Source organism: Thermoactinomyces sp. CICC 10523 (assembly GCF_016055105.1).
GTDB lineage: Bacteria > Bacillota > Bacilli > Thermoactinomycetales > Thermoactinomycetaceae > Thermoactinomyces_A > Thermoactinomyces_A daqus.
Genome location: NZ_JAECVX010000012.1, coordinates 1 through 57,671, shown reverse-complemented (window position 1 = coordinate 57,671; position 57,671 = coordinate 1). Strand labels below are relative to the sequence as shown.

The following is a 57,671-nucleotide window of genomic DNA, read 5'->3' as shown; positions in this document are numbered from 1 at the left end:
AATTTGAAACTTGGCTCAAACAAGAAGGAAAGGGTTTCCTATCTCCGACCCGTCGACTCTTCGAGAAATGGTATATGGAAACCAATCGTGTCGATTTCATCCCAAAAGACATTACGATCTTGGATGTCCAAGATTGGAAGCAACACATGCAAACCAACGAAAAATTGAAACCGGCCACCATCAATAAGCGAATTTCCTCCCTGAAAGTTTATTGGTCCTTTCTCATTGATACGGGTCTGGCTCCGGTTGATATCACGAAAAAGGTGAAAACCAAGCGCTCCTCTCAGGTCAACGAGGCTCCGCGCTGGTTAGAACGAAGAGAAGTGGCCAAAATTCTTCATTCTGTCGAAAGCGTCAAAAACGAATGGAAACGCAAGCGATAAAGCGACGATCATGATCTTGTTAAGAGCGAGCCTGCGGATCAGCGAAGTGAAAGATTTGGATTTGATGACGGTGGACGAAAGATATTGGTCACTGCCGGAAAAGGTGGTAAATGTCGCATGGTCTCCATGAATCCCGATTTGATTACCGCTTATAAGGAATGGATCGAGCAGCGCGGCCAGCTCGTAACCGACCGCCTCTTTGTTACCCGCAAAGGCGCGCCGATTACACGCCAGGGGATCCATGACCAATTAAAAAAATACTTCCTTGTCTTGGATGACAAAGAAGTATCTGCCCATTGCTTGCGCCATACCTTCTGCAAAAGCTTAATTGATCAAGGCGTGGATATTCAAAATGTGGCTGCGCTCGCCGGTCATGAATCCATCGAAACGACCCGGCGCTATACGACACCATCGAAAAGAGAGCTAAGAAAAGCCGTTGAGCTTATTAGTGAAGAACGGATGTAAACCACAAGTTATTAGCCGACACGGGTAACCCCTTAAATGATGAATAAATAATTGTGCCGGTTCCAAGCCATTACCCTGAAATACACAAAGAGCTACCCGAGAAGGGAAGCTCTTTTTCATGTATAAAAACAGGGGTCTAGGAGCCTTCAAGTGGTTTTTAGCTTTAATTCCAGCTTTCCATCAAAGGCGCTGAGGCGGTTCTTGTAAATCGATTACGTAATCACCAAATCGCTTGATATGTTCTGTTAGATAAGGGCTGAGTGCACTCAGATCGTCTGGGTCTATGTAATAACCTTCTCGCCTTAATTGACATGCAATTGGATTAAAGCAACCATTATCGAGTAAAAATTGTATGGGTAGATGTTCACATTGGTAGAAAAGAAGATTTAAGAGAGGGGTGCTATAATATAACCTGATCCTCTAAGTTTCTCCATAAGTGATGCGCTTCCCTGGCAATATGTTCTAATAAATCTGGCGGTGAAGTTGTAACAGCAGCACATCGTTTGATTAGATCGTCTAATTCCAATTTAAATGCTTCGAGATCTTTAGCTTCTTTAATAACCATTTGGTTGAAGTTGTGTAAAACCGGTAACACCTCATTACGTGGACGGCGTATCATTGTTCTGAGTGCATTTGCTTGGAGAAATAGGTTTTCAAATTTTTTTGTCATTTGTCTAACCCGATCATGAAGTTCATAATTTGATGTATCTAAATAATGGCTTATAAAGCTAAGATGATCCGCCATTTGCCTCAACCAAAAGTAATTTTCATGTATGGTTGCGTCGGCTGGTGAAACTCGCTTACCAGTCTGTAGTAATTTAAAGACTGACACAGTCTCTTCTGCTTCCCGTATCATATGATCGAGAAGTGATTGTGGAGTTGAAATAATGACTTCACACCGTAAAGCTTTATCCAGCGTATAGGTGAGTAAACTGTGAAATTCATGTGTCGCATGTTGAGCTTCATTAATCAAAGTTCCGACATCCGCTTTTTTTGATTTTGCTTTTTCCAATATCGTTCCCAAATGCTGAATCATATACTGGTTCGTACGGGCTAGTTCCACTTCATAATGGCTTATTTCTCTATCAAAAAATCGACCGTGATCAAAATTGTTTTGTACCCAAAAAGCTATTATCCCATAGATGTCTCTTTCATAATTATCCGTATAGGACATAGTCCCACCCCATTCTTGTTAGTAACTAATCATATGATTATGTAAGGCATTTGCCGCCATATGCCCAAAAAATGAAAAAAACGACTAGGGCGTGTCTGGTGAATCACTAATTGAGCCAAATCATCAGGGAAATCAAGCCGATGGCAGCAAAAAAAGTAAGCTACCCGTTTTTCATAACGAGTGGCGAAGCCGCGCCATTGTTTCAGACGATTAATACAGCCTTCAATCACGTTTCGACTTTTTTGGACCGGCGTTCAGCCTGATCCCTACGTTCCGGGATTGATGAGGAATGCCCCGTTTAAGCAGAAGAAGTCGACAGGACGGATAGCTGTAACCACGGTCCGCAATGAGATGATCCGGCCTCTTACGAGGCCTTCCTTTTCCGAAACTGGGAACACAGATCGAGTCGAGCAAAGCTTGCAATTGGGTGCAATCATGTTGCTGACCCGGAGTGAGGGTAAAAGCAAGCGGACAACCTTTCCCGTCACAAGCGAGGTGAATTTTTGTCGTCAGATCTTCACGGCTTCGTCCGAGTGCCTCATTTTGGAAGCGAGGATCCCCCTTTTTTTGGCGCGCCTGCGGCTGCTGATGAGCTCGGACAATGGTGCTGTCGACGAAAACAAGCCAATCCACATCAGAAACGGCATGACAGTAGGTTTGGACATGCTTGAGCTAGCGATCTCATGTTCCACCTTTTTCCAATGCGTATTTAAGTGCTTCAGCTGTTTTTTGCGCAAAAGTTATGGGATTTTCTACAGATTGCCAATGGATAAACATCATCCGAGGTTTGTCAAACAGCCAATGATTATGCAAAGCCGTTACTAGAATATTTCGTTTTCGTAATGCGGAGATAAAACGGTTGACGTCTTTTTGTAAAATATGAGTTTCCCCAAGATTTAAAGCTCGCCCATTTTTATCGATCGATTCAAAGGAAAATAAAGCTGCCAATGTCAAAGGCGATTTAGACCGACGACCTTCAATGGTAACATGATGGGGGATAATCCGGGTTACGGTACAAACACCATTGACAATTTGAGGAGTTCCGCCAAGTATGGCTGCAAATCTTTTACAAACAGGACCTACTGTTTTCACCTCATAACCTCCTTTTACAATAAGGGTACAAATTAAGATATGAATTAAAATAAAATTGTGAAACTGCTATCCAACTAGGGCGTGTCTGGTATGTCAGATCCGGCTATATAGGGACTGCCCAAATTCATTAGATTACTGAGATTTTCGAGCAGGTCTTCTCTAATTGTTGAACTATAAGGGGTTAATCCGAGGTAAATCCAAATCTGGCCACATTAATTCTGCGTCACTTTTTGATCCATATGTCACTTTTAGAGCACTTTTGTGCTTATTGTATATGAGTGGGAAAATTTTTTTCATGATTTTTGTTCGTTATGTCACTTTTGGCTCATTCGGTCCCCATATATAAAATGAGGGAATTTTTTTGCTCATTATGTCCTTTTTCATTTATTCACTGTGCATAAATAGTGAACGGATTTTTTCGCGATTTTATGCGCGCACACCCCTGTTAGCGTCGTGTAATAGTAATGAGAGGACGTCCAATTGCGGGCGTCCTTTTTTCTATCCAAAGGATTGATTTGATGCGACAACCGGTGACTTGGGAACAGTTAAGCGTATCTTGGCCATCATCTCCATTGTTGTTGAGCTAATGAAATAAGATGCCCGAAATACTTGGGCAGCTACAAAAAACCTCTCCCCCACATTGGAGCGAGAATCCATTGATAGGAGGGGAATGTTCCTTCCACAAGGAAAGGAAAATCGATTTTTTTCGTCTCCGGCTGTGCGAAATGCTCCTCCCGCCGGTAATGTATAATGTACGGACAAAACGAAGGGGGCGATACCATGGTGAACAAGTATATCACCCGGGAGCAAGTGATGGTGATGATTGGACTAGCCCAGATTTTGATCGAACTGTTGAAGAGATAGAGGGAAGCCGCCGATGACTGGAGAACCCCCTAAAAAGGAGGCTGCCCAATCGCTTGGGTAGCCTTATGGTTTCGGGGTGATTTGGTTCTGACGCTTCATCCCTTTATTCGAAATTTTGATTCATTTTTTGATCATCCTATGATAAAATGTCAAGGAGATGGAAGCAAATTTCGCTTCTTTTTCTTGAAACGAAAAGTTGCGCTAAACTCTACGATGCGTTCTTATCCCATCTCGACAGGAGGAAATGAGTCCAAAAACGATTCAGACCTATCGAACGATTCTTACCGATGTGGAATCGTATGTAATCAAATCCAAAGGGAAAGTGCTTTTATCCTATATCCATTGATTTTTGGACCGATATCTTCCTAGACCGCGTTTCCATCCCACGAATAACGTCTGCTCTCTGGGTGGTTCTTTTGTTTATTTCAAACAAAAACTGTCATGACAAACGAATAGCCACAACCCAGACATGAAAATGTTTCCATGTTGAATTTCCAGACCATACTTGTTAACACCAAGTCAGAGAAGAACTACGCGCTCTTTTATAGTGGTTCGACCCTGGAACAAAAACTGTATAAATTCACTCAGCGGACAACCCTATGTCGACATCGAATGGTAAATGCGATGATCACGGACAGAAAAATGGTATTATTTTTCGAGTGAATTTCCAGACTTGGAACTATCAAGACAAGGAGAAGTGAATATTCACAAAAACACGAATTAACATCGTGGTGGCTTTTTATTGCCTTTTTCAAGTTAAAGCGGCTTCTGCGAAGGATTTAAAAAAGAGGTGTGCTGATTTATTTTCACAGAAAAAAAGCCATCCTTATGGACGGCTGATGAGCTGGCTATCATGGGGCTCCATTAAAGATACGTCGCATCATCGTATACGGTCTCTTTCCCCTGTATACTAATGATCTAGTTCATCATATGATGATTTCCCTTTGGGTGTGACAGAATGCTGACACCCAGCACCAATCGTTAACCAAAAACATATAATATTAGAAAGAGTTTTACTTCCATCTACTTCCCCGCTTTTACTCCATCCTTTTTCATTTCTTCCCCTACCCTAAATCAAACTTCCTTTTGTTCTATGAAAGGAGGTGATCGGTATGTGTTTCAGAAGAAGACACCGTCGTTGCTTCCGATTCTGTTGCCCGCGCCGCCGTCATCATCGCCGCCACCACCGTCGTCACCACCGCCGCCATCGCCATGAGTGCTAATAACTGTAAGGAAACGCTGTACTAAATAATACAAAGGGTTACTGACCCTCCAATAAAGAAAATACTGTCTTTCATTTATCAATTTGTTCTTACTACAAGGTCAGTAACCCTATTACATAAAATATTTTGTTCCTAATTTTCGTGGGCTGCCTACAGCGGTTGAACCTTAATTTTCTCGATTGAGATACTCCTTCAAGATTTCGCTGCATTCGACCTTGATCCACTCATTCAGGAACTTCATTTCCTGCCTATATCCTTTGTACTTGTAGGCTACATAGCGATACTCCGGTTCCTGTTTGATCTCGATGATTTCCCCTGGCGATCTTCTGAAATACCCCCTTCCGTCATGTCCTTTTCGGCGGTGAAAGCATTATTGCTGATAATCATCCGGAAGAGCAAGAAAAGGTGATTAAGTACAATGATCTTGTTGCAAACGCAATTATTCTTCAGAATGTAGTGGACTTAACAGCCATGTTACGGGGGTTGACCAGAGACGGATACGGAATCGAAAGTGAAGCCGTGGCTACTTTGAGTCCTTACATGACCAGTCACATTAAGCGCTTTGGTGACTATGTAATTGACATGGACAATGCACCTGAGCCCCCAGAACCACAATTAATCCTGCCAACTAGCATTGTGGAATAGCAAGTCATAAACTAACCAGCTCCCTTAACGTGAAACAGGCAAGGGAGCTGGTGTTATTGTGGTTTGGGACAAATTTCCATTTATAACTGTATATTTTTACACGTATCTCGGACTTACCCCTATACCGTTAAACAGGTTTCAAAGATCGCGAACGTGACAGTGAAAACATTGCATCATTATCATAAAATTGGTCTTTTGCTGCCTTGCGAGGTGAACGATGCCGGTTATCGCCTCTACGGCAGGAAAGAACTGGAGCGTTTGCAGGAAATACTGTTTTACCGTGAACTCGACTTTCCTCTCAAGAAGATTAAAGAAATTTTGACTGGCGAGCATGATCGGATAAGGATACTGAAAGAGCAAAAAAGGCTGCTGCAGGCTCGTATGGAAAGAACAGCAGACCTGATTCAAACAATCAACGAATCGATCCGCTCTGCCGAGAAAGGAGAACCCATGGATCAAGCAGACATGTTTAAAGGTTTTGAAACGGAAGAAGAATGGCGTAACGCGATGCGTGAGCAGACTGAATATTTAAAAGAGAACTACGGCCACGACCTGGGAGAGAAACCGATCGTTCCCGAGGAGATGAATGAAGAGGCCAGATTGGCCCAACAATTCATCACAGGTATGGCCCGCGCCCTTGCGAGCGGGATCAAGCATACTGACAGCCATGTTCAGCACTTGATCGATTCACATGTAGCCGGTCTCAAACAACGTCACCATATTGAAACACCGCGAGATTTTGCTGCAATGACGCGCTTCTTTTTGGATGATGATTTCCATCGTCAAATGCTTGAAAATCAACAGACTGGTCTTGCTTATTATCTATGCTTGGCAGCGGAGCATTTTGCGGACAAAATGAATTGATCAAATTCCGGGACACGGACACAAAAAGAGACTGTTATTCGAATAATTAAATACAGGGGGTGGACAAGATCAAAAAGGTACTGGCAGGTCTGTTGGCGTTTTTGTTCGTATTTGTTTTGTCATCCGAGCAATCCTATGCGGCTACGTTTGTCAGAGGCAAAGCCGTGGTTACATCAGAACACAGCACAAGCGTATTTTATGCCAAAGCGGGCGAGATCTACTTTAAAAATGACAATCTGGCTGATCGTGAATATATTGATATTCGCATTGAACTTTACAAGAAAGACGGGACGCTTGTGCAAACCCGTATTGGCAATGCATACAATTTTGTCTCCCACGCCGATTCCCCTTATACCGTTCCCGAAGACGGCTATTATTTCTTCCGACTGGTCAATGAGACTCCTGACAGCCACTGGTATGTCAAATATTCAGTTTCCGACCGGTCCCGTTTTTGGAATTGAACAGATAAAACCCATCATATGAATATGGTGGGTTTTTTTCTATACAAAAAAGGAGAGTTAAGCATGGAACCTTTTTGGCTGGAAATTGCAAAGCGAATTCAAGCGATTGCCCAATCAGGCCTGGCTTATTGCAAAGATCCCTTCGATCGGGAACGCTACCGGGAATTAAGAGAAATCAGTGCATGCATGGTCTCCCGCTATTCGGAAACATCCATGAAAAGGGTAAGAGAGCTTTTTTTGAACGAAACCGGTTACCAGACACCGAAGATTGACGTGAGAGCAGTGATCCTCCAAGATCAGCACATTCTGTTGGTAAAAGAGAGGAGCGACGGGAATTGGACACTTCCCGGGGGATGGGCGGAACCCGGGTTGTCTTTGGGAGAGAACATCGTAAAAGAGGTAAAAGAGGAGTCCGGATATGAGGTGGAGGCGGAGCGGATCCTCGCAATCTTGGATCGGAATCGGTACAACCACCCGCCTTCTCCGTATTCCATTTATAAAATTTTTGTTCTTGCACGACTGATCGGAGGCCAACCGTCCAGCAGCATCGAAACGGAAGCAGCAGCTTTTTATCCGGTTGATCATCTTCCCGATTTATCAACCGAACGGATTACCGGGGAACAAATACAGATGATGATCCAATTGGCGGCATCGGGGAAAACGCATCATGATTGAGGCGAAAAAGCGGCACTCACGCAAGAAAGAGTGCCGCTCGGTCTGTTCAGGAAAGGCGGGCCGTTCCGAAATGCACCAGTTGAATTCCCAACTCTTGCACGCGTTTTTTCACTTCCGGGTGAGTCAGTGTTTGCAATTCAGTGACCCGATAATCGGTCAAGGCGGACAGGCGCTTTAAATCATCGTCGATATAACCCGGGTGGCAGTTGAGTTCAGTCAGCCCTTCAGACAGATTTTCCAAATGCCCCAGAAGCTTGTTCAACCTGTCTTCCTGAAAATAAATATCCCCGATAAAAAACTCGGTCGTAGCAGGGTGGGAAGGAGGAAGTTCTGAGCGCTTGGAAACAAGGGGCATATTCATTTCTTGAAAGTTCAAAGTAAACGTATGCCGGGTCGGCAAATTTTCTTTCTTTGCCAATTCAAGAAATAACGACCGGACAGACGGCATGATCTGAATATAATGATGTGAATCCAAATGCGTAATCTTGATCCCGGATGCTTTCACTTTCTCCCATTGGGCGGCCAATTCCTTGGCAATGTCTTCCGTCTTCCAGTTTTCGATTGTTTCTCTTGAGATCGGCCGAAAGTTCCCCTGATCGTCAACCAACGAGGGGATTTCTTCCGGGGGAAGGAGAGGGGCGCCGTAGGTAAGGTTAAAATGGAAGCCAATGCCGAGATCAGGTAGTTCATTGGCAAGGCTGACAGCATTGTCAAACCCGGGCATGTTGGCCATGATCGTGGTACTGGTCACAATCCCGTTTTGATGAGCTTCAACAATGCCACGGTTGACTGCGTCAGATAAGCCGAAATCATCTGCATTTACAATCAGGAAACGATGCATGGTTTCGTTTCATCCCCTTTTATTTTTATCTCTTTCTACTATTAGTTTAACATATCGTTTGTATCACTAATTAAAAGGAATCAGGACTTAACAAAATAGACAAAGAGGAAATATATGAAAATATTATTTCCACAACATTCAGTTCAACTGATTCATAATACAAATCTGTTTATGGTATATACAAACAAATATTCTGTAAATACAAACACCAGCTAAACTGAGAGGATCGATCATTCAGACAATCATCCATTTTTTTCGGTTCGGATACCGGAACTGGTAACACTCTGTCACTGTGGATATTTATCCAGTCCAGACTGATCCGGCAGTCTGAGATCACGTTTTGGATGATAAAAATAAGCTTATCGGCCAAGCGCGGCGAGATAGCTATTTTTTGCGAACATTGCCTTTAAACTGTCGGGATGATGGTCTGTGACCGATCGAAAAAATAGCATGGCGGGGATCACGATGGTAAAGAAATTTATTACAGATCTGCCGATTTATTTTATTTCAATTCCTAATATTCATCCCAACCGATTCAAAATGCAAATCAGTTTACAATACATACACACGAAAATTTCGAATAGTATAAGGAGGCATTGGCTGATCCGATCTTTACCGTTATACAACAAATGCCCCGAAACGCGACTGTTTCAGGGCATACTCTGAGTATAAGGATAACTCAACGAGAAGAAAAAGTCTATTCTTTTTTTGAGATATAAACTATATTTTTAAAGCATGTTTGGAGACAAGGGAGGTGAATGGTGATGGAAAGAAGGAAATTAGGGAGTTTGGAAGTATCCGCTATCGGACTCGGCTGTATGGGCATGTCCGAATTTTATGGAGAGACAAATGAAAAGGAAGCGATTGCCACCATTCATCAAGCGTTTGATTTTGGCGTCAACTTTTTCGATACAGCTGATCTGTATGGTGTTGGGGGAGCAAATGAAATCCTTGTTGGCAAAGCATTAAAGGGACGCCGATCAGAAGCGATTGTTTCAACCAAATTTGGAGTGGTCCGCAACGCACAAGGGGATATAACAGGGCTGAACGGACATCCCCGATATGTAAGAAGAGCGATTGAAGGCAGTTTGCGCAGGCTCGGGATGGATTACATTGACCTTTATTATCTGCACATGCCGGATCCAAATGTGCCGATCGAAGAAACAGTGGGAGCCATGGCAGATCTGGTGAAAGAAGGAAAGGTCCGCTTCCTCGGGCTTTCCAATGTGGATGCTGATCTTTTAGTCCGTGCCGTCAGCGTGCATCCGATCACAGCTTTACAGACGGAATACTCCATATGGAACAGAGACGTCGAGGAAATCCTGCCGGTCGCCCGTGATTCAGGAATTGGCCTTGTCGCTTACAGCCCGCTTGGAAATGGTTTTTTAACAGGTAAAATCAAGGAATACGATGACTTTGCGCAGAATGATATCAGACGTCGTTTCACACGATTTAAAGAGGAAAACTTCAAAAAGAACCTGAACTTAGTGACGGAGCTTGAAAAAATCGCAAGAGAAAAGGAAGCAACTGCTTCGCAAATTGCCTTGGCCTGGGTATTGTCTCAAGGGGATGATATTGTGCCCATCCCAGGGACCAAACGAAGAAAATATCTGAGGGAAAACATCGAGGCGGTGAAAATCACCTTAACAAAAAGGGATCTTCACCGATTGAACGAGATGGCAAAGCGCTTCTCCGTCAAAAGTGAACTTTAGCGAGCGTTAATCATTGGCTTGATCAGACCGAGCCGTTGGTAAACAAGAAAAGGAGAGGATCCGAAATCCTTCTCCTTTTACTCATTTTATGAGGTTTCTGCAGTAGATTGGGGAGTGTTGACATGTTGTGCGGTTTCTTTTTTGCGGTTCAGTATGAGGTTAAGGATGATTGCCGTTAAGCTGCCAATGACAATTCCGTTGTCCACGATCACCCGGATGGATTCTGGGATTTCTTTAAATACCGCGGGGACGACGGAGATTCCCAGTCCGATTCCGATGGAGCAGGCAACGATGAGCAAATTCTCGTTTTGTTTGAAATCAACGGTTGAGAGAATGCGAATCCCCGAAGTGATGACCATTCCAAACATCGGTACCATTGCCCCTCCCAAGACTGCATTGGGGACAACGGTTGTGATTGCCGCGATTTTGGGAAGCAATCCCAAAACCATCAAAATGAGACCGGCGGAGACAATAACCGAGCGCGATTTGATTTTGCTAAGGGCGACAAGACCGACATTCTGCGAAAAACTGGTGTAGGGAAAAGAGTTGAACATCCCGCCGATCACATAGGCCAATCCTTCTGCCAAGAAACCTTTTTTGACGTCATAATCGCTTAATTTTTTTTCGCACAAGTCGGCCAGGGCCATGAAGACACCCAAAGATTCGATCATACTGACGATGGCAACCAGGGTCATCGTAAGGATGGAGGACAGGTGAAACTGCGGTAAACCAAAATGGAAGGGTTCCACGAGTTGAAACCATTTTTCTTTACTGACGGAGGTAAAGTCAACAATTCCCAATCCCCAAGCCACGGCCGTGCCGATGATCATGGCGATCAAAACGGAAATCGAGCGAATGTAGCCTTTGAAAAAGCGGTTAAGCAAAATTACAATGGCCAAGGTGAGAGCAGCCAAACCCAAATTTTCGATTTTTCCAAAGGACTGCGAACCTTGTCCGCCTGCGACATTGTTCATTGCTACGGGAATCAGCGAGACGCCGATCGTGGTGACGACCGAACCGATGACGACAGGCGGGAACCACTTGACAATCTTGCTGAAAATCTGTGAAACGATCATCACGATGATTCCGGAAGCGATGATGGAACCGTAGATTGCCGGTAATCCTTCAAGTTTGCCGATGGTGACCATCGGTGGGACGGCAGTAAACGTGCAACCCAGGATAATCGGGAGTTTGACGCCGAGGAATCGCCCGCCTGCCACTTGCAAGAGAGAGGCAATTCCGCAGGTAAACAGGTCAATCGAAATCAGGTAAGCCAAGTCTTGTTGATTCATTCCCAAGGAAGACCCGACGATCAAGGGAACAACAACTGCTCCGGCATACATGGCCAGTACATGTTGAAATCCCAAAAATAAAGTCTTCCAGATCCCTAAATTATTCATAAGAAACCTCCTGAGATGAGAAGTGAACGATTGGTGGATCGAAAGAGAAAAAACGATATAAAAAACGAACAATTACATTAATATAATAACGCATTGTTCTGTTTTTGCAAATGTTTATCCAATCAAGCCGCCAGAGCGATTCTAAGCGGGTTTAGAGCCTTTTTATTTTTTTGATAGGTTTGGGTATTGGAAATAAGAAAAACGGCCTTAGAATCGAAATAAGAAGGTTGTTATTTTCGGGAATAAAGGAAGAAAGAATCTTAAAAGGATATATTTACCTCGATTGGCCGGAAGGATACCGGGGATGAAGAAGATCCATTCGGCACCCGAAAAACTATGATACCAATTAAAATTCCTCATCAGAATCCAATTCTTCAATAAAATCCTTTAAGTCATTTGCCAGGTTATTAAGAGTGAAACTCTTACTGTGGTTGATCTGCTCCAAGCGGTCAACGGCACGCTGGATGATATTTTTAGCTTGTCTCAAGTCTTGAATCGTCAGATCCAGTTGATATCTTTTATCCAATTGTAAGCCCTCCAGAAAATGATTTGTCTAATACAATAGTGGTAGACCGGGAATAAGTCAAGTTGAAAGAATTATCCGAACTATGTATTTTGCAAATTGGTTTGCGCTAAAAACAGGATACAACCAATCGTCGGAATGCCACCATGAATAAATGCTGCCAGAAGCAAGATGGTGATTATCGCATGTACAGGGAGAAGCATCAGCCGGGTTGCCGAGTAATATTTTGCGGTTGAAAAAACTGAAGACAGTTTCTGTAAGAGAGATCTTCAGGTTGGAAATGATGATCAGAGAAACCGGGGTTATATGGGTGTTTTCGGATTACATAAACAGGGATAAAAGGAGATGAATAGGAGAAAAATCGCCTCCTGATCCCCTGTAATCCCCTCACATACCGTAACAAAACAAATATTTTGTTACGGTATGTAAATCTGATCTTCTTCCTTTGGCAAAATTTTGGTTTCCTCTTTTTCATATCTTCTGTTTCTCTCGTCTCTGTCTCGTTAGAAAAAGTTAACTATAGTTTTGAGAAATTATTTTCTTTTAAATCGTATTAAAACCACAAGAGGTCCGATTAATTAATCGGACCTCTTGTGAAAATCATCTACCCTATTTTATTCCGGTGGTTGCGATCCCTCGGATAAAGTGGCGTTGGAAAATCAGGAAAACAATGATAATCGGAATCGTCATGATCATTGTTCCGGCCAGAATATGATTCCAGAAAGCGTTATATTCCCCGTACAATGTGCTTAAACCGACAGGCAAAGTATACATTTCTTCTGAACTGGCCAGGAGATTGGGCCACATAAAGCTGTTCCAGTTGCCCATAAATATGAAAATCGTTTGTGTGGCCAAAGCCGGTTTGCTCAGGGGCAAAATGATCTTCCAAAAAACGCCCCACCGTGAAAGTCCGTCAATAAAACCCGCCTCCTCCAACTCCCTGGGAATTGATAGGAAAAACTGGCGCATGAGAAAAATGCCGAAGCTGTTTACCATCCAGGGGATGGTCAGACCATAATAGGTATCGACCCAATTCAATTTGCTTAGGAGAATATAGATCGGAACCAGTATAACCTGAGGAGGAATCATCATAATCCCCAGTACGAGGTAAAACAAAAATGACCTGCCCCGAAACGGAATTCTTGCCAATGCAAACCCGGCCATTGAATTGATTATCAGATTCCCCACCGTGACAACAGCGGCGACAATTAAGCTGTTGATAAACCACTGAAAAAAGGGGTATTCATGGCTGAAGATCAAATTCGTATAGTTCTCCATGGTCAATCTGGATACAGGCACCCACCATTTGTTTGTATCGGGAGTCAACTTAAGCGAAGTGAAAAACGACCACAGAAACGGAAAAAGTGTGATACAGGCATAGCCGATGGCGATAATGTAAAGGAATATTCGTGCCGCTCTTTTCCACATGGAAACTGATCCTCCTCGACTCCGCATTATTGATAAGTCTCATCCTTGAAAATTTTCCTTTGGATGATTGTCAAAATTAAAATAACGGCAAACAGGAAAAAGGCAATGGCTGAAGCATAACCCATATCAAATTGCTTGAACGCTTCATTATACAGGTATAAAACGACGGTCAAAGTGGCGTCCAAAGGGCCGCCGTCCCCTTTGGAAATGATGTACATTTGGTCAAATACCTGAAATGTCCCGATAATGGACATCACAACGATAAAAAAAGTGGTTGGTTTCAAAAGCGGCAAAGTAATATGCCAAAATTGCCGCCATCCCCCTGCCCCGTCCACTCTTGCCGCTTCGTACAAATCTTGCGGAATCTCCTGCAAGCCGGCAAGGTATATCACCATAAATTGCCCGACTGTCGTCCAGATCGCCATCAGCATGATTGAGGGCAAAGCAAAATCAACATCCATCAACCAGCTTCTTCCCTGAATCCCGAACTGGGACAGAAATAAATTGACCAAACCCTCTTTTTTGAAAAGGTAGAGAAACATAACGGAAACGGCTACAGATGAAGTGACGGTCGGCAAAAAATAAGTAACGCGAAAAAAAGTTTTCCCCTTGATCTTGCTGTCTACGATCAGTGCCAATAACAGAGAAAGGCTGACTTGAACCGGTACGACTCCCAGGGAATAAAGCGTGGTATTCCAGAGAGCGCGATGGAATCGCTGATCTGTAAATAAGCGCAAATAGTTATCCAACCCGACAAACGAGGACAATTCGGGATTAAGGAAAGAAAAATGCTGAAAGCTGAGATAAAAGGCATAAAGGATCGGACCGATAAAAAATGCGGATAAACAGGCCACTGCCGGCAAAACGAACAGATAACCCATAAATGGATCGCTCGTCCAGCGCTTTTTCCGTTTCATGTTTTCACCTCGCCTGATGAAAAAAGAGAGAGCAAAAAGCGCTCTCTTTGATTATTGTTTTTTGTTCGCTTGTTGCTCTGCCGCAGCTAACGCCCTGGCTACATCATGTTCTTGTCCCAATACCAGTGACTCGGCGGCCTTGTTGACAGCATCCACCAAGGCGGACCCGGCATCGCCGTATTGAAAGGGCTGGGCGTATTTCGCTCCGTTGACAAAAGCGGCCCGTTCAGGATAGGTTTGAATGAACTTTTCTCCCATCGCTTTTCGGGACGGCAAGGCTAACCCGCTTTTCACCACATAGGATTGCCCCTTTTCGCTGGTGAGGAAATTGATTAATTGAAACGCGATATCTTTATGCTCACTCCGTTTGGACATCACGTAAGCTACCGTAAACGCCAGGTTGGAATTCGGTTTTCCGGCTGCTTTGACCGGCAGTTCCGCAATCCCGTAGTCGAGATCCGGAGCCTTTTCCTTGAGGAACGGAATCAGCCAGCCTCCCTCGATCACCATCGCGGATTTCCCCTCGGCAAATGCGTCTCCGCTCCATTGAAATCCCATATTTTTCGGGGTGTCAGCACTGTGATCTTTCGTAAACAAATCAGTGAAAAATTGCAGGGCTTCCCGATTTTGCGGACTATTGAGATCCGGTTTGCCTTGGTCATCGATCACCTTTCCTCCGTTTTGATAGAGAAAAGGTTGAAACCTCGCGAGTTCAGGATTGATAACTAGTCCCTTATGTTCGCTGGTCGTTAACGCTTTTGCTGCCGCACGCAGTTCATCCCATGTTTTTGGAACGGCAACTCCCTTTTCTTTCAGTATTTTTTTATTGTAAAAAAGAGCGAGCGTATTATAATCTTTGGGAATCCCGTAAGTATGGCCGTTCTTTTGGAAAGCTCGAACCAGTGAATCCTCAAAATCATTTAAGTTCACTTTCTCTTTTTTTATATAAGGATCAAGCGGTTCCAATACTTGATAACGGATGAGATCAGGAGCATACATGCTGTCCAGATAAAAAATATCCGGTTCCTTATGGGCTCCGATCATGGTTTGGATTTCCTTGAGGTAGTCATCCGTGAGCGACTCGATCTTGACATCCACGCCAGCATGCTCTTTCTTGAATTCGTTGACCTGCGCCTCCAGAATTTGTTTTTCCGCCGGTGAAGAGAGAGCAGCCCCGATTCGAATCTCTTTTTTGCTGCTTGATCCCCCTGCGGCGCATCCCGTCAACACCAGTGAAGTCAGTAACAGGATCGCGAGGAATTGTCTGAAAAGGCTCATATTTCAACCTCCTCATATAGCTGTGGAAACACGTATTTCCGGTTGAAAAATATCTTGAACATGGTCACAGGTCCATTCAGGGAATACTCTCCGTAAAACTCCATGCCGAACCTTCTAACCTATGATGACATCCCAGCCGGTTGTATTTCGTTTAACAGCAGTGTAGACGGTGTCCCCGCTCTTGTACAGGCTGACATCCATCTCCCCTTCCCCGATCCGCAACCGATTCGCATTCAGCCGGTTTATACTTGCAGGCAAGGAGGGGGTCAGCACGATTTTCTTTTGAACGGCATCCGGTTTAAGACCTAACATGGCCCGGAGCATCACAAATGCCGTTCCGGCAGCCCAGGCTTGTGGCGAACAAGCAACCGGATAAGGGATAAGGGATCCCCCGCTCCGTTCGTATCCACAGAAAAGTTCAGGCAAACGGCGCTCCGGAAAATGGGCGGAAGCTGCGATCAAACCATCAAGAAGCAAACTGAGTGCTTCGGTCATATTCCATTCGACTAACCCCAGCAGAATCAGCGAATTATCATGTGGCCAAACCGAACCGTTATGATAACTCATCGGGTTGTATGCAGGATGTTCCGCGCTGAGCGTCCGTATCCCCCAACCGCTGAACAAATCCGGTTGCAACAGCCTCCGGGCAACGGATCCCGCTTTTGCTTCATCCAAAATCCCGCTCATTAACAAATGACCGGCATTGGAAGCGATTGCCCCCACTTGGCGCCTGTCTTTATCCAGAGCCAAGGCCATGTATTCTTCTTGCGGCATCCAGAAATCACGAAGAAACCTTTTCTGCAAGTGGTTTGCATCTCGCTCCAATCGCCTGGCCAAAGAGCTTTCACCCAACTGTTCAAATAAGCGTGCCCACGCTTTTTTTGCCCAATAAACATACCCCTGCACTTCGACGAGAGCAATCGGCGCTTCCGCCAATGTGCCATCCGTATGGACGATCGAATTTTCGGAGTCTTTCCACCCCTGATTCCGGATTCCTTTGGCGGATTTGCAGGCATATGAGGTGTATCCCCTGTTGTCCGGGTCCCCGTATTCATCAATCCATGCAAAAGCTTTTTTCGCTGACTCCGCACATTCGCGCACAAATGACAAATCGCCGGTAAAACGGTAAATCTCATGAATCAATATCAAAAACAAAGGGGTTGCGTCTACCGAACCGTAATAAGGCGAAAACGGAACCTGGTTCGTTTCCGTCAACTCTCCATAACGAATTTCGTGCAAAATCTTTCCGGGTTCTTCATCTTTCCAGGGGTCCAGACGGGTTCCCTGTTTCTGCATCATCGTGCGAATCGTCGCCTTGCCCAGCTCCGGATCGATGAAAAGGGACTGCAACGACGCGATTAAACTGTCCCGTCCGAACGGAACGGCAAACCAAGGCAATCCTGCCACGGGTAATTTTCCGTTCCCCACATCGGTCAAGAGCATTCGAAAATCATGCAAACCGGTTTGAAACATTGCGTTGAAATCCGGATGATCAGACTCCAGCTGCGGCATTTTCTCCATCCATGCGCGATATGAGGTCCACAGGCGTGTTTGGGCCTCCGTCTGATCCAGCACCTGCGGCTTCTTGTCCAGATAAGGAATGATCTTAAAACCGATGTCCCGTTTTTCTCCCGGATGAAGGGAAAGCGGAATCTCCACAGATCCATTTTGCCTGATGGCGGATGGCTGCGAATCAAATACGATCTCCGTTTTTCGTTCTCTGCCATCCAATCCCTTATAAGAAAAGCGGAGTCCTGAATCGAGCACCTGACAGTCCGGTTCCTCACCCCGTTTTCCCGTGCTAAAACCCCGGATGATAAACATATCGGTAAAATCGGCTCCGACGGTCAGTTTGAGCTGGGTGTTTACTGCACGCTGATCCAAATTGACAAAATGAAACGTTTCATATACCACTCCTTCAAAAATCCGGCGACGATGTACCAACTCCAATGACTCCCGCCATAGAATCAGAGAATCTCCGCGCATCACCTCCTTATTGGTATACCGGTATTCGCTTTCTGCGCCCGCCGCTTTTGAACAAAGCGAGATCATGGGAATATCGGAAAGCACCCAGGAAAAATGATGGAGGAAGCGGGTATCGCGGTAAAAAAGTCCGTAACCACGCGGGCTGTTCACAGGGATATTTCCTTGGCCGTCCGTAAATAAGAAGATATCCTCTTCCTTAATGATGTGGTTCATGATCGGTCTCTCCTCGAAAACGTTTTCAAAAAATGGATCAACTCCAATTTGTACTATTGCGAATAATCAGTTCAGGCTCGAGCACAATCCCTTTTCCTTTCTCCCCCCGCAGCAGAGTGACAAGTTCCTTGGCCGCCTTGCTTCCCAATTCATAGCGCGGTTGGTGAATGGTGGTGAGAGCCGGGGTAACATAGCGGCACAATTCGATATCATCAAACCCGATGACCGATACCTCTTCCGGCACTCTCTTGCCCAGATCCCGAAGGCCGTTTACTGCCCCCATCGCCATCCAATCGCTGGCACAAAAAATCGCTGTCAGATCCGGATTTGTCTCCAGTAGTTTCTTTGCCCCTTCCCTCCCTGACTCTTCTTCAAAATCACCATAAACGATCAGAGGCTCATCCAAATCCGCTTGTTTCAAAGCTTCACGAAACCCCGCTTCCCTTTCTTCGCTGACATAGGCTTCCTGATGTCCGTTAATCATGGCAATTCGACGGTGTCCCTGCAAGAGCAGATGATCAACTGCCAACCGGGCAGCTTTGCGATTATCGACCGTAACGAAACTGCAACGATCAGACACGATCGGAACATCAATCAAAACACAGGGGACAGAAGCATTGATGATTTCATGGAGATAGACATCATTCCTTCTCGCCCCGAAAAATATCACTCCATCCAACTGGCGGCGCTGGCAGAGCTCCATATATGGCACAGCTTTTTGCTGGTGCGGTGAAGTGGCTGCCAGAATCACATCATAGCCGCATTCTGTCGCTTGGTCAATCACCCCGTAGATAATGTCAAACATAAAATGATGCCCTTTGCGCGAACCCGTAAACCCGGAAATGATCAGACCCAGTGTTTTCGACTCTTTTGTCACCAGGCTGCGCGCAATCCCGCTGGGCCGGTAGTGCAATTCTTTAGCCAGTTCCAGTATCTTTCTCCTCGTTTCCGGGCGCACGTCTTTATAGCCGTTTAAAGCCCTGGAAACAGTGGTAATCGATACGCCGGCCAGTCTTGCCAAGTCTTTAATGGTCACCTTCATCTTATTCCTCCGAAAACGTTTTCGATATTATTTTAAATGAATAATTGCGAATACTCAATATATATTTTTCGCTATTGATCAAATTTATACAAAAGCGTGGTGCTCTCTCAAGAACACCACGCCTCTCTTAACCACAATTAAAACTCCGGTTCTTCTTCCCAGTCCCGCTTTTGAATCAACCGGGTAAATTTCTCCTTCACTGCGAGCCGTTCATGGTCGAAAAAACCATTTTTCATTTTTTGCATGAACTGCTTTCTTGAAATTGATCCTTCACGATAAAGTTTGTTCAGGCGTTTTCGCTCTTCCGGCGGGAGTGTGCGAAACCATCCCATCAAGGCAACCTCCCTTCCTGTTTCAGATCAATATAAATAAGCGGATAGATCAAACTGGCAAAGAGCAACGCCCGTTCAATTTCAATCTTTTCAAACGCATTGGCGGGCGTGCCCGTAATCGACAAAACCCCGATAATATTCGGGTGCTCAACACCTGCCTTTAACGGAATGCAAAGAATGGATCGATACACTTTTCGGGAATGTTCTTTGCGATCATACTCATACTTTTGATCTTCCACATCCGGTGCATAATAAACCTCCTGTGTTCGCCAGGCTCTGCCGGCAGCACTTCCGTAAAGGGGCGGTTCATAAATCTTGACGCGGTGGGTGTGTCCGCTGGAATGGGCATAGTGCGTCAACTTTCCCGGATGGTTCGGGTGCTTGACATGGATGATGACCCGCGGATTCTTATCCCGAAAGTTTTTTAAGGTGTTTACCAGATAGTCCAGTAAATTCATAAAGATATCATCGCGATTTTGCTTGAACCTTTCCTCGTTGGCGATCGCCGCTGCCACTTCATCCGCTGTGTACATGATTTGCGACATCGTGTAAGTTTCGTCATCGTACTTGGCGTCAAGTTCCTCATATAATTGTTTCAGGATTTCCACTTCTTGTACCGCTTTCATGAGGTTAACGGCATTTTTGCTCAACTCCTGTTCCTTTTCCTTCAAAAGATCTAACAATTCCTGTACTTCCTGTTCCAGCAAAACCTGCTTTTTCTCCAATTCTTCATTTTTCTTGCGGCAAGATTCCAATTGCAGAAGAGTGACCTGGTTATCCTGGGTCGGTTCCTCGGTTTTTCTGCCCATCAAATCACTTTTCCCCGAGGCGAACCGGTATAGATAGATTCCGATTAAGATTGCGATGGAAATCGAGAACGTGATTACGAGAAAATCGAAAAACCAGCCTGTATTTTTATCGAAGATTTCAAACAGGTGCAACAGATCCTCTGACATTGTTCCGCTCCCCAATTTTGATCTTTACTCTTACTATATGCTGCTTCAAAGAGAAAGTATAAAATGAGATGACACGGTTTTGACCGTGCCACCAGCATTATTTTCCAATTATCAAAGCCGGGATAATCTTCGGCAGATGAACCGGATAGATGTTTTTGCGCAGATAGAGGTAAACTTTTTCCAAAAACTCCTCTTCGCATCCCGCTTTTGTTTCAATTTCAGGCCACCATTTTTTAATCAATTGTTCGGCGATCGCACTTCGGACTTGTAAAAGCAATTCATTTCTGCGTCTTAAGAATGATTCCAGCACAAGGTATTGCTCCGGGGAGATCGGGGACAGTCTCTGTAAAATTTCCACCTCCCGTTCATTCAAAAAGAGCGGTGATGCTTGAAAATGCAACACTTGGTGCTTCTCTCTTTCCATCACGACAAGTGTTCCGGCGATCATGTCCCCGATTCTTTTTTCTTCCCGATGAAGAAAGATCGCGATCATTCCGCTGACATAAAAACCGGGAAAGAGATCAGCCAATTGCAAAAGGTTGCGCAAAAACACGGCAGAAAAAGATGCTTTTCCTCCCCGGTCATGTATTACACGAAGTCCGAGCACTTTTTTTCCGATGGTTTGGCCATTCATCCAGTATTCCAGGCAAACAAAGTAAAGAAGAGGAAGTGCGGCCGTGATGAAAAAGAAGAGCGCCGCGAGGATTGATAACTCTGTATTTTGCGGGTCATCCCCCATTGCCAGGAACGCAAAACTGATCAAACTCGACGGGACAAGGATGACGCTTAAAACCAAAAAGTCCACCAATTTTGCGATCCCGCGGCTGACAATCCCCGCAGTCTCAAAGGGAACCTGAACATATTCAGGCGTTTGGATTGTAACAATGTTTTTCATTTTAGCCCCCTTCTGATTCACATTCACATTATACAATATCTTTATATAGGAAAATAAATAGGAAAAACATTGACAATTCGTTCATCAGTTAATCGGAGGGGTTAGATTGTCCCTGACCAACACATCAAACCGGCTCAGTCAATTTATCAAGGAGAACCAGGAAACCTGGTCACGTTTGCAGGAATTTCTGGGGCAAAAGTCGCTGCGCAATTGCACAAAGGGAGAAATTGATGAATTCGGCCGAATGTACCGGCAAATTTCCGCGCACTTGGCTTATGCGCAAACCTGCTTTCCCTCGCATGAAATCACAGCGGAACTGCGACAACTGGTTATGAGAGCTCATAATATCCTGTATGGTGCCCCTGAAACGACCTACGGAAAAAAAGTCTGGCTGTTTTATCGTGACGGATTCCCCAAATTGTTTTATGAGCGCCGCTTTTTTGTGCTTACAGCTGCACTTCTTCTGTTTGCCGGTTTTCTTTTTGCCTTTGTTGCTACCTGTTTGAATCATGATGCGGCGGCCTTTTTCCTTCCGTCAGACCTTGCGGGAAATATCGATCCCCAAAATATCGGAAAAAATGACTGGAATGATGCGATCGTTTCCAGTCAAATCATGATTAACAATATCCAAGTGGCCTTTACCTGTTTCGCGATGGGGATATTTTTGGCAATTGGAACGATCTGGAGCTTGTTCATGAACGGATTGCTGTTGGGGGCTTTATCCGCCTTGTACAGTCAGGCGGGAGGCGACTACCCGTTTTGGGCATTTATTTTGCCCCATGGTGTCATTGAATTGACAGCCATCTTTATCTCCGGAGCAGCAGGGCTTTCTCTGGCATACCGCCTGTTTGTCCCCGGTGATTTTACAAGGAAGCATGCCTTGATCCGCGAGGGACTGGTCACGATCAAATTAATGGTCGGCGTGATTCCGATGTTTATCATCGCCGGCATCATTGAAGGATACGTGACTCCTGCGCACTGGCCGCATTGGACGAAATATGCGGTTGCCATTTTTAATCTGTTATGGCTTTCTCTCTATTTCGGGCGCCCGTTTTTTGCCCAACAGAACCCTGATGAAAGTTAAGCAAATCAGGAAGTCGTGATACACCTTGACTCACCATTCGCGAAACGCGGGGAGGTTAAAGGGTGTCACGACCCGGCCTGGAACAAACTTTTCAACCGGTTCCTTATTGAGTGCTATTGATTAAATTCGCACGTATTCGGCAATCACAATATTTCGATATAGCCATCTGTTCCATTCACCCGAATGCGTTGCCCGTCTTTTATCAGTTTGGTGGCATTTTCCACACCGACTACGGCCGGTAAGCCATATTCGCGCGCAATAACCGCTCCATGGGTCATCAGTCCGCCAACTTCGGTGACCAGACCTTGTATGGATACAAACAAGGGTGTCCAGCTGGGGTCAGTAAAGGTTGTGACCAGGATATCTCCCTCTTCCAGATCTGCATCTTCCATGTTTAAGATCACACGCGCTCTCCCCTCTGCCACTCCGGCAGAAACCGGCAGGCCTGCAATCGCTTCGGCCGGGAGATTCTCCCATTTGTATTTGCCGGCAATGATTTCACCATCAGATGTGATCACACGTGGAGGGGTTAGATTTTCATATCGTTTGTACTCGTCTTTTCGTTTGCTGATAATCCGGTAATCCAGTTTGTTTGTACGCACGACTTCGCGAAGTTCTTCAAAAGTGAGATAGTAAATATCTTCTTTTTCACGGATTACCTTGGCTTGCAAAAGCTGTTCGGCTTCTTTCAACAACGCCTGCTTATAGATGAAGTAGCGATTCATCATGCCGTATTTTGGATACTCCCGGAAACCGATGAAATTCCGGAGCAGGCTGATCATTCGTTTTGTCTCTTCAGCTTTTCGTTCCCCGTCCGGTAATTGCTTCAATCGGCCCAACAACGCTTGTTCTTTTTTTAAAGCTTCCTGCCGTCCTTGTTCAAATTTTCGTTTACCGGCGCCAGGCTCAAAGTTTTTGACGTTCCGGAGAATCATGGGGAGTAGTGCAGTTGGATTTTCGCTCCAACGGGTTCTGGTAATATCGATTTCTCCGGGACAGCGCATTCCGTATTTGTTGAGAAAAGCAAGGAACGCTTCCCTGACTTCCCGCCCGCCATCAAACTTAACCAGTTCATCCAAAAAGCGATCATCTTTTACATGTTGTAAATAATGGATTACCTTCGGATAAGGGCGAATTACATCGGCAACATCCAATAGTGCCAGACCCATTTCCGAAGTAATATTGTTCGGCACGGATTGCGAAAGCGTGTCCGCAGCGTTTTTTTCACCCAACCATTTATTCATTTTTTCATTGATCCATGATGAAGCATCGAGCCCGGCCCGAATCACCCTTATGCTTTGGGGGTCAGATAAAAGCTTCTGCAATTGCCGGATATCTTCCAGGATAAAATCAAATAAATCCGGTCCTGATTTTTTCCGGATGTTGTGCTTCAACTCTTCAATCGCTGTTTGAGTGCGTTTCATCAAATCGGAAACAACGGTCGGATCGTTTTCGATTTGGCCTTGAAAACCCGCAGACAATATCCCCTTATTGATTTTGCCGAGACTTTGTTCTTTCGCATCTTTTGGGAACGATTTGATAAACTCGTCTCTCTCGATGATGGTCATCAGTGCGTCTTTCATGAGCGGATCATGTTGTTCCATGGTATCTAATAACATTTCTCTTCTGTCAGGTGAAAACAGCATCTGTGTGACATCAACAAACAACCTTCCGCCGGCTGCACGCATGGGCGCACGAGTCGTTAACAGGAAAAAAGACAATCCCAACGGTTTTATGGGATCAGTCATCATTTGTTGGTGGCCGACAGACACATAAACGCGATAGCCGGGATCATTTGTCTCGGGGATGGGATACAAGGTGGTGATGGGCCGGCTCTGGACGATATAAAATGTATCGTCAGCCAAACACCATTCGATATCTTGCGGGCAACCAAAATATGCTTCGATCTGTCTCCCGATGCGTGCCAGTCGGAAAATTTGTTGGTCAGTAAGTGCCGGAATCTTTTGTTGATCAGGATCGATCTGCCGTGTCTCCGTTCCGCCTTCTTTCAGTCCATAGATCGCCCATTTTTTGGTTGCGATCCTCTTCTCGACAATTTTATCTTCTTGCACCTTATAACAATCGGCAGATGCCAAACCGGCGACAAGAGCTTCTCCAAGTCCAAAACCGGCCTCGATCGATTGCAGTTTTCGATTGGAAGTAACCGGATCTGCAGTAAATAAAATTCCTGAAGCCTGTGGAAACACCATCCGTTGAACGATTACGGACAGATGCACTTGGCTGTGGTCAAATCCGTTTAGCATACGGTAGATCACGGCACGATCCGTAAACAAGGAAGCCCAACATTTGCTGATGTGACGCAAAATGGCTTCCTTTCCGATAATATTTAAATAGGTTTCTTGCTGACCGGCAAAAGAGGCATGCGGCAAATCTTCCGCCGTTGCACTGGACCGCACGGCATACGCATGTTCGTTGCCAAATCGTGCGAGATAGTGAGCAACTGCTTTCTCAACATCGGAAGGAATCTCTGCTTCCATTATGATTTTCCGAATCCGGCTGCTGATTTCCCTGATTCGATCCCGCTCCTCTGCTTTCATCAATGTGAGTTGATCCAACATTGCGCGAAACGCTTCGTTTTGTTCGAGGGCTTTTTGAAAAGCTTTTGTCGTAACACAAAATCCTTCCGGCACTTGTATTCCATGAATCTTCGCCAGTTCCCCCAAATTCAACCCCTTTCCTCCAACGAGCAAAAGTTGCGTTTTATCCATCTCCCGAAAACTGACAACATAGGAGCTCATTCACTTCTCCCCTTTTTTTAGACTTGATCTACCGCCAATTGCGCCATGGAGCATCTCTTACTGTATAGATTCTAGAACTTAGCTCCAAGAATAAACAGTCTGTAATTGATTCCGATTTTGTTTTATAATTAAAGTGGGAGAGATGTGTCCTTTTTCGGTCGTTTGTATATCTGTTTGAATAAAAATCATGACTCCCCTCCCTGTTTTCCGGGGTGAGGAGCCATGATTTTTATTCTATGACTGTTGTATTTTCCGTCGAACTGTATTGGATAATTTGCTTTTCCGTGATCTTGGAGAGCTGATTCAAAAATTCATACTGAAAACTTCCCGGGCCCTCATGCCCTGCTTTTGCGGCAGCGATTTCCGCGGCCACGCCATATACGGCGATCCCGCTGACCGAAGCCAAAAGATGATTTTTTTCGACGGCGGCAAACGCACCCAGGACGGAAGTCAATAGACATCCGGTGCCGGTTACTTTGGTTAAGAGCGGATGACCGTTACGGATCATATGGATTTCATGACCATCCGTAACCACATCCTCCTCGCCCGTCAACGCAATAATCGTGTTTAATCGCTGCGCAGCCAGTTGTGCGAGTTTCCTGGTGTTTCCGCTGCCGTTACCTGTGTCCACGCCTTTCATCGCCCAGTTTTCACCGATGAGATTGGCGATCTCCCCTGCGTTGCCGCGAATGATTGAAACTTTCACTTTGGACAAAATTTCTCTTGCCATCTCAGTCCGGAATGGAGTGCTTCCGACACCGACCGGATCAAAAACAACGGGGATCCGGTGGTCGTTTGCTGATTTTCCGGCGATGATCATCGCTTTGACCGTTTCCCGGTTCAATGTGCCGATGTTTAAGACAAGGGCGCCGGCGATTTTGGCCATGTCCGCCACTTCTTCATGTGCATAAGCCATCACCGGTGATGCGCCAAGAGCCAACAGTCCGTTTGCGGTAAAATTGGTCACCACCACATTGGTGATATTGTGAACCAGCGGGTTTTCCTTACGGACGCGATCCAATATTTGTGCGATTTTTTCTGCTGTCATCTGTCCATTCATCCCTTAATGTAAAATCTTTTCATTGCTTACTTTATCATGGATGCTTGAATAAATCTTCGGTTCAAGCCAAATCTGTAAAATAGAAATTTCATTTATAATAGGAATAGACAGATACCAACAGGGAATGGAGCGATCCATTTGAGTTTATTTCAAATGTTAACTCAAAAGCTGGATGATTGGAAAACCGGTGTTGCCGGTACGTGGGGGGTTTGGATCGAGGATCTTCATACCGAACAACGCTGGATATGGAATGAAGCAAAAACGTTTTATTCCGCAAGCATCATCAAAGTTCCGATTATGATTGCAGTCTATCGTCAGGCAGATCGCGGGGCGCTGGAATTGAGTCGGGAAGTGATTTTGCGGAAAGAGGATCAAGTCGGCGGTTCGGGGGTTTTGCAACACCTGACGCCCGGCACCCGCTTCACCGTGAAGGATCTCGTCACTTTGATGATTATTCAGAGCGACAATACCGCCACCAATCTGTTGATCGATCTGCTCGGCAAGAATGTGATTCGGGAAACGATGAACGAGCTGGGGATGACCGGAAGCACTTTTTACAACAAACTGATGATTCTCCCGGCAAATCCGGAAGGGATAAACCAAATCACTGCCGAAGATATGGCGCGCGTTTACAAAGCCCTGGCCACCGGCAAAGCGATTTCGTGGCATGCGAGCCAGGAGATGGTGCAAATCCTCAAAAAACAGCAATTAAACGATTGCTTCCCCTATTTCCTTCCTTCGAAAAATACAGAGATCGTGGGGAGCATTCCGCCTTATGAAATGGCTCATAAGACAGGAATGGTCACCCGTATTTTGCATGATTCGGGCATCTTTTATATCGGTTCCCGCGCGCTCATCCTGGTCGCGCTCAGCGAAGGACTGAATTACCATGAAGCGCAAAAAGGATTGGGGGAACTGGCCCGGCTCGTGTTTGATGTTTACACGGGCCAGGAGTGAACAAAGCACCCCCCTTTTCTCTAACTAATAATTCCGTAATCCGAGATTTCCACAATCGCCTTTGCTTGAAAATGAATATGGGGGAATTCCTTCTCGAAGTCAATCTTCTTGAAGTCCTCATAGTGAAATGCCTTTAAATGCCTTGCGACTCCAAATCCGTCAAAATGGGCCTTTTGCATTTTCTTGAGAAGCGAATTCATCCGTTTGGTAAGAATCGCAGAAAGCTGGCTGCTCAATTTTTTGGCATGTTCCTCTTGTTCCAATTGATCCGGCGGATATTCTCCCACTTCTACCTTGAGTTTGTCCACAAGGGTGACGTCTATCTTATTTCCATGAACTTTTACATCCATCTTGGGTTTCGTTTTTCGTATATCAATCGAAATGAAATTCCGTTGCGGCGAACGTTCATTTTGACCGATTTTGATGGTTAAATCACTTCTACTCTTGTTTTTTCCTTTCATCATCAGGTAGAGAATTGATTCATCGGGAGTGAGAATTCCCGTCATTCGCTGTCCGTGGAACATGGCCATTCCGGCGACTTTTACATCCTTGCCGTCGCTGGTCAGATAGGGAATTGCAAAATCTTGAAGTGGATCCATCAGATAGGCAAATATGGACTCGATGTTATGCTTTTCCACAATCGATTTCGTTTCATTGGATTCAATCAATTCGTCGATGTATTTCCCGATCAGGGTAGAACCGATCTGATTGATTGTGATAATGTCTTTGGCCGTGCCGCGAGTCACGGCGATATGAGCGCTGAGCGCGGATTTTGGATCCCGGTATAAGACATCCAGCACATCATAGATTCCTTCTTTGGCCAATCGTTCCCCAAAAAGCAAGACCCGGTTTTTCGAGGTTCGGATTCTGCCGTTCGTTTTTATGGCGATATTCTTTCTCGCCTCCCGGACCGAATTTCCGATCCCTTCAAAAGTGATGTTGGTGGGACTTCCGGAACCAAAGGTAGCAGGAGGATAGCGAACCGCTACCGTCTCCATTATTTTCCCATCGGGATTTCGGTCAAATCCAGCAATAACGACCAACCGGAAATCACGCAAATAATCGATATCCCAACAGCCAGAGAGGAAGATAAGGGACAGGAGCAACATCCATGGTGTCAGGCGCTTTCGGATCACATATTCACCCCCTCTTCCTTTTGTTTTCTAATAAGCGCAACGATGAGCAGAAATACAGGAAGGGCAAAAATAAACAAGTAGCTGACAAAGCTGAAAATCTTACTGAATTGCATGATTTGATACCGGTTTTCCGGGAACAGCGCGATGACAAAACTGATGGCCGCAGCCGGCCAAATGGCCCATTTGTACTTCACCCGCTTGAAAAGAGATGTAATTCCTTTGGTGGATATATACAAATACACCATATACGATGTGGCTGCCGCGATGGCATTGAGCAATAAGTAAAACAGATCCAGCCTTTCAATCATCGGCAACCGATAAGCTTTAAGCAGGTGGATGACCGGTTCCGAGATCAGAGGGATCTCTTCCGGGGAATAGACAACCAGACAGGTAAAGGTGATCAACGTGTAGAGGAAAACTATTACCCAGAGCGCGAACGAAACCGCTTTCAACTTGTCTTTGTCAGTTCCTTCCGTGAAGGGATAGGCTACGAGAATCAGCTCAAATCCCAGCATGCCGATCACCGAATCATGCATCGCTTTCGCAATATTGATCCATCCCGCTTCATCAATCGGCAGAATGTATAAGTAGTTGGCGTTTTGAAGTCCCCAGATGGCCAGGAACAGGTTGGCGATGAGCAGGAAAGAGACAAACACCAGGAAGCGGGCCATAACCCGCAATTCGGAGATCACCAAATAAATGCTGGTAAACACCATCAGCAACATCAACAGCCAACCCGGTGTCAAAGGATACGCCCACTCCTTGTTGATGCGGGTGTATAAGTCCAATACGAGACTGGAGGTGAGCAAAAAATAGATGATATAGAGCAAGGAAACGGCTGTTCCGAAAAATCTCCCCAAAATCACCGGAGCAAATTCAAAAAGGGTTTTGGTAGGGAAGCGTTTATTCAAAGCCCATAGAATAATGAGCAGAATCTGTACAAGTACACCGGCAAAGAGAACGGAGAGAAACCCTCCTCCCTTGGCTACCTCTTGCAGGTTATGCGGCAGGGATACATACCCCACCCCAAACATCGCCTGCATGATCGTGAAGCTTAATTGCATTGGGGTGATCTCAATGTTGTTCTTCATTATTCTCCCACTCTCTCGAATTCCATTCCTGCCTGAGTATTTGCGGATGCGCCTCTTGCGGGCGCTCATTGAACTTCCAGATCGGCAGTCGGACAAACGTATCTTTCAGATCCCGGAGACGGAACGGCATGATCGGAGCCATGTACGGAGTGCCAAAACTATCCAGTTTCGCCAAGTGAATCAGGAGAAACATCACCCCGAACAGGATCCCGATCGCCCCGAACACAGAGGTCAAAAACATCAGGGGAAAACGTAACACCCGGATGGAAGTACTCATGTCATTGGATGGAACCAAAAAGGAAGAAATGGCCGTAAGCGCCACCACCAGGACCATCGTGTAAGAAACGTACCCCGCCTGAACCACGGCATCTCCGATCACCAATCCGCCTACGATGCCGATGGTTTGCCCCACAGGGCTGGGAAGGCGAATCCCGGCCTCGCGGATCAGCTCAACCGTCAATTCCATTAAAAGCGCTTCCAATAACGGCGGGAAAGGAATGTTCTGCAATGTACCCTGAATATTGTATGCCAAATCGATAGGCAATAGCTCTGGATGAAACGACACAACCGCAATATAGGCAGCCGGCAGGATAAACGAGATCAGAAACGCTGAAAATCGGATCAAACGCACGAAAGAGCCGACGATCCAGCGGCTGTGGTAATCATCCGGCGTTTGGTAAAAGGTGAACAGTGTGACCGGAACAATCAGGGCAGTCGGATCGGCTTCGGAAAAAATCGCCACTTTTCCTTCCATCAGGGCGGCCATCGTCCGGTCAGGACGTTCCGTGTTCAATACTTGCGGAAAAGGTGAAAAAGGATGATCCTCAATATATTCCTGCAAAAAACCGGGAGAAAGAATGGTATCACTGGAAATGGAACGCAGACGCTGATCCACTTTGTCAACCAGTTCGGCGTTGGCCAGATTGTGCATATAAGCGACCGCAATTTTGTTTCTCGTTATTTTGCCCAGTTTATAATACCGGATGACCAGATTGGGATTTTGAATCTGTTTTCGCAAAAGTCGAAGATTGGTTGACAAATCCTCGACATACCCATAGTGCGGGCCGCGAACCACCCTTTCATTGTCCGGCTCTTCGATTCCCCTTTTATCCGTGTTGGGGACGTTTGCGATATAGATCCTTTTTTCCCCTTCCAGCAAGATCACGCAACTTCCGTCCAAGAGTTTGAAGATGGCGTGGTTTAGATCTTCCGCTATTTCAAGTTCCGGAGAAAGAATCACCTCTTCGAGATCCTCTTTGATGGTCCTTTGGATCGGATCGATCAGATAGTCGTACAGTTTTTGGTGGCTGCACATCGGTTCCATATAGAGCAAAATGGCTTTACGGTTACAAAAATCGACCTCTCTTTCTTTTAAATCGTCCGTATTGTAAACCGCTTCCTTGATATAGCGGATGTTGTCCTCTAAGCTTTTGAAAGGCTTTTTTTCACCTTTCAACGTATTTTTTTTGCTTTTATGATTCCCGTATCGGTTGTTTGAGAAGATGCTTTTAAAAAATGACATTTTTCCACACCTGCGCCATCTGTTTTCTTCAGAAGGAATCCCACAAGAAAGATTTGTTCTCGATTAGATATTTCCAGATGATCATGTGCTTATTCGAAGTCGGATATTCCCTTGTAAAAAGAAAAGCAGGCACTCCATTCCTGAAGGCCTGCTGCCAATCAATTTTTTCGTTTTAAAGAAAGAATTCCCCTTATGATTTCACATCAATCACGACCCGGCCGCGGATTTTGCCTGCTAAAATCTGCCCGCTCAGTTCCGGGATCTGGCTTAAAGGATGAATCTCGACAATCGGTTGCAGCACTTCTTCCGGTAATAATGCGGCCAATCTTCGCCATGCTTCTGACCGGATTTCTGTCGGACAGGTGTTGGAATCGATGCCGATCAGCTTGACACCTCTTAAAATAAAGGGGAAAACCGTGGTGTTCAAATCACTGCCGCCCGCCAGTCCGCAAGAGGCTACGGTACCATAATAGGACATGCCGCGCAATATTCCGGCGAGTGTTGTTCCTCCGACTGTATCAATTGCTCCTCCCCAGCGCTGGCTTTCCAATGGGTTTCCTTTCCGGGAAAGTTGCTCGCGATCAATAATCTGTTTGGCTCCGAGACTTTTCAGAAATGAATGCGCGCTTTCCCGCCCTGTCGAAGCGGTTACATGATATCCAAGCTTTGCGAGCAGAGCGACTGATATGCTTCCCACTCCTCCGGCAGCTCCGGTTACGACGATTTCCCGGTCCTTTTGGACTCCGTACTTTTCCAATGCCATCACGGACAGCATTGCCGTTAATCCGGCAGTTCCCAATCCCATCGCTTGCTTCAGGCTCATGCCTTCAGGCAACGGAACCAGCCAGTCTGCCTTGGCCCGGGCATACTCCGCATAGCCGCCCCAATGCCTTTCTCCCGTTCCCCAGCCTGTTAAGATGACGGCATCTCCCGGTTTATACGCCGGTGAACGCGATTCCTCCACGATCCCGGCCAGATCGATTCCCGGAATAAAAGGATAGTCCCGGATAATTTTTCCCCGCCCGGTGACAGCCAATCCATCTTTGTAATTCAAACTGGAGTATGTAACCTTAATCAGCACGTCTTCATCCGGCAAGGCGGACAAGTCCAACTCTTGCAGCCGGGAGATCACTTTCCCGTTCTCTTTTTCCAACAGGAGCGCCCGAAATTTTTTCATCTGCTCGCCCTTCCTTTCTGAATCGGTATACCTCTATTTTAACATTTCCAACTCTTAATAACGGGAAATCGTTGCCTTGAATTTGAGATCGTATCGCAAACTCTTCAGCAAAAAAACCCCGGCCCTGTGTACGGAGCCGGGATTTATTGCGGGTTTCAAAAGAAGCGCTTTTTCCAAAAAATAATGGCGGTAATCGAAGAAAGGGCAAGGGACAATACCATAAGAACCGAAAAGGAATGCGGGTGATTTTGGTAAGGCAATGGCACATTCATTCCGTAGATGCTGGCAATCATGGTGGGAAATGATAAAACAATCGTGATCGAGGTCAATATTTTCATCACATGATTCAAATTGTTTGAGATCACGGAAGCAAAAGCATCCATCAATCCGCTCAGGATGGAACTGTAGATTTCCGCCATTTCGATTGCCTGCTTATTCTCAATGATCACATCTTCCAGCAAATGCTGGTCTTCCTCATACATTTTTAAATACTGGCTTTTGAGCAATTTCTCCGTCACGATGTTGTTCGTTTTTAACGAAGTGGTGAAATAAACGAGGCTCTTTTCCAGATTCAACAGGGAAAACAGCTCTTGGTTTTGCGTGGATTGACGGAGTTCTTTCTCGATTTCGTTCGTTTTGCGATTGATTTTTTTCAGATAGCTTAAATAGTGAGTGGAAATTAACGACAACAGTTGCAAAACAAAGCGGGTTTTCATGTATGTGTAAAAGTCTTTGGCTTTGTTGCCGGTGAAATGTTCCAGAATCGAGTTTTCCTTCAAACAGACGGTGACAAAACAGTTCTCGGTTACGATCATCCCGAGGGGGAGCGTGATATATCGTTCTTCCCGGGAACCATTTTGCGTCATGGGAATATCAACAATGATTAAAAGGCAATTATCCTCTTTTTCAATACGCGATTTCTCTTCTTCATCCAAGGAATCCCGTAAAAAGTCGGCAGGGATCTTTAACGCCTGCACAACCTGATCGATTTCTTCATCCGTCGGATTGGTAAGGTTGACCCAGCATCCCGGCCGGAATTCATGAATCTCTTTGATTGAGCCGTTTGGATCGGATTGGTAGATGTTCAGCATCATGCTCACCTCTGTTTGCAGCTTTGCCGCAGGAAGGGAGAACATCCCCGCCTGCCATGGTCTAGTGAAGGTCTGAATAACGGTAACGGTAATGGATCGTCTGTAAGAATGTTCTCCACCTCCTTTTTGAAACAGAGCGTTTTTGTGAGCAATAAAAAACCTTCACTTCCCCAACAAGAGGCGTGGGCGTGAAGGCTTATGTTAGCACCATGCAGACAGAGTCCCTGAAAAACTGCTCATGCAAAACAAGCAATCTTCAGCGACATCCCAATTTGTCCTCTCGTTGAGTTTTAGCACTGTACAGCATAGGCTATGCCAGCTACATTAGAAAAGACCTTAAGCCGATCTTTCCTGTTGACCCATTGGCGTCTCTCGACATTTTTGGGCAGTAGCGTCTCTCTGTACAGGAGCCTCACCTAACGGATAGGATATTAAATTACTTCACCAATATACAACGCCGGACCATACGAGTCAATCCTCAATTTTCAAGTTGTTTTGCCAAACTCTTTTTCCTGCAACTCGCGCCACAGGATTTTTCCGCTGCTGGTCATCGGCAATGTTTTGACAAATTCAATTTGGCGGGGGCATTTATAAGCAGCCATTCGCTCTTTGGCCCATTGAATAATTTCATCCGGGCTGATGGAATCCGCCTCTTCCTTCAGAATGATAAACGCCTTGACTGTTTCTCCTCTTCTTTGATCCGGCGTGGCGACCACACACACTTGCTGAATCGCCGGATGATGGAAGAGTACAGACTCCACTTCGGTCGGCCAAACTTTGAACCCGGAAACATTGATCATCCTTTTCAGGCGGTCAACAATGAAAAAATATCCCTCTTCGTCGTAACGGGCAATATCCCCCGTGCGGAAAAAGCGCTTGCCATCGAGTTGAATAAACGACCGTTCGGTTTCTTCCGGTTGCCGCCAGTAACCGGCAAAGACCTGAGGTCCGTGGACAACCAGTTCGCCTTCTTCCCCTTCTTTGAGTTCGGTTTTGCTGTCGGGGTCAATGATCCGGGCATCGACATCAAAAGATGGGATCCCCAGACACTGTAATTTGGGACGCCCTGGCGGATTGAAGTGCGTGTGGGCGATCGTTTCCGTCAGCCCGTACCCTTCCATATAGCGAAGGCCGGTCAATGCTTCCAGTTTTTCTCCGATCGCCTTGGGGAGGGATGCTCCTCCTCCTCCCACCGATACAAGCGAATCCAAGCGCCTTTTGGAAATGTGCGGTTGCGAGAGGAAATCGATCAGCATGGTACTGATATTGGTCCAGTGCGTGACCTGGTACCGTTCGATCCAGTCTGCTGCCAAAATTCGGTTCCAGCGTGTCATGATCACCATCGTTCCGCCGCAGGAAATCGCCGAGTGCATGGAATGGACCATTCCTGTCACATGAAACAACGGCAAACAGGTAAGAACGACCGAATCAGAGGTAAGATGCACCCAGACGGCCGCACTGAAGATATTGGCCTGGAGGGTCCGGTGCAAATGGATGCAGCCTTTCGGTTTGCCGGTCGTTCCCGAGGTATACGGGATGGTGGCAATGTCATCGTCTTTAGCTCTGCTTTGATCCGGTCTCAGATCAGAGGAAATTACATCCCGCCAATTCACAATCCGGCTGTCCGAAAACGCGACAGGCGTCAGCTTTACTTCTTCGGGCAACAATTCATCCGGTTCCTGAGTTGGCCGGGCATATTCGGAGTAACAGGCGACAATCATCCGTTTCAAATCCCCGTTTTCCAGGAGGGGTGCAGCCTGCTTGTACAGTTCCTGTCCGACAAAGGCCACTTCCGCCCCGCAATCTTTCAGATAATAAGCCAGCTCACCCGTCTTATTCATCGGATTAATCGGAACAACCACCGCGTCTGCACATAAGACGGCGTAGCAGGCAATCACAAATTGCGGTGCATTCTGCATGTAGATGATGACGCGGTCACCGCGCTTCACACCGAGACGCTTTTGCAAATATCCTGCGACTTTTTCCACTTCGTCGGCCAGCTGCCGGTAGGTAAGAGTTCCGCCATAATAAATGATCGCAATTTTGTCGGGATATCGCTTAGCTGTGACAAACAAATTGTCATGAACCGGCGTTTTCGGTACGGTCAGTGTTTTCGGCAACAATGGAGGCCAAAAAGCGAAATGTTTCGTCAACATCATTTTCCCTCCATAAACTTGGATTTCCCTTAACCGAAAGCCAATGGGCGGATTACTCCCTGATCCAGGCGGGGAATCAACGGAAACAAATTCTGTTGTGCCGCAAATGCAACTTCCCGTCCGTATCCGTGGCGAATCATCCCTTTTCCCACCCGCGAGAGCGACAGAAGAGCGAGCGGATCGGGATGGTGTTGGTACAAAAGCAAAGCGGATCTGGCTGCATCGGATGATTGCCAGGTTTCATCAAATCGGAGGAGATAATGAATAAGGCAACCGGCGCCATAAAAATCCTCCAGTGAAAACCTTCCCCCAGAACCGGAACAGAGGATCACGATCTCCTGGTGCCGATGGTTGGTTGTCAGATATTTTGCGATAAAACAACTGTTCAAAAGCGCCCCGATATAAACGGTAGAAGCCTGAGACGCTTTTCGCACGGCAACCGTTCCGTTGGTCGTCGACAGAACAATTGTTTTTTCGCGCAGTTTCTCTTTCCAGTCATTCGGAAAGGGACTCAAAAATCCGTCGATGAATTTCCCTTGATTTTCCCCGGCCAGTAAGTACGTTTCTTTTCCTTCTGCAACTCGCCGGGCTTCCCATTCATCACAAACCGGAATCACTTCGCGTGCGCCATAAGAAAGCGCCGAAACAACCGCTGAAGTGGCAAAAAGAATATCAAGCACCACAACCACCTGACCCCGCACCCGCTCCTGATCGAGATCCTCTTTGCGTGACACCAGATGTACTTTTCCCATCTTTTTCTCTCCTATTGATGCCCGTTGGCATGCTGACAGGCAAACCGAATCAAAGCTTTCGCAAGCTCTCCCATTTTGGCAAAACGCTCATCCGCCGTTTGTCCCTTTTGATAGCGGTAATAGATTTGCTGGCAGATGACGGCTAGCTTAAAATAAGCAAACGTCAGATAATAATGGATCGTGGAAAGATCCTGCCCGCTCTTTCGCCCATAACATTCGAGAAATTGCTTACGGGTGAAAAATCCGGGCAACACTGTCACCGGATCCCGGCCAAACGCTTTTTTCAGGAAATCGGGGTCGCTTTCTTCGATCCAGTAACTCATCGTACAGCCCAGATCGGCCAGCGGATCCCCGACGGTGGCCATTTCCCAGTCAAAAATCCCGACCATTTTGGTAAGGCCTGGATCAAACATCACGTTATTAAACTTGTAGTCATAATGGATCACAGTCGGTTCGGGTGAAGCGGGAATCCGGGAGGTCAAATAATTTGAAAGCGAATCCAATTCTTTGATCTCTTCTGTTTTCGACCGGTGAAAGCGATGGATCCATCCTTCCACTTGCCGGGTGAGAAAACCTGACGGGCGGCTGATTTGCACCATTCCCGCTTCCTTGTAGGGAATGGCATGCAACTCAACCAATGCATCAACCATCAGTTCGGATAACTGGCGCCCTTTCTCCGGAGTCGGCGGAATATCCGGAGGCAAAGAGGTTTCAACGACAACTCCCTTGCGGCGTTCCATCATAAAAAAAGGCGCTCCCACAATCTCCGGATCATCACAGAAGACGAGCGGTTTCGGTGCCAGCGGAAAAGCGGGGTGCAACCGTTTCAGTACTTGGTATTCACGCCCCATATCGTGGGCTTTGGGCGCAGTCGGTCCCAAAGGAGGGCGGCGTAACACCGCTTCCCATGCCCCGACTCGGATTAAATACGTCAGGTTGGAATGGCCGTTGGCAAATTGTTCAATCTCAAGCGGAGCGTTTTCAAGGTCAAAATGATCCCGCAAAAAACGTTCAAGTCTTTTTTCGTTCAATTCTTCCCCCTGGCGGACAGGGATAGTTTCCTTACTCATGTCTCCTCCTTCTTTTCCGGCCAAGAGATGGAGTACGCATTCAATTTGGCCTTCCATCCGTCGGGAATCGGCTCGCTTCGTTGACGGAGGAAATTAAAATAAACCATGACGGATTCCGAACGGGCAATCACTTCCCCGCTTTCGCGATCCAGGATTTGCTGTCCCAGATGTACGCTTCTCGTGCCGATACGCAAGACCCCGGTTTGAATGGTTAACCGTTGGTTGTAATATGCCTGCTGCAGAAAGTCGCAACGGATATGGGCCAGGATAAATGGCCAATCGCTCAGATCAGCAAAGGTTGCAATCTCTTCAAAAAATTCGGTTCTCCCCTGTTCCAAGTAGATGAAATAACTTGTATTATTCACATGGCCCAGCGCATCGGTTTCGCAAAAACGGACTCTTATCTCCGATTCAATCACGGTTCATCCCCTCTTCTGATCCAGTCATCACATCGCGTGGGCTCCGCCATCGACCACCAGTACATGTCCCGTTACATAATCGGAAGCGGGTGAAGCCAAATAGACCGCGGCTCCTTTCAAATCGTGTTCTGAACCGAAACGTTTGAGCGGTGTGCGCTCCAGAATGGCTTGTCCCCGGTATTCAAGAATCGCTTTGGACATTTTGGTCGGAAAAAAGCCCGGCGCGATCGCATTCACATTGACCCCGTATTCGGCCATTTTGCAGGCGAAATCCTTGGTAAAGGAGATCACGGCCCCTTTGCTGGCATGGTAACCGACCGCATCCAAAACACGTGGATCAGCTCCGCTTAGACCTGCCACCGATGCGATGTTGATAATTTTGCCGGCCTTCTGCTTTGCCATCTGTTTCCCGACGGATTGTGACATCAGAAATGTTCCGGTCATATTGACATCCATCACCATTTTGAATTTTTCCAGCGGCATTTCCAAAGCCGGGGCGCCCCAGGAAACACCGCTGTTGTTCACCAGGATGTCGATTTTCCCAAATGCAGCAAGCGTCTCTTGAACCACCTGTTCGACGCTGTCCGGATCAGTCACATCACAAGATAAAGCCAAAGCCTCCGTTCTGTTTTCCTTAAGGCGGTCCCGGACTTTTTCGCAAGCTTCGATTTTACGTGAACAGACGACAATGTCGGCTCCTGCTTCCGCCAACGCAACGGCAATCTGCTCCCCGAGCCCGCGTCCCCCGCCGGTCACAATCGCTGTTTTTCCCTTAAGACTGAACAATTCATGAATGTGCATGGCAATCACTCCTGATCGATTTTTCCCCGTTTGCGGGCTTGCTCCCTCAATTCAAGCTTCGCCACCGACATGCGATGCACTTCATCAGGCCCGTCAGCGAGACGCAGCGTGCGGGTGTTTGCCCAGTGAGCGGCAAGAGGGAAATCTTCCGATACACCGGCTGCGCCCAGAGCCTGAATGGCGCGATCCAGTACCCGTAGAGCGACATTGGGCGCAACTACCTTGATCATGGCAATCTCCTTGCGCGCAGATTTATTTCCATAGCGATCCATCATGGCCGCTGCTTTCAGTGTAAGGAGGCGGGCCTGCTCGATTTCGATTCGGGAATCGGCAATCCATTGCTGAATGACGCCTTGTTCCACCAGAGGTTTCCCAAAAGCCGCCCGGCTCTGCACCCTCCCGCACAAAATTTCCAATGCTCGTTCCGCTACCCCGATCAGGCGCATGCAGTGATGAATCCTCCCGGGACCCAGACGCCCCTGGGCGATGGCGAAGCCTTTTCCTTCTTCCCAGATCATGTTCTCTTTTGGAACGCGAACCTGATTAAAACGGATTTCGGCATGTCCATGGGGGGCATGATCATATCCGAATACCGGCAACGTACGGATAATCTCCACTCCGGGAGTATCAAGCGGAACGATGATCATCGAATGGCGCTCGTATTTGGGCGCTTCCGGGTTGGACAGCCCCATCACAATGGCAAATCGGCAACGGGGATCCCCTGCACCGGATGACCACCATTTTCTCCCCGTAATGATGTAACTGTCACCATCGCGTTCAATCCGCGTCTCGATGTTGGTTGCATCAGATGAAGCAACTTCCGGTTCCGTCATTGAAAAACAGGAACGGATTTCTCCATTTAAAAGCGGGAGCAGCCATTTCTGTTTCTGTTTTGGGCTGCCGTATTGATAGAGAAGCTCCATATTTCCTGTATCTGGAGCAGAACAGTTGAAAACCTCCGGCGCGATTAACGACCGCCCCATGATTTCACAAAGCGGGGCGTACTCCAGATTGCTCAGCCCTGCCCCGTACTCGCGATCAGGCAAAAACAGATTCCATAACCCTTCCTTCCTGGCTTTTTCTTTCATCTCTTCCATGACCGGGGGGCTTTGCCAACGTGTAGACTGGCAGTTCAACTGATCTTCATAAACTTTTTCATTCGGATAAACAACCGATTCCATAAAAAGTTCCAATTTGCGCCGCAGGCAGTTAACTTTATCTGAAAAGTCGAAATACAAACGAGTTCCCCCTCCGTTGCCAAGAGTAAGAAAATGGGGTTTAATTATTTTGTAATTTTCGATAATATGATCCGCATCAATATTGATAACCATGTCATTTTATAATAATTGTCGTACAATTTTGTATTTTTGTCAATAGAATAAAGATTTCTGAACAATGGTGAAGAGGTGTGATGAGGATGACCAAACCCAACCGACAGCTTCGGCGGAAAGCCAAAACAAAAAATGCGATTCGCCGGGCAGCGCTCAGATTGTTTTTGGAACCGGGCTTTCATCATACCAATGTTAAAGAGATTATGGATGAAGCTGATTTGGGATACGGAACCTTTTATCAGTACTATCATTCCAAATTGGATGTGCTGCTTGAGCAGGCGGATGAAGTGCATGAAAAGATCACCAAATGTAAAATTTTTTCTCCCGAGGAAAAAAGTATTTATCGACGGACTTACAACAGCATTTATCATGTTTTGTCCGCATGCAACGAACATCGTGATGTAGTCACCATCCTGAAAAACGCAAAGGATTCGCAGAAAGAGATAAAAGAGAGATGGGACAACATCATGAAAACCCTTTTTCATCCATTGGAATATGAGATCATCCGGAACATGAGCATAGGCTTATGCCGGAGCGTAAACCGAGACTTGGCCGTCAGCGCACTGTCCGGGATGGTTTCCGGGGCGATTGACTTCGTTTTGCAACAAGATCCCGACAAGGTGGATCTTCGCCAAATTTCCGGGGATCTCGCCTTGCTTTTTAAGGAAGCGATCTTCATCGGGGAGGAAATTCCTTCACTTGACAACAAACAGTCGGATTAACTGTTTTTCATTGATTGTGAAATAACATGAGCAGCCGGAATAAAATATATTACATTTCGATCTATAGCCCGAGATTAAGGAGCTGAAGCAAAGATGGCTGCCCAGCTTCATGAAACGCTGCTGCTTATGGCTGGTTTTTGCTGGCAGGCCAGGGAACAATTCCGGAAGCATCAACTGCCCAAACTGCCGATCATCTCAGGTGAATCCTTTCATTTCGCGAAAAAGGTTCTCACAGCCCCGCTGAAAGCACCGGAAGCCATCGGATTTATCGCTCATTCGCAAAGAAGAATCGTTGTTGTTCTGCGCGGTTCTGAGTCAAGCCAGGATAATCTCATTGATCTGCAAATCGCGCAAAAGCGTTTCCCCTTCGGCCCTGGCAAAACCCATTCCGGCTGGACTGATCTGTATCAGCGATCCTCTCACCCCCAAATTCCTCCGCTGCGAAGGCAAATCATCGGAACCGTTCTTAAATGCCTCAGGAAATTTCCTCATAAAACCGTTTATGTAACCGGGCACAGCATGGGTGGTGCAATCGCCACCATGGCCGCTTTGGACTTGGCACTCAATTTTTCCGTTAAACCTGTCGTAATTACTTTCGGTTCTCCGAAAACCGGCGACTCTGTCTTCGTCAACGCTTATAACCGCGCCATTTCCCGGAGTTTGAGAGTGGCAAACGAATGGGATATTGTTCCGAAGCTGCTCCTTTCCGGTTATCAACATGTGAACTATCTCTTTCCCTTGCACTGGAATTGTCGCGCATTTGGGAGACATCACCATCAGATTGCCGCCTATTTTGTCATTCTTCGCAATTTTTGTCCGGCATTTGGCAAGATGTTGGCCAGGGGACCGAATAAAGGCTTTAGTCCGGTCAATCCGGAAATTACCGATCCTTGTTTGATCAGCAGAAAAGGAGCGAGTTATTGATGACGGATCAGATGCTGAAATGAACCATTTGCCACCCCCTCTTCCCCTTCATCCATCCCTTTGTTCCCGTGAGCCAAAGAAATCATTCTCATGAACAGAAAAAATGCCGAAGCAGACTTCTCTTCGGCATTTGTGTTTTCAAATAAAAGATCAACTGATCAGCAGGCAAATCCAATTACTCCCGACCAGCTGTTTCGCGAACAGAGCAAAGTGAAAAATGGCAGAAAAATGCCGGAAAGCATAGAAATGTTAATAAAATATATAAATTTAATCTATTTTCTAATTTACTATTGACCGAACAGTTCATTTATTTTTAATATAAATTGTATTAACTAATCATTAAAAATTATTTAATAAAAGGAGTGAAGCCGATGAAGAAATTGGTCACTTCCGCCGGATTGGCGATGGCCCTGGTTCTCGGGACAATACCGTTTGCCAGCTCCCCGGCTCATGCCGCACCGACCGATCCGATCAAATATCACAAGCAATACAAAACCCCCACCTTTATGGGAAAATGGGATGCCCCCAGCACAAAAAACAAGCAGGATATCGTCTGGACCTATCTCAATAATAAAAAGAATCTGTTTAAAATTCGGGATAATGTCCAATCCCATTTTCAAATCATAAAGGTGCAAACAGACGAGCTGGGCATGACCCACTACCGGGTCCGTGAGGTTTACAAAGGAATTCCCGTCTACGGGTCCGATCAAACGATCCATGTGCAAAAAAACGGTGATGTTGCTTCTTACTTCGGACAGTTTATCCCCGAACTGGAAAACAAACATGTGGCCACGAAAGCCGAAATCTCCAGAGAGGAGGCAATCCGGCAAGCTGAAACCGCTTTGCAAAAAGAAGTTGGAACAATTCAAGAATTCGTTGGACAACCCTCGGCGGATCTGTATATCTATCCCTATCAGGACCAATATAAACTGACCTACCTTGTGAAAATGTCGACGGTGCAGCCGAAACCGGGATACTGGTTCTACTTTATCGATGCGACCAACGGCAGTGTCATCAATAAATTCAATGCAGCCAATGATGCCACCGGAACCGGTAAAGGCGTGCTTGGTGATACAAAAACCTTCGATGTCACCTATTCGGGCGGATACTATTATCTTGACGGCACCAGCCGGGGCATTGAAATCGCCACCTACGATGCCAAACATGTTCCGTACTATTCCCCCAATCTTCCGGGCACCTTGATCAGAAGCTCCAGCACAACCTTTAGTGATCCCGCTGCTGTCGATGCCCATGCTTATGCCGAAAGAGTTTATGATTACTATAAAAATACCTTTGGGCGCAACAGCTATGACAACAAAGGCGCACCTATCATCTCTTCCGTTCACGTCGGCAACAAGTGGAATAACGCTGCCTGGATCGGCACGCAAATGGTCTACGGAGACGGCGATGGAACCACTTTCCGCACCCTGTCCGGCGGACTTGACGTCATCGGCCATGAGTTGACCCATGCCGTAACCCAATCGACTGCCGATCTCATTTACCAAGGTGAATCCGGTGCGCTCAATGAATCGATTTCCGATATTTTCGGAGCGATGATCGATTCCGACGACTGGGATATCGGGGAAGATGTTTATACGCCGGGTATTGCGGGAGACGCTTTGCGCTCCATGTCGGATCCGACCAAATATGGCGACCCGGACAACTACGCCAATCGCTACACCGGCCCGGATGATAACGGCGGCGTGCACACCAACAGCGGAATCAACAACAAAGCTGCTTATTTGATGGCTCAGGGCGGCAGTGCATACGGTGTGCAAGTGTCGGGGATCGGACGGGCAAAAACAGCCAACATCTATTATCGCGCCCTGAACTATTATCTCTACTCCAGTTCCAATTTCTCCTCGATGCGCCAGGCTGCCATTCAAGCTGCCACCGATTTGTACGGAGCCAATTCCGCAGAGGTAAATACGGTGAAAAACGCATATTCGGCTGTCGGCGTTTATTAAACGAAGCAAGGAGCGATTCCGTTAAAGGAGTCGCTCCTTTGCTTGTGATTGAAGTCCGAAAACACAAGTCCGGGCTTCTCGTTACAGATTGGTCCAAAAATCAGAGAAAACATCCGGCGATTGTTGCAGACAAGATTGAAGCAAGCGTAGAACCATATAACAATTTCATGCCGAATCGCGCAACTTCATCAGCCCGCTTTTCATTTAAAGCTTTGACGGAACCGATAATGATTCCGATCGAACCGAAGTTGGCAAAGCTGATCAGGAAGACGGACAAGATCCCCATCGTTTTCGCCGAGAGACCGCCGGCGATCGCTTTCAAATTGATCATCGCCACGAATTCATTGGTGATCAATTTCGTTGCCATAATGCTTCCAGCTTGTACAGCATCGTGCCAGGGCACACCCATCAAAAAGGCGACCGGCGCAAAGACATATCCCAGGAGCGTTTGGAAGGTGATATGGAAAATCGCTGAGAAGATCGCGTTGATCAGCGCCATCAGCGCAATAAATCCGATGAGCATCGCAGCAACAATCACGGCAACTTTAAATCCGTCCATGATGCTTTCGCTGACGACGTCAAAAAATCCGGCTTTCCCTTCTCTGTTTGGTGTACCAGCAACGAAATCTTCTTCTTTCTTCAGCTCATAAGGATTGATGATATTGGCGATAATCAAGGCGGACAAGATGTTGAGAAAAATCGCCACAACGACATATTTTGCCGGCAACATGGTCATATAGGAACCGATGATCGACATGCTCACCGCGCTCATCGCCGATGTGCAAAGAGTATACAACCGTTTGCTGGAAACCATCCCCAGCTGCTCTTTTGTCGTCAGAAACACTTCAGATTGTCCAAGCACGGCTGAGGAAACGGCCAGGTAATTTTCCAGTTTGCCCATGCCATTGAGTTTGCTAAGTCCCAATCCCGTATACTTAATGATAAACGGAAGGATTTTAAGATAATTCAAGATCCCGATCAGCACGGAAATAAATACAATCGGGAGCAGCACATGGAGAAAAAAAGTGGACTCTCCCTTGTTTTCGATCCCACTGAAGACAAAATTAACCCCTTCCATCCCCATGTCCATCAGACGCTCAAATGTTTTGGCCACAAGACTTATAAAAATCACGCCGATCTTGGAGTGCAACAAAACAAAAGCGATAACAAACTGTGCGATCAGCATATACAGGATCGGTTTGTATCTGATTTGTTTTCGGTTATTACTAACCACAAAAGCCAAAATAAACACCATAAGCAAACCGGTTAACAAGAAAATGATATTCACACCTATTCCTCCGTTTGTCCAACTGTGAAAGGCTTGTTCAATAGCATGCCTCTTGGTATAAATTTTCATTAAAAAATTGTAATTGTAATCGATTACAACTAACTATCATAAGCAAAAAAGTCACTGATTTGCAAATGGTAAATACAACCATGTTACAAACATACAGAAGTCGTCCTCACCCACGGAAGACGACTTCGGCAGTCAGCTTCAGATCGCTTTTTGCTGAGCGGTGGTGCCGACAAATTGACTTTGGTAGAGATCGGCATAAAGTCCCTTTTGGGCGAGGAGTTCTTCATGCCGCCCTTTTTCGATCACATTGCCGTTGTTCATCACCAGAATCAGATCAGCATTGCGAATGGTCGACAGACGATGGGCAATGACAAAACTGGTTCTCCCTTTCATCAATTCGTTCATTGCTTTTTGGATCAACACTTCAGTTCGCGTGTCGATATTGCTCGTCGCTTCATCCAAAATAAGAATGGCCGGATCTGCGAGAATGGCCCGCGCAATGGTTAAGAGCTGTTTTTGCCCTTGAGAGATATTGGAGGCTTGCTCGTTCAAAATCGTGTCATATCCATCAGGAAGAGTACGGATGAAGTGGTCGGCATGGGCAGCTTTGGCCGCTTGCACGATTTCTTCTTCGGTTGCTCCGGCACGGCCATAGGCGATATTTTCCCGGATCGTGCCGCTGAAAAGCCACGGATCCTGAAGCACCATGCCAAACATCGAACGCAGATGTTCGCGCTTCAGCCGGGTTATGTCAACACCGTCAATCGTGATTCTGCCGTCGTCCAGTTCATAGAAACGCATCAACAGATTGATCAGAGTCGTTTTTCCCGCCCCTGTCGGACCGACGATCGCGATCGTTTGCCCCTTTTTCACTTCAATATTCATATTTCTGATCAACATCGTATCTTTTTTGTAACCGAACGTCACGTTCTGGAATTGCACGTTCCCTTCCGGATCGGAAATCTCTTCCGCTTTTTCGCTGTCGGGTACTTCCTCCTGCTCATCAAGAAGTTCAAATACCCTCTCGGCAGAAGCAATCGTAGATTGAATGATATTGGAGATATTGGCCAACTGAATAATCGGTTGGGAAAACTGCCGGACATATTGAATAAATGCCTGAATATCCCCGATTTGGATTGCCCGTTTCGTGACGAGCACTCCGCCGACGACACAAACGAACACATAACCGATGTTGCTGATGAATCGCATAAGGGGCATGATGATGCCGGAAATAAATTGCGACTTGACGGAGGATTGATACAGTTTTTCGTTGATCCGGTCAAAGGTTTCAACCGACTTGGCTTCATGGCCAAATGCCTTTACGATCATATGCCCTGTATACATTTCCTCGACATGTCCGTTTAATTCCCCGAGCTCTTTTTGTTGCCCGGCAAAATATTTTTGTGATCGTGCGGCAATCCACTTGGTTACAATGAGGCTGAGCGGGATGGTCAGAAAAACGACCAGTGTCATCAGCGGACTGATGGTCAGCATCATCACAATTACGCCCAAAAAAGTAACAACGGACGAAACTAACTGAGTAAGGCTTTGTTGTAAAGTGCTGCTGATGTTATCCACATCATTGACAACCCGGCTCAAAATTTCCCCGTTTGTCCGCGAATCAAAAAAGCGAAGCGGCAAGCGGGCAAGCTTGTCATTTACTTCTTTCCTCAACTCATAAACGGTTTTCTGCGCCACCCCCGCCATCACGTACTGTTGCAAATAACTGAACAAACTGCTGACAATATATAGAGCAGCCAACAGCAAAACAGTATCAAGGAGATAGTGAAAATCGATAGCGGCTCCCGGTACATGATTGATCTTCTGCATTGCCCCTTCAAACAGCTTGGTCGTGGCATTCCCGATAATTTTCGGGCTGAGAATGCTGAAGGCAGTACTGAGAATCGACATTATCAAAACCACGGCCAAGCGCATCCGATACGGCTTCAAATATTTGAGCAGGCGGAAGAGCGTTCTTTTAAAATCCCTTGCTTTTTGCACCGGTATCCCCATTTGCGGACCGCTTCCTCTCCCCATGCCTCTTCCGAAATTGGCTCTCATGCGATTTCCTCCTCAGAAAGCTGGGACAAAACGATTTCCCGATAAACTTTGCAAGTATCCATCAATTCCTGGTGCTTGCCGATCCCTGCGATTTTCCCACGATCCAAGACGATGATCCGATCGGCATCCATCACCGTGCTGACCCTTTGCGCCACGATGAAGACCGTCGAATTGGCCGTTTCTTGTTTCAAAGCGGTTCGCAATTTCGCTTCGGTTTTAAAATCAAGCGCGGAAAAACTGTCGTCGAAAATATAAATCTCGGGTTTTTTCACGATGGCACGGGCGATGGTGAGCCGTTGCTTTTGCCCGCCGGAGACGTTAAGGCCTCTCTGCGCGATCACTGTCTGATACCCGTCTTGCAGCTTTGAGACAAATTCATCCGCTTGGGCAATTTCAGCCGCGCGTTTCACCTCTTCTTCCGAGGCGCTTTCCTTTCCGAAACGGATATTGTCAAGAATCGTTCCCGAGAACAGGACTGCTTTTTGCGGAACAAAACCGATTTTTTCCCGAAGCGAAGTCAGTGGCAGATCGCGGATATCCACTCCATCGATCAAAATGCTGCCGCTATCTACGTCGTAAAAACGGGGAATCAGATTGACGAGAGCTGATTTTCCCGAACCGGTGCCGCCGATGATCGCAATCGTCTCCCCGGATCTGGCACTGAAAGAGATGTTGGAAAGTGCCGGTTTTTCCGCCCCCGGAAAGCGAAAGGTCACATCCCGGAACTCAATCACTCCTTTTTTCTCTTCAGTTGCGGCCTGTTTCCCATCCTTGATGTCGGGAACAATCTCCAATACTTCGTTGATTCGGGCTGCAGAGGCGGAAGAGCGCGGAATCATGATAAACATCATGGATACCATGATCAGCGAAAACATGATTTGCATGGCATATTGAAGGAATGCCATCAGATCCCCGACTTGAATCGCGCCGCTGTCGATGCGGATTCCACCAAACCAGATGATGGCGATGGTGGAAAAATTGAGAACAAGCATCATCATCGGCATAAGGGACGCCATCAGTTGATTCACCCTGATTGCCGTTTGAATCAGATCGGAGTTGGCTTCATCAAATCGTTTTTTTTCATGATCCGTGCGATTGAAGGAACGGATTACCCGAATTCCGGTTAACCCTTCATTTAAAATAAGATTTAATTTGTCCAGTTTAGACTGCATCGCTTGATAAAGAGGAAAACTCTTTCTGGTAATCGCAAAAATCACCATGACGAGAACGGGAACGACCGCTATAATGACAAAAGAGAGCTTGATGTCCTTGAAAACAGCCATGATCACCCCGCCGATGCACATCAGCGGAGCGCTGATCATCATGCGCAGGATCATGTTCAGCACTTGCTGAACCTGGGTAATATCATTTGTTGTTCGCGTAATCAGCGAGGCGGTCCCGAATTGATCAACCTCTTTCAATGAAAAGGCAGCCACGTGGCTGAAAACTTTACTGCGAACATCCTTGCCAAACCCTGCGGAAACTGTGGAGGACAAATAGCGGGCAACGATGGAGCAAATCATCCCTCCCGCGGCCACCAGCAACATAAAGCCGCCGATTTTCAGGATGTAGGAAATGTCTCCGTTCACAACACCCGTATCGACGATATCCGACATCAATGTAGGGAGATACAAGTCGGACAAGGCTTGCAAGAAAGTAAGAGTTACCACGATTATCAGGGACATTCGATAGGGTCGCAAAAATCGGGACAATTTCATCACTCTTGATCATCTCCGCTTCTTTTGATTTAAGCCCGGAATCGAAAAGTTAGTATCTTGTTTTATTAGGCAACCTAATCATAAAGCAGAGTCCTCTAAAGATCAATCACATTCGACGACTTTCTTTCCCGGAAAAAAGTTTTTACCATTATATATGAAACCAAGACCATTTATTATAAAGGAAGAATCGATATGAAACCCATCATCTTCGGAAAAACGATCGACCAGAAAACCCGCTGTGTACATTACCATTCTGATTTGGATATTGTCGCCATCAAATTTGCCTGTTGCGAGCGTTACTATCCTTGTTACCAATGCCATGAGGAAACGGCCGGACATCAAGCCGTTCCCTGGCCAAGGAGCCGGTTTCATGAAAAAGCGATATTATGCGGGAACTGCCAGACGGAATTGACCGTTCACGAGTATTTAAATGGAGAAGCACGCTGTCCTGAGTGCCGCCATCCTTTTAACCCCGGATGTAAAAAGCATTACCATTTCTATTTTGAATGACGCGATCGCCGCGTCATTTTTTTTATTTCCCGTTTAAGAAAAAATTAAGAATTCCTCTCCTGTTTTGCTAAGAATTTCGGTTTAACCTGTAGCTGACACCGGGGTCAGGATTTTTGGTTCATCACTCCGGCAACCCTGCGATGTTTTATCCTGTTTCAATCCTCTTTATGACTGAAATCGCTGGCGAATGATCCGGAAAAAAGTAAGTCTCAGGTCTGAGTTTGAATCCTACTTTGGCAGGTTCCGGCGGGGCTCCCGTTTCTTTATGATAGTTTGCAGCACTTTATCATGGGAATCATGAGCGCAAAAACGGATTTTCCGACCTGACACAAAAGGAGAATCAATACCATGGAAACTTTGATGCAAAGACTTCAATTTTTTCTCCGGTTTACAAAATCACCGGCTGCAATCGGCAGTGTGACACCGAGTTCAAGATTTTTGGTTCATACTTTGATAAAACCCGTGAATTGGGCCCGGGCTAAAGTAGTAGTTGAGCTGGGAGCGGGTACTGGTGTTGTTACGCTGGAAATTGAACGAAATTTAAACTCCGATGGTCAGGCAGTCATCTTTGAATCCGATCCAAAGCTGAGTCTCTGGCTTAAGCGAAATCACCCGGCGTTGATCCATTGTTCCGATGCCCGTTTCCTGGTGCAGGAACTGGAGAAACGCAGGCTGGGCCAAGCCGATGCGATTATCTCATGTCTGCCGTTTGCCAACTTTTCGGCAACCCTGAGAAGAGAGATCATGGATGGGATAAAAAACGTTCTGGCACCAAACGGTGTTTTTATCCAGTTTCAATACTCTTTACAACTGAAACCGCTTCTGCAATCTTGCTTTCAACAGGTAGACATCCAATTTGTCCCCTTTAATCTTCCGCCTGCTTTTGTCTATTTCTGCCAGGGGAGGTGAGCATTTTGGAAACAGCACAACTGATTCACTGGATATCGGAATACGGCTGCTTTGCTTTATTCTTTTTTTTATGGCTGGGAATCCTGGGCGTGCCGATTCCGGATGAAGTGATTGTCATGACCGGAGGATTGGTTTCAACATACCACATTCTGCAGCCGATCCCTTCTTTCACCGTCACTTATCTCGGTGTAATTTCCGGGCTCTCAATCGGCTATATTGGCGGGAGGGTTTCCCGGAGTACGGTTTATGATAAACTTTTAAACAAGAAAAAGCTTCGAAAACACCTGATCCGCGCGGAACGATTATTGACGAAATACGGGAGTTTTGCTCTTTGTTTCAGCTATTTCACGCCGGTCATCCGCCACCTTGTCCCCTATCTCGCCGGGAGTTTGCGAATGCCTTATCCGAGGTACGCTTTATTTTCTTACGGTGCCGGCTTTGTCTGGACAGCAATTTACTTTACGGTTGGTTATCAATTTGGGGATTCCATTGCATACGTGGCGAAACTGAGCCGGGACTTGGGTCATCTCACTCTGGGAATCGCCGCCGTGATGTTTCTTCTCTTGCTCATTCGTTCCTATGCCCAGAGAAAAAATGAAAAGGAGAAAAGGATTCATGAAGCAAAACACCACCATTCTAATTGTCGATGATGATGACGAAATACGCCAGTTAATCCAGCTTTATCTGCAAAATGAAGGTTATCGGATCTTCCATGCCACCAATGGCCGGGAAGCATTGGGTCTGGCCGAACGGCATCCTGTCGACCTGATCATCCTGGATTTGATGATGCCTGAAATGGATGGCATGCAAGCCTGCATTCGCCTGCGGGAGAAGTTCCAGATGCCGATTATCATGCTGACAGCCAAAACCGGGGATATGGATAAAATTCAGGGACTCAGCATCGGAGCAGATGATTATGTGACCAAACCTTTTAATCCGTTGGAACTGGTTGCGAGAATCAAAGCGCATTTACGAAGATTTCTGCACTTCTCTCCGGCTGAGAAACAAAACGATGTGCTTCACATTCAACATGTGACGATCCGTTTGTCAACCAGACAAGTTTATGTAAATGATAAAGAAGTTTTCCTTACTCCAAAGGAGTTTGACATTCTCGTCCTGCTGGGCAAAAATCCGGGGATTGTGTTCAGCTCCGAGCAGATTTACCAGCAAGTTTGGCATGAGCCGATGACCACCTCAAACAACACCATCATGGTTCATATTCGCAAAATCCGCGAGAAAATCGAGCTGGACCCCAAGCAGCCGATAATCATTCAGACCGTATGGGGAGTCGGTTACCGGGTGCAACCCCTCTGGCATAATCAATGAATAAAGGTGGACGTGATGATCCGACGTTTTTTTGAGAAAATTTATCATAAAATAGCCGCAAGTCTTCGTGCACAATTTATCCTCTACATTCTCATCAGCATGTTGGCGGCAGCCATTGCCGTCGAACCATTTGCTTATATCAACCAGGAAAAACGCTACTATTACCCAAGCAGAGACGAATTGGAAATGGAACTGAAGAAAATAACACCGCTGATCCAACAGGCTCCACCCAGGCAGATCCGCTTTATTTTGGATGAAAAGGCAGAAGCGAGCGGAACCAAACTGCGTCTCATAAGTCAAAAGGGAACTGTTTTGGTCCGGTCAGCCAACGCAACGGAGCAGCAGATGAACCCGGCTCAAATCTTGATGAAAATTTCGCAGCAGAATGAAGAACCGAGCAACGTTCCCCAGTTTCGGGAAATTTATGCTATTCATCCTTTTTATTTTCATCATCAAATCCATTATCTCGTCATAAGTAAAGAGACCCATGGCCGGCTTACGACATATTGGATAGGAAACCCTCTCTTATCTGTTGTTGTCTTCTTTCTTGTTTTTATCGTTGTCTATCTCATCCTGACACGGAGAAAATTGAAACAATTACAGGAAGTCACGGCAGGAATTTCAGAAATCGCCAAGGGAAACTTTCGTCTGCGCCTCAAGGAGCAAGGAAAAGATGAAATCGCCTTTTTGGCTGCTCATGTAAATGAAATGGCCAGGCAGCTGAAAGCAAACTGGGAGAAAGAAAGAAGAATGGAACAGGAGCGGACCGATCTGATCACGAGCATTTCCCATGACTTGCGAACTCCGCTGACTTCGGTAATCGGTTACTTGAAACTGATTCACGACCAATCGCAACTCACTCCGGACGAGATGAAAAAATATGCGGATATCGCCTTATCAAAATCGAAAAATCTGAAGCAAATGATGGACCAGTTGTTTGAGTTCACGAAAATTACGCATGACCAGTTTCAGCCCTCGTTTCAACTTATTTCGCTGAATGAACTGATCAACCAATTGCTTGAAGAAAATCACGCCATGTTAGCGTTGAATGAAATGGATGTAGAAAGAATCATCTGTAATGATCCGTTACAGGCGCAGGCAGATCCGTTTTTGCTGATCAGGATGTTTGACAATCTGATTCAAAATGCCCTGAAGTACGGAAAAAAACCAGGAAAGTTCATCATCGTAACGAAACAAGAAGACGGATATGGCGTAATAAAATTGAGCAATACTGCCGGGCAGGTAGATCGTCAAATAATCGGGCGCCTGTTTCAGATGTTTGTAACGGGTGATCCTTCCCGTTCCGAAAAGAGGTCCGGGATCGGACTGGCGATTGTCAAACGGATTGTGGATTTGCACCAAGGACAGATTGCAGCCATTCAGGAAAACGGAATGATGACCTTTGTAATTAAGCTCCCCATAACTTCATCATAACTTCATCCCGGTCCTTTACACGAAGATAGTCCCATCGCTGCATCCACGTCCTCCACTCATCAGGAAAAATAAAAATCCACGTTTTCCCCTCCGATCCCAAAGGAAATATTTTAATTGAAGTGAATATGATAAGTCTCTTTACTGATCACATACAAATAAAAAATTTAATTGAGAAAAGGGGAAGAGCAAATGGAGCCATTTGTTGGCAAAGTGGCTTTAGTTACAGGTGGCGGTTCCGGAATAGGAAGAGCAACTTCATTGGCTTTTGCAAAGAAAGGAGCAAAAGTCGTTATTGCCGGACGCACAAGAGAGAAGATTGTGGAGACACAAGAAATGATTAAGAATTTGGGTGGAGAAGCCATTGCAGTTCAAGCAGATGTTTCTGCAGAGGAACAAGTCAGAGAGATGATACAAACAACCATCGATCTTTGGTCGTATCAACTTTGCATGCAACGCTGCGGGGATCGGCGGAAAACTGGCTCCTACGGCAGATGTCACAGAGGAAGATTTTGATCGTACTCTGGCAATTAACCTTAAAGGTGTCTGGCTTTGCATGAAGTATCAAATTCGTCAGATGTTAAAACAAGGATCTGGAGCAATCGTGAATATCTCTTCCATCAATGGCTTGGATGGAACTCCAAACGCAGCCATTTATTCGGCAAGCAAGAGCGGAGTTGTCAGCTTAACCAAATCCGCTGCTCTTGAATATGTCCAGGGGCTGTTCATACACCGATGCTGGAGCAGGTTTTCAACATAACAGGGGTTACACCAAGTCAATATGAATCCAAAATACCAATGAATCGAATAGGAGATCCAAATGATATTGCCCATTCGGTTACTTGGTTGTGCTCAGATGAAGCGAGCTATATAACAGGACACATTATGGTGATTGACGGAGGAGTATCTGCTGGATAATCTTGATTTTACAAAATCTTAAGGAAGTAACGGTTACATGTGGTTTCGGAGAAGTTGGTGAAGATCCGCCCCATCCACTGTCCGTAACATTAATGCCCAAGCTGAACGCAAAGCAGACCGCTCTATTCTCCGGTATCTCGTTTAAGCCAATCGTAGAGGGTGTTTATATAATAAATCTGGAACAGGGGTGAGCAATATTTGAGGAACATTACCTTAGCAGACGGTCGTAAGATTATTGTTCATTGTTTAAGCTGTGCCATTGTGGAAGGAGCAGTAAAGCCAAATGGTGGCACAATCTATGAAACAAAGTTTTTTCATGCTCATCAAGATGTCGCATATCCTGTTCGAGGTCTTGTAATTTTAGCTTCAAAAAGGCATGTTAAGTGTTTAGATGAACTTACAGAAGCAGAGCTTAACGATTATATTCATACCCTCCATCTGATTCGAAAAGCACAACGTCAAGTCTTAGGGATTGAACAAGTCTACTATTTCTATAATGAAGATACTACACACCATTTTCATACATGGATGGTTCCCCGATATGATTGGATGTATAAGTTCGGCAGATCGATCGAATCAGTTCGTCCTGTACTTCTTCATGCAAGACAAGAAAGAAACTATAAAGATGAAATTGAAAAAATATTAAAAGCAATACATAGGCTCAGAGACTTTTTAAATACTTCAAATTAATAATTGAACTCCCTTTTTTGGCAAAGGCTTTGGCACAAGCGGCACCAATCCCTGAACTTGCTCCGGTAATTACCACGGTTCTTTTCATTTTCTCCCCCCTGAGAGTACCAATTTTCATTTTGAAAGTGAAACTGTAGCCTGTTTTGATTTTGTTATTGCTTTAAAAATCGGTGTTTTTTATACTGATTGAGAGTTTTCAAAAATGGAGGACAGCATGATCAATCAGTTTGAAACCGAACGCATCTTGGCCAGACTCATCCGCGAGGATGAACTGCCCACCTTCCTCGACGTGATCCGCAGCAACCGCTTCTTCCTGCAAGTGTCGGAAGGCAGCCCAGACTATTCCCTATCCAAGCTGGAGAAAGACTGGAAAGAAGCGAACGAGAACCCCGGCGAATGTATGCTTGGTCTGTTTGAAAAGGAGACGGAAACGCCCGCCGATATCCTGACCTACCTGAAGCACAACCCCAGGGACGGCTGCCCCTGGATCGGTTTCCTCATCTTCCGGCGGGATCTGCACGGCCAAGGCCTGGGCCGCGAAGTCACCGAACACTTCCTGGATCTCGCCTGCCGCCGGCTTGGCTGGACCTCCATCCACCTCGGCTTCCTCAAGGTGGAGATGAAAGAACTCTTCAACCTGCCGGAAAACCATGCGGGAGAACGGGTCGTCTGGGTGATGGAGAGGGAGCTGGCTTCGCCACATTAACCAAAAGGACAGAGGGATGCACCATCCTGCCACCCGTTGGGGTGGTTGCTTTTTTATGCTACTGCGTGGTAAATCCGCGTTTTTCTGTCAGGGCCTCTATTAGAGCCCCTATTTCGGCGGGGTTTTGTCTAATAATGATTGCTTAGCGTAGGATTTTTTAATTGCCGGAGATACCCCTATTAGCGGTTATTACTTAGAGAGATTTGTTTTTTTTGAATAAAATCAAGCCATAGTAGATCCACTAACCAAAATAAAAATGCAGCTTGAGTTGATAAGCAACCAGTGCCTCCACTGATACCTTTCGCTGGAATCTTTCGGCCATCCCGTAAGGGATGGGGTTGAAGGGCTTTAACCCTTCCTTCAGAAGGCGGTCTATGGGACGTTCAAAGGTTGTACCATGACAGCGTACATTAGCAATTGTGTCGATCCACGAGCGGGCTTGTTGATTCAGGTTCTCAAGATTGGTAAATGTTCGTACACGAGGCTAAAAGTTTTTTCTCACATAGCCGATTCCGTTTTCTACCTTGCCCTTGGTTTGCGCTCGGTAAGGAGCACATCTTTTTAGGGTAAAGCCATGGTGAGTTGCGAAGCCGGCAAACCGCTCATTCCAAACGATATGACCGCTTTCATCCAATCCAGTAACAACGGTCTTCATATTGTCGTATAAGCATGTTTCTGTTCGCCCACCAAAATACTCCATAGCCCGGACATGACATCCCATGAGTGTCTCCAGACGCTCATTTTCAGCGAATTCTAAATACATCATCCGGGAGTACCCCAATACCATGACGAAAGCATAAATCCTCTTTTTCTTTCCACCCCAATTGACCGTAAACTGGCCCCAGTCTACCTGGGCCTGATTCCCTGGTGGCGTTTCAAAACGCTGCACGGGCCTTTGGCCTGTGCTTTTACGCAAAGGCCTTATCCAGTAGCGAAAAGTGTTAGGCTACCGGTATATCCTTGACTCTTGATCTCGTCAAACAAGACCACTGCGTTTTGCCAGCCTTCCTGCATCCGCTCAAAGATGTATCCTTTGTAGGGTTCCAATTTGCTTGGACGCGTTGATATTTACTTGGCTTTTCCTCGTTTAACCATTTCCGAATGGTCTTTCGATCTCTTCCAAGCTCCTTGGCAATTTGTGAGATCGTCATGCCTTTTTGCTGCATTTGTTTGATCATGAAAAATTCCCCATTTCGGATCATTTTCTCCCCTCCTGGAGAGATTGTCTAACCTGAGTGGGGAATTTTCAACTGCTGATATTGGGTATTTTACAATTGTTGCTTACAATTGGGGTTACAATTGCAAACTCATAGTGATGTTTCTTTCAGAAAAACCCATTTGTCTATAGAGTTGAATGGCATGGTTTTCAGTAAAAACACTCAGACGAATCTCAGAATAACCTTCATTTTTCAGGTTATTAATAGCACTTTTTAACAGTCGCTTAGCAATCCCTTTTCCTCTGAACTCCTGTATTACATAAAGTTCGTATATAAAACCAATCATAGTATCAGTAAATTGATCTTTATTTGCGCCTATTAAAATCCATCCCAGCAATTTATCATTTTCTATAGCTATTAAGTAATAACAACCCTTCTCCAAAAGAGGCTTAATAAGTTGCTGGATTTTTTCTTCTGTTGGTAGGATTCTACCCATCGTTCCCTCAAATAAAGCTTGTGGTGAGAGTTTTAAAATAGTTTTAATCTCTGTATTACTAGGTTTTCTAATTTCCATAAAATGTTTACCCCTTAAATATAGAATCAAATTAAAATACCTTGCTCCAGTAATCAGCGCGACCGGATTTCGCACCCCTGAAACGCCCCAAAAAGTTGGCGAAACTCTTTTGGAGACAGATAGCCCAATGCAGAATGCGGCCGTTCTGAATTGTAGAACTGGATGTAGTGGTCAATGTCCTTTTTGGCTTCCAAAAAGGAAGAGTATTCCTGAAGCCAAACGGTTTCCTCTTTCAGTGTCCGGAACCAGCGCTCTATGTACGCATCAGCATCTGGGTTGTTGTAACCTGTACGTTCCTGTTTGATTCCAGCGTCTTGAAGAGCTTTGACATATCGACAGCTGGTCATTTGGCAGCCATTGTCACTGCGAATCATCAGGCCACGGCCTTTGACTCCTTGAGGGAAACGTTTTTCTAATGCTTGGTTGACAGCAGAAAGAAGCTCATCGGTTCGACAGAACCGTGAGAATGAATAGCCCACAATTTCTTTGTCATAGGCATCGATTACGGCAAACAGGTAACCCCAGCCATCACGCCCACACCAAATCTTCGTCATATCTACCTGAAAATGCTGATTAGAGCCGGTGACCGGGATCCGGCCCGATTGCTTTTTTCTTTTCGCCGTTCCTCCTTTGGAACGGGTTAATAAACCTAACTCTTTCATGATACGGTAAACGCGCTTGTGGTTGACTCGAAGCTGATAGCGCTTGTAAAGCCATACTCGGATTCGGCGGTACCCGTTGGTAGGAAACTCCCCACAAAGCTCCTGGATCTTCTGACGAAGCGCTTCGTCAGAACGCTCACGCTTTTTGGGCTCGTACTCCTTGAGCAGAGCATACCCATAAGTGCGGTTGATGCGAAGGGCAGCCGTGATTTGTGGGACCGAATCCCCCTCGCCGTGCAGGATCCGCACCAAATCCCTGGTCTTTACCTTCGGCCCCAGTTCGTCTTTTTTCGGAGAATCTCAATTTGAATCTCCTTTTCACCT

General features: G+C 46.1%; 53 protein-coding genes, 4 pseudogenes and 1 riboswitch (1 of these 58 running past the window's edge). Of the genes and pseudogenes, 20 read left to right on the top strand and 37 right to left on the bottom strand.

Annotated features, from left to right (window positions below; translation table 11 throughout):
• A protein-coding gene (locus I8U19_RS14010; RefSeq protein ID WP_198056230.1) for a site-specific integrase crosses the window boundary here: on the top strand, nt 1-383 show its 3' portion. It extends 67 nt beyond the left edge of the window; the window shows 383 of its 450 coding nt (coding positions 68-450); the start codon falls outside the window, past its left edge; it ends in the stop codon at nt 381-383.
• Nucleotides 384-467: 84 nt separating this feature from the next.
• Nucleotides 468-848 carry a tyrosine-type recombinase/integrase gene (locus I8U19_RS14005; protein WP_198056229.1) on the top strand — a complete coding sequence of 127 codons (381 nt, stop codon included), beginning with the start codon at nt 468-470 and terminating at the stop codon, nt 846-848.
• A 180-nt stretch (nt 849-1,028) separates the two neighbouring features.
• On the opposite strand, the pseudogene I8U19_RS17730 reads toward I8U19_RS14005, so the two are convergent.
• From I8U19_RS17730 to I8U19_RS17885, 5 genes and pseudogenes are all read right to left on the bottom strand, one after another.
• Nucleotides 1,029-1,166 (bottom strand): annotated as a pseudogene (locus tag I8U19_RS17730) (Tn3 family transposase); the annotation flags it as partial.
• An 82-nt stretch (nt 1,167-1,248) separates the two neighbouring features.
• On the bottom strand, nt 1,249-2,022 hold the full coding sequence (locus I8U19_RS13995) for a DUF2935 domain-containing protein (protein WP_198056228.1): 774 nt from the start codon (nt 2,020-2,022) through the stop codon (nt 1,249-1,251).
• Nucleotides 2,023-2,244: 222 nt separating this feature from the next.
• Nucleotides 2,245-2,655: a transposase gene (locus tag I8U19_RS17725; protein WP_198056227.1), complete on the bottom strand. Its 411-nt coding sequence runs from the start codon at nt 2,653-2,655 to the stop codon at nt 2,245-2,247.
• A 48-nt stretch (nt 2,656-2,703) separates the two neighbouring features.
• Nucleotides 2,704-3,114 carry a DUF1259 domain-containing protein gene (locus I8U19_RS13985; RefSeq protein WP_370589403.1) on the bottom strand — a complete coding sequence of 137 codons (411 nt, stop codon included), beginning with the start codon at nt 3,112-3,114 and terminating at the stop codon, nt 2,704-2,706.
• Between the two features lie 2,253 nt (nt 3,115-5,367).
• Nucleotides 5,368-5,529: pseudogene (locus tag I8U19_RS17885) on the bottom strand (YhjD family protein); the annotation flags it as partial.
• Nucleotides 5,530-5,555: 26 nt separating this feature from the next.
• Between I8U19_RS17885 and I8U19_RS17720 the strand changes: the two are divergent.
• The 4 genes and pseudogenes from I8U19_RS17720 to I8U19_RS13965 all read left to right on the top strand — a co-directional run.
• Nucleotides 5,556-5,846, top strand: a pseudogene (locus I8U19_RS17720) (Tn3 family transposase); the annotation flags it as partial.
• A gap of 90 nt (nt 5,847-5,936) precedes the next feature.
• Complete coding sequence (locus I8U19_RS13975; RefSeq protein WP_198056277.1) at nt 5,937-6,710, top strand: MerR family transcriptional regulator; 774 nt, start codon at nt 5,937-5,939, stop codon at nt 6,708-6,710.
• Nucleotides 6,711-6,769: 59 nt separating this feature from the next.
• Nucleotides 6,770-7,171, top strand: coding sequence for a hypothetical protein (locus I8U19_RS13970; RefSeq protein WP_198056226.1), 402 nt, complete (start codon nt 6,770-6,772; stop codon nt 7,169-7,171).
• A 63-nt stretch (nt 7,172-7,234) separates the two neighbouring features.
• Complete coding sequence (locus I8U19_RS13965; protein ID WP_198056225.1) at nt 7,235-7,846, top strand: NUDIX hydrolase; 612 nt, start codon at nt 7,235-7,237, stop codon at nt 7,844-7,846.
• 46 nt (nt 7,847-7,892) lie between these two features.
• Here the strand turns inward: I8U19_RS13965 and I8U19_RS13960 are convergent, their stop codons facing one another.
• The gene (locus tag I8U19_RS13960; RefSeq protein WP_198056224.1) at nt 7,893-8,687 is read right to left on the bottom strand and encodes a carbohydrate deacetylase; all 795 of its coding nucleotides are present in this window, start codon (nt 8,685-8,687) and stop codon (nt 7,893-7,895) included.
• A gap of 764 nt (nt 8,688-9,451) precedes the next feature.
• On the opposite strand from I8U19_RS13960, the gene I8U19_RS13955 reads away from it, so the two are divergent.
• Nucleotides 9,452-10,399, top strand: a complete 948-nt coding sequence (locus I8U19_RS13955) for an aldo/keto reductase (protein WP_198056223.1) — start codon at nt 9,452-9,454, stop codon at nt 10,397-10,399.
• A gap of 86 nt (nt 10,400-10,485) precedes the next feature.
• Here the strand turns inward: I8U19_RS13955 and I8U19_RS13950 are convergent, their stop codons facing one another.
• The 10 genes from I8U19_RS13950 to I8U19_RS13905 all read right to left on the bottom strand — a co-directional run bounded on the left by I8U19_RS13950 (nt 10,486) and on the right by I8U19_RS13905 (nt 21,369).
• Entirely contained in the window at nt 10,486-11,799 is a 1,314-nt protein-coding gene (locus tag I8U19_RS13950) for a nucleobase:cation symporter-2 family protein (protein WP_198056222.1), read from the bottom strand.
• A 346-nt stretch (nt 11,800-12,145) separates the two neighbouring features.
• Nucleotides 12,146-12,325, bottom strand: coding sequence for a hypothetical protein (locus tag I8U19_RS13945; protein ID WP_033102052.1), 180 nt, complete (start codon nt 12,323-12,325; stop codon nt 12,146-12,148).
• A 606-nt stretch (nt 12,326-12,931) separates the two neighbouring features.
• Nucleotides 12,932-13,750: a carbohydrate ABC transporter permease gene (locus I8U19_RS13940; protein WP_033102051.1), complete on the bottom strand. Its 819-nt coding sequence runs from the start codon at nt 13,748-13,750 to the stop codon at nt 12,932-12,934.
• 26 nt (nt 13,751-13,776) lie between these two features.
• Entirely contained in the window at nt 13,777-14,667 is an 891-nt protein-coding gene (locus I8U19_RS13935) for a carbohydrate ABC transporter permease (RefSeq protein ID WP_198056221.1), read from the bottom strand.
• Nucleotides 14,668-14,718: 51 nt separating this feature from the next.
• On the bottom strand, nt 14,719-15,945 hold the full coding sequence (locus I8U19_RS13930) for an ABC transporter substrate-binding protein (RefSeq protein ID WP_198056220.1): 1,227 nt from the start codon (nt 15,943-15,945) through the stop codon (nt 14,719-14,721).
• Nucleotides 15,946-16,059: 114 nt separating this feature from the next.
• Complete coding sequence (locus I8U19_RS13925) at nt 16,060-18,144, bottom strand: amylo-alpha-1,6-glucosidase (protein ID WP_198056219.1); 2,085 nt, start codon at nt 18,142-18,144, stop codon at nt 16,060-16,062.
• Between the two features lie 37 nt (nt 18,145-18,181).
• On the bottom strand, nt 18,182-19,186 hold the full coding sequence (locus I8U19_RS13920) for a LacI family DNA-binding transcriptional regulator (protein WP_198056218.1): 1,005 nt from the start codon (nt 19,184-19,186) through the stop codon (nt 18,182-18,184).
• Nucleotides 19,187-19,323: 137 nt separating this feature from the next.
• On the bottom strand, nt 19,324-19,518 hold the full coding sequence (locus I8U19_RS13915) for a hypothetical protein (RefSeq protein WP_033102047.1): 195 nt from the start codon (nt 19,516-19,518) through the stop codon (nt 19,324-19,326).
• A complete protein-coding gene (locus I8U19_RS13910) occupies nt 19,518-20,474 on the bottom strand; it encodes a GAF domain-containing protein (protein ID WP_033102046.1) in 957 nt (318 codons plus the stop codon). The genes I8U19_RS13915 and I8U19_RS13910 overlap by 1 nt, the downstream gene beginning before the upstream one ends.
• A 97-nt stretch (nt 20,475-20,571) precedes the next feature.
• Nucleotides 20,572-21,369 (bottom strand): RDD family protein, encoded by a 798-nt coding sequence (locus tag I8U19_RS13905; RefSeq protein WP_198056217.1) that lies wholly within the window; start codon nt 21,367-21,369, stop codon nt 20,572-20,574.
• A 106-nt stretch (nt 21,370-21,475) separates the two neighbouring features.
• Between I8U19_RS13905 and I8U19_RS13900 the strand changes: the two genes are divergently transcribed.
• Nucleotides 21,476-22,453 (top strand): stage II sporulation protein M, encoded by a 978-nt coding sequence (locus I8U19_RS13900; protein WP_198056216.1) that lies wholly within the window; start codon nt 21,476-21,478, stop codon nt 22,451-22,453.
• Between the two features lie 143 nt (nt 22,454-22,596).
• On the opposite strand, the gene ppsA is transcribed toward I8U19_RS13900, so the two are convergent.
• Both ppsA and thiM read right to left on the bottom strand, forming a co-directional pair.
• Nucleotides 22,597-25,212, bottom strand: a complete 2,616-nt coding sequence (gene ppsA, locus I8U19_RS13895; protein ID WP_198056215.1) for a phosphoenolpyruvate synthase — start codon at nt 25,210-25,212, stop codon at nt 22,597-22,599.
• 229 nt (nt 25,213-25,441) lie between these two features.
• Nucleotides 25,442-26,260, bottom strand: a complete 819-nt coding sequence (gene thiM / locus I8U19_RS13890; protein ID WP_198056214.1) for a hydroxyethylthiazole kinase — start codon at nt 26,258-26,260, stop codon at nt 25,442-25,444.
• Between the two features lie 150 nt (nt 26,261-26,410).
• On the opposite strand from thiM, the gene I8U19_RS13885 reads away from it, so the two are divergent.
• The gene (locus I8U19_RS13885; RefSeq protein ID WP_232337279.1) at nt 26,411-27,229 is read left to right on the top strand and encodes a serine hydrolase; all 819 of its coding nucleotides are present in this window, start codon (nt 26,411-26,413) and stop codon (nt 27,227-27,229) included.
• 20 nt (nt 27,230-27,249) lie between these two features.
• Here the strand turns inward: I8U19_RS13885 and I8U19_RS13880 are convergent, their stop codons facing one another.
• The 11 genes from I8U19_RS13880 to I8U19_RS13830 all read right to left on the bottom strand — a co-directional run bounded on the left by I8U19_RS13880 (nt 27,250) and on the right by I8U19_RS13830 (nt 39,682).
• Nucleotides 27,250-28,365: a Ger(x)C family spore germination protein gene (locus tag I8U19_RS13880; protein ID WP_198056213.1), complete on the bottom strand. Its 1,116-nt coding sequence runs from the start codon at nt 28,363-28,365 to the stop codon at nt 27,250-27,252.
• On the bottom strand, nt 28,362-29,456 hold the full coding sequence (locus I8U19_RS13875; RefSeq protein WP_198056212.1) for a GerAB/ArcD/ProY family transporter: 1,095 nt from the start codon (nt 29,454-29,456) through the stop codon (nt 28,362-28,364). Before I8U19_RS13875 ends, I8U19_RS13880 begins: the two co-directional genes overlap by 4 nt.
• The gene (locus tag I8U19_RS13870; RefSeq protein WP_198056211.1) at nt 29,440-30,978 is read right to left on the bottom strand and encodes a spore germination protein; all 1,539 of its coding nucleotides are present in this window, start codon (nt 30,976-30,978) and stop codon (nt 29,440-29,442) included. Before I8U19_RS13870 ends, I8U19_RS13875 begins: the two co-directional genes overlap by 17 nt.
• Nucleotides 30,979-31,168: 190 nt before the next feature.
• Nucleotides 31,169-32,155 (bottom strand): MDR family oxidoreductase, encoded by a 987-nt coding sequence (locus tag I8U19_RS13865; RefSeq protein ID WP_198056210.1) that lies wholly within the window; start codon nt 32,153-32,155, stop codon nt 31,169-31,171.
• Between the two features lie 155 nt (nt 32,156-32,310).
• Nucleotides 32,311-33,246, bottom strand: coding sequence for a magnesium transporter CorA family protein (locus I8U19_RS13860; protein ID WP_198056209.1), 936 nt, complete (start codon nt 33,244-33,246; stop codon nt 32,311-32,313).
• 268 nt (nt 33,247-33,514) lie between these two features.
• Nucleotides 33,515-33,677: riboswitch (M-box (ykoK) riboswitch) on the bottom strand.
• Between the two features lie 54 nt (nt 33,678-33,731).
• Nucleotides 33,732-35,402, bottom strand: a complete 1,671-nt coding sequence (locus I8U19_RS13855) for a long-chain fatty acid--CoA ligase (protein ID WP_198056208.1) — start codon at nt 35,400-35,402, stop codon at nt 33,732-33,734.
• Nucleotides 35,403-35,431: 29 nt separating this feature from the next.
• Complete coding sequence (locus I8U19_RS13850; protein ID WP_198056207.1) at nt 35,432-36,154, bottom strand: 2-phosphosulfolactate phosphatase; 723 nt, start codon at nt 36,152-36,154, stop codon at nt 35,432-35,434.
• An 11-nt stretch (nt 36,155-36,165) separates the two neighbouring features.
• Entirely contained in the window at nt 36,166-37,224 is a 1,059-nt protein-coding gene (locus I8U19_RS13845; RefSeq protein WP_198056206.1) for a phosphotransferase family protein, read from the bottom strand.
• The gene (locus I8U19_RS13840) at nt 37,221-37,643 is read right to left on the bottom strand and encodes an acyl-CoA thioesterase (protein ID WP_033099978.1); all 423 of its coding nucleotides are present in this window, start codon (nt 37,641-37,643) and stop codon (nt 37,221-37,223) included. Before I8U19_RS13840 ends, I8U19_RS13845 begins: the two co-directional genes overlap by 4 nt.
• A 27-nt stretch (nt 37,644-37,670) precedes the next feature.
• Nucleotides 37,671-38,444 (bottom strand): SDR family oxidoreductase, encoded by a 774-nt coding sequence (locus I8U19_RS13835; protein WP_033099979.1) that lies wholly within the window; start codon nt 38,442-38,444, stop codon nt 37,671-37,673.
• A 5-nt stretch (nt 38,445-38,449) separates the two neighbouring features.
• Nucleotides 38,450-39,682 (bottom strand): acyl-CoA dehydrogenase family protein, encoded by a 1,233-nt coding sequence (locus I8U19_RS13830; RefSeq protein ID WP_198056205.1) that lies wholly within the window; start codon nt 39,680-39,682, stop codon nt 38,450-38,452.
• Nucleotides 39,683-39,861: 179 nt separating this feature from the next.
• On the opposite strand from I8U19_RS13830, the gene I8U19_RS13825 reads away from it, so the two are divergent.
• The 3 genes from I8U19_RS13825 (at nt 39,862) to I8U19_RS13815 (ending at nt 43,388) form a co-directional block, all read left to right on the top strand.
• On the top strand, nt 39,862-40,497 hold the full coding sequence (locus tag I8U19_RS13825; protein ID WP_198056204.1) for a TetR/AcrR family transcriptional regulator: 636 nt from the start codon (nt 39,862-39,864) through the stop codon (nt 40,495-40,497).
• A gap of 93 nt (nt 40,498-40,590) precedes the next feature.
• Nucleotides 40,591-41,421: a lipase family protein gene (locus tag I8U19_RS13820; RefSeq protein ID WP_198056203.1), complete on the top strand. Its 831-nt coding sequence runs from the start codon at nt 40,591-40,593 to the stop codon at nt 41,419-41,421.
• 371 nt (nt 41,422-41,792) lie between these two features.
• On the top strand, nt 41,793-43,388 hold the full coding sequence (locus I8U19_RS13815; RefSeq protein WP_198056202.1) for a M4 family metallopeptidase: 1,596 nt from the start codon (nt 41,793-41,795) through the stop codon (nt 43,386-43,388).
• A 100-nt stretch (nt 43,389-43,488) separates the two neighbouring features.
• Here the strand turns inward: I8U19_RS13815 and I8U19_RS13810 are convergent, their stop codons facing one another.
• The 3 genes from I8U19_RS13810 to I8U19_RS13800 form a co-directional block, all read right to left on the bottom strand.
• Entirely contained in the window at nt 43,489-44,676 is a 1,188-nt protein-coding gene (locus I8U19_RS13810) for a NupC/NupG family nucleoside CNT transporter (protein ID WP_370589406.1), read from the bottom strand.
• Between the two features lie 207 nt (nt 44,677-44,883).
• Nucleotides 44,884-46,746 (bottom strand): ABC transporter ATP-binding protein, encoded by a 1,863-nt coding sequence (locus I8U19_RS13805; RefSeq protein ID WP_304650704.1) that lies wholly within the window; start codon nt 46,744-46,746, stop codon nt 44,884-44,886.
• Entirely contained in the window at nt 46,743-48,467 is a 1,725-nt protein-coding gene (locus I8U19_RS13800) for an ABC transporter ATP-binding protein (RefSeq protein ID WP_033099984.1), read from the bottom strand. Before I8U19_RS13800 ends, I8U19_RS13805 begins: the two co-directional genes overlap by 4 nt.
• A gap of 189 nt (nt 48,468-48,656) precedes the next feature.
• Here I8U19_RS13800 and I8U19_RS13795 point away from each other — a divergent pair, with 189 nt between their 5' ends.
• From I8U19_RS13795 to I8U19_RS13755, 7 genes and pseudogenes are all read left to right on the top strand, one after another.
• Nucleotides 48,657-48,974, top strand: a complete 318-nt coding sequence (locus I8U19_RS13795; protein ID WP_033099985.1) for a CHY zinc finger protein — start codon at nt 48,657-48,659, stop codon at nt 48,972-48,974.
• Nucleotides 48,975-49,322: 348 nt separating this feature from the next.
• Nucleotides 49,323-49,883: a class I SAM-dependent methyltransferase gene (locus tag I8U19_RS13790; protein ID WP_198056201.1), complete on the top strand. Its 561-nt coding sequence runs from the start codon at nt 49,323-49,325 to the stop codon at nt 49,881-49,883.
• A gap of 5 nt (nt 49,884-49,888) precedes the next feature.
• Complete coding sequence (locus tag I8U19_RS13785) at nt 49,889-50,533, top strand: DedA family protein (RefSeq protein WP_198056200.1); 645 nt, start codon at nt 49,889-49,891, stop codon at nt 50,531-50,533.
• Nucleotides 50,499-51,209, top strand: coding sequence for a response regulator transcription factor (locus I8U19_RS13780; RefSeq protein WP_198056199.1), 711 nt, complete (start codon nt 50,499-50,501; stop codon nt 51,207-51,209). The genes I8U19_RS13785 and I8U19_RS13780 overlap by 35 nt, the downstream gene beginning before the upstream one ends.
• Before the next feature lie 15 nt (nt 51,210-51,224).
• Nucleotides 51,225-52,643 carry a HAMP domain-containing sensor histidine kinase gene (locus tag I8U19_RS13775; RefSeq protein ID WP_198056198.1) on the top strand — a complete coding sequence of 473 codons (1,419 nt, stop codon included), beginning with the start codon at nt 51,225-51,227 and terminating at the stop codon, nt 52,641-52,643.
• A 189-nt stretch (nt 52,644-52,832) separates the two neighbouring features.
• Nucleotides 52,833-53,558 (top strand): annotated as a pseudogene (locus tag I8U19_RS17715) (glucose 1-dehydrogenase).
• Nucleotides 53,559-53,756: 198 nt separating this feature from the next.
• Nucleotides 53,757-54,248 carry an HIT family protein gene (locus I8U19_RS13755; RefSeq protein WP_198056195.1) on the top strand — a complete coding sequence of 164 codons (492 nt, stop codon included), beginning with the start codon at nt 53,757-53,759 and terminating at the stop codon, nt 54,246-54,248.
• Here the strand turns inward: I8U19_RS13755 and I8U19_RS13750 are convergent.
• The gene (locus I8U19_RS13750) at nt 54,220-54,336 is read right to left on the bottom strand and encodes an SDR family NAD(P)-dependent oxidoreductase (protein ID WP_152568483.1); all 117 of its coding nucleotides are present in this window, start codon (nt 54,334-54,336) and stop codon (nt 54,220-54,222) included. The two genes, I8U19_RS13755 and I8U19_RS13750, sit on opposite strands and share 29 nt — an antisense overlap.
• A 126-nt stretch (nt 54,337-54,462) precedes the next feature.
• Here I8U19_RS13750 and I8U19_RS13745 point away from each other — a divergent pair, with 126 nt between their 5' ends.
• Complete coding sequence (locus tag I8U19_RS13745) at nt 54,463-54,954, top strand: GNAT family N-acetyltransferase (RefSeq protein ID WP_198056194.1); 492 nt, start codon at nt 54,463-54,465, stop codon at nt 54,952-54,954.
• 484 nt (nt 54,955-55,438) lie between these two features.
• On the opposite strand, the gene istA is transcribed toward I8U19_RS13745, so the two are convergent.
• The 4 genes from istA to I8U19_RS13725 form a co-directional block, all read right to left on the bottom strand.
• Nucleotides 55,439-55,843 (bottom strand): IS21 family transposase, encoded by a 405-nt coding sequence (gene istA, locus I8U19_RS13740; protein ID WP_370589783.1) that lies wholly within the window; start codon nt 55,841-55,843, stop codon nt 55,439-55,441.
• Nucleotides 55,844-55,895: 52 nt separating this feature from the next.
• A complete protein-coding gene (locus I8U19_RS13735) occupies nt 55,896-56,132 on the bottom strand; it encodes a helix-turn-helix domain-containing protein (RefSeq protein ID WP_160173940.1) in 237 nt (78 codons plus the stop codon).
• A gap of 115 nt (nt 56,133-56,247) precedes the next feature.
• The gene (locus I8U19_RS13730) at nt 56,248-56,685 is read right to left on the bottom strand and encodes a GNAT family N-acetyltransferase (protein WP_033102408.1); all 438 of its coding nucleotides are present in this window, start codon (nt 56,683-56,685) and stop codon (nt 56,248-56,250) included.
• A 53-nt stretch (nt 56,686-56,738) separates the two neighbouring features.
• Nucleotides 56,739-57,596, bottom strand: a complete 858-nt coding sequence (locus I8U19_RS13725) for an IS3 family transposase (RefSeq protein WP_370589786.1) — start codon at nt 57,594-57,596, stop codon at nt 56,739-56,741.
• Nucleotides 57,597-57,671: the final 75 nt, after the last annotated feature.

Coding starts and splice junctions, on each gene's coding strand:
- I8U19_RS13995 (WP_198056228.1), bottom strand. CDS start 2,022: ATGTCCTATACGGATAATTATGAAAGAGACATCTATGGGATAATAGCT.
- I8U19_RS13965 (WP_198056225.1), top strand. CDS start 7,235: ATGGAACCTTTTTGGCTGGAAATTGCAAAGCGAATTCAAGCGATTGCC.
- I8U19_RS13960 (WP_198056224.1), bottom strand. CDS start 8,687: ATGCATCGTTTCCTGATTGTAAATGCAGATGATTTCGGCTTATCTGAC.
- I8U19_RS13955 (WP_198056223.1), top strand. CDS start 9,452: ATGGAAAGAAGGAAATTAGGGAGTTTGGAAGTATCCGCTATCGGACTC.
- I8U19_RS13950 (WP_198056222.1), bottom strand. CDS start 11,799: ATGAATAATTTAGGGATCTGGAAGACTTTATTTTTGGGATTTCAACAT.
- I8U19_RS13940 (WP_033102051.1), bottom strand. CDS start 13,750: ATGTGGAAAAGAGCGGCACGAATATTCCTTTACATTATCGCCATCGGC.
- I8U19_RS13935 (WP_198056221.1), bottom strand. CDS start 14,667: ATGAAACGGAAAAAGCGCTGGACGAGCGATCCATTTATGGGTTATCTG.
- I8U19_RS13930 (WP_198056220.1), bottom strand. CDS start 15,945: ATGAGCCTTTTCAGACAATTCCTCGCGATCCTGTTACTGACTTCACTG.
- I8U19_RS13925 (WP_198056219.1), bottom strand. CDS start 18,144: ATGAACCACATCATTAAGGAAGAGGATATCTTCTTATTTACGGACGGC.
- I8U19_RS13920 (WP_198056218.1), bottom strand. CDS start 19,186: ATGAAGGTGACCATTAAAGACTTGGCAAGACTGGCCGGCGTATCGATT.
- I8U19_RS13915 (WP_033102047.1), bottom strand. CDS start 19,518: ATGGGATGGTTTCGCACACTCCCGCCGGAAGAGCGAAAACGCCTGAAC.
- I8U19_RS13910 (WP_033102046.1), bottom strand. CDS start 20,474: ATGTCAGAGGATCTGTTGCACCTGTTTGAAATCTTCGATAAAAATACA.
- I8U19_RS13905 (WP_198056217.1), bottom strand. CDS start 21,369: ATGAAAAACATTGTTACAATCCAAACGCCTGAATATGTTCAGGTTCCC.
- ppsA (WP_198056215.1), bottom strand. CDS start 25,212: ATGAGCTCCTATGTTGTCAGTTTTCGGGAGATGGATAAAACGCAACTT.
- thiM (WP_198056214.1), bottom strand. CDS start 26,260: ATGACAGCAGAAAAAATCGCACAAATATTGGATCGCGTCCGTAAGGAA.
- I8U19_RS13875 (WP_198056212.1), bottom strand. CDS start 29,456: ATGAAGAACAACATTGAGATCACCCCAATGCAATTAAGCTTCACGATC.
- I8U19_RS13870 (WP_198056211.1), bottom strand. CDS start 30,978: ATGTCATTTTTTAAAAGCATCTTCTCAAACAACCGATACGGGAATCAT.
- I8U19_RS13865 (WP_198056210.1), bottom strand. CDS start 32,155: ATGAAAAAATTTCGGGCGCTCCTGTTGGAAAAAGAGAACGGGAAAGTG.
- I8U19_RS13860 (WP_198056209.1), bottom strand. CDS start 33,246: ATGCTGAACATCTACCAATCCGATCCAAACGGCTCAATCAAAGAGATT.
- I8U19_RS13855 (WP_198056208.1), bottom strand. CDS start 35,402: ATGTTGACGAAACATTTCGCTTTTTGGCCTCCATTGTTGCCGAAAACA.
- I8U19_RS13850 (WP_198056207.1), bottom strand. CDS start 36,154: ATGGGAAAAGTACATCTGGTGTCACGCAAAGAGGATCTCGATCAGGAG.
- I8U19_RS13845 (WP_198056206.1), bottom strand. CDS start 37,224: ATGAGTAAGGAAACTATCCCTGTCCGCCAGGGGGAAGAATTGAACGAA.
- I8U19_RS13835 (WP_033099979.1), bottom strand. CDS start 38,444: ATGCACATTCATGAATTGTTCAGTCTTAAGGGAAAAACAGCGATTGTG.
- I8U19_RS13825 (WP_198056204.1), top strand. CDS start 39,862: ATGACCAAACCCAACCGACAGCTTCGGCGGAAAGCCAAAACAAAAAAT.
- I8U19_RS13820 (WP_198056203.1), top strand. CDS start 40,591: ATGGCTGCCCAGCTTCATGAAACGCTGCTGCTTATGGCTGGTTTTTGC.
- I8U19_RS13815 (WP_198056202.1), top strand. CDS start 41,793: ATGAAGAAATTGGTCACTTCCGCCGGATTGGCGATGGCCCTGGTTCTC.
- I8U19_RS13805 (WP_304650704.1), bottom strand. CDS start 46,746: ATGAGAGCCAATTTCGGAAGAGGCATGGGGAGAGGAAGCGGTCCGCAA.
- I8U19_RS13795 (WP_033099985.1), top strand. CDS start 48,657: ATGAAACCCATCATCTTCGGAAAAACGATCGACCAGAAAACCCGCTGT.
- I8U19_RS13790 (WP_198056201.1), top strand. CDS start 49,323: ATGGAAACTTTGATGCAAAGACTTCAATTTTTTCTCCGGTTTACAAAA.
- I8U19_RS13780 (WP_198056199.1), top strand. CDS start 50,499: ATGAAGCAAAACACCACCATTCTAATTGTCGATGATGATGACGAAATA.
- I8U19_RS13775 (WP_198056198.1), top strand. CDS start 51,225: ATGATCCGACGTTTTTTTGAGAAAATTTATCATAAAATAGCCGCAAGT.
- I8U19_RS13750 (WP_152568483.1), bottom strand. CDS start 54,336: ATGAAAAGAACCGTGGTAATTACCGGAGCAAGTTCAGGGATTGGTGCC.
- I8U19_RS13745 (WP_198056194.1), top strand. CDS start 54,463: ATGATCAATCAGTTTGAAACCGAACGCATCTTGGCCAGACTCATCCGC.
- I8U19_RS13735 (WP_160173940.1), bottom strand. CDS start 56,132: ATGATCAAACAAATGCAGCAAAAAGGCATGACGATCTCACAAATTGCC.
- I8U19_RS13730 (WP_033102408.1), bottom strand. CDS start 56,685: ATGGAAATTAGAAAACCTAGTAATACAGAGATTAAAACTATTTTAAAA.